The 48,980-nt window shown below is 69.1% G+C and carries 53 protein-coding genes; 35 read left to right on the forward strand and 18 right to left on the reverse strand.

The features are described from left to right. Positions 1-230 precede the first annotated feature (230 nt). The 3 genes from FHS87_RS19540 to FHS87_RS19550 all read left to right on the forward strand — a co-directional run bounded on the left by FHS87_RS19540 (position 231) and on the right by FHS87_RS19550 (position 2,656). The gene (locus FHS87_RS19540) at positions 231-1,574 is read left to right on the forward strand and encodes an IS1380 family transposase (RefSeq protein ID WP_184521074.1); all 1,344 of its coding nucleotides are present in this window, start codon (positions 231-233) and stop codon (positions 1,572-1,574) included. Between the two features lie 183 nt (positions 1,575-1,757). Beyond that, positions 1,758-2,357, forward strand: coding sequence for a hypothetical protein (locus tag FHS87_RS19545; protein WP_075822883.1), 600 nt, complete (start codon positions 1,758-1,760; stop codon positions 2,355-2,357). A gap of 32 nt (positions 2,358-2,389) precedes the next feature. After that, on the forward strand, positions 2,390-2,656 hold the full coding sequence (locus FHS87_RS19550; RefSeq protein WP_139323398.1) for a hypothetical protein: 267 nt from the start codon (positions 2,390-2,392) through the stop codon (positions 2,654-2,656). A gap of 54 nt (positions 2,657-2,710) precedes the next feature. Here FHS87_RS19550 and FHS87_RS19555 read toward each other — a convergent pair whose 3' ends face one another. Next, positions 2,711-3,013, reverse strand: a complete 303-nt coding sequence (locus tag FHS87_RS19555; RefSeq protein WP_075822881.1) for a hypothetical protein — start codon at positions 3,011-3,013, stop codon at positions 2,711-2,713. Continuing rightward, positions 3,010-3,741 carry a ParA family protein gene (locus FHS87_RS19560; protein ID WP_075822880.1) on the reverse strand — a complete coding sequence of 244 codons (732 nt, stop codon included), beginning with the start codon at positions 3,739-3,741 and terminating at the stop codon, positions 3,010-3,012. Before FHS87_RS19560 ends, FHS87_RS19555 begins: the two co-directional genes overlap by 4 nt. Before the next feature lie 204 nt (positions 3,742-3,945). On the opposite strand from FHS87_RS19560, the gene FHS87_RS19565 reads away from it, so the two are divergent. The 3 genes from FHS87_RS19565 to FHS87_RS19575 all read left to right on the forward strand — a co-directional run bounded on the left by FHS87_RS19565 (position 3,946) and on the right by FHS87_RS19575 (position 5,566). Beyond that, entirely contained in the window at positions 3,946-4,194 is a 249-nt protein-coding gene (locus FHS87_RS19565) for a hypothetical protein (RefSeq protein WP_126281748.1), read from the forward strand. A 151-nt stretch (positions 4,195-4,345) separates the two neighbouring features. Further along, entirely contained in the window at positions 4,346-5,221 is an 876-nt protein-coding gene (locus tag FHS87_RS19570; RefSeq protein ID WP_075822879.1) for a DUF932 domain-containing protein, read from the forward strand. Positions 5,222-5,293: 72 nt separating this feature from the next. After that, on the forward strand, positions 5,294-5,566 hold the full coding sequence (locus tag FHS87_RS19575; protein WP_075822878.1) for a hypothetical protein: 273 nt from the start codon (positions 5,294-5,296) through the stop codon (positions 5,564-5,566). Between the two features lie 616 nt (positions 5,567-6,182). On the opposite strand, the gene FHS87_RS19580 is transcribed toward FHS87_RS19575, so the two are convergent. Next, positions 6,183-6,635: a MerR family transcriptional regulator gene (locus tag FHS87_RS19580; RefSeq protein ID WP_075822877.1), complete on the reverse strand. Its 453-nt coding sequence runs from the start codon at positions 6,633-6,635 to the stop codon at positions 6,183-6,185. A 1,052-nt stretch (positions 6,636-7,687) separates the two neighbouring features. Between FHS87_RS19580 and FHS87_RS19585 the strand changes: the two genes are divergently transcribed. The 13 genes from FHS87_RS19585 (at position 7,688) to FHS87_RS19645 (ending at position 22,646) form a co-directional block, all read left to right on the forward strand. Continuing rightward, entirely contained in the window at positions 7,688-9,010 is a 1,323-nt protein-coding gene (locus tag FHS87_RS19585; RefSeq protein WP_184521075.1) for a TolC family protein, read from the forward strand. Beyond that, positions 9,010-10,260, forward strand: coding sequence for an efflux RND transporter periplasmic adaptor subunit (locus FHS87_RS19590; RefSeq protein ID WP_184521076.1), 1,251 nt, complete (start codon positions 9,010-9,012; stop codon positions 10,258-10,260). The genes FHS87_RS19585 and FHS87_RS19590 overlap by 1 nt, the downstream gene beginning before the upstream one ends. A gap of 13 nt (positions 10,261-10,273) precedes the next feature. Continuing rightward, complete coding sequence (locus tag FHS87_RS19595; protein WP_075823236.1) at positions 10,274-13,516, forward strand: efflux RND transporter permease subunit; 3,243 nt, start codon at positions 10,274-10,276, stop codon at positions 13,514-13,516. Between the two features lie 69 nt (positions 13,517-13,585). Next, entirely contained in the window at positions 13,586-13,963 is a 378-nt protein-coding gene (locus FHS87_RS19600; protein WP_184521077.1) for a hypothetical protein, read from the forward strand. Between the two features lie 181 nt (positions 13,964-14,144). Continuing rightward, positions 14,145-14,951, forward strand: a complete 807-nt coding sequence (locus tag FHS87_RS19605; RefSeq protein ID WP_184521078.1) for a response regulator transcription factor — start codon at positions 14,145-14,147, stop codon at positions 14,949-14,951. Further along, complete coding sequence (locus tag FHS87_RS19610) at positions 14,939-16,303, forward strand: sensor histidine kinase (protein ID WP_184521079.1); 1,365 nt, start codon at positions 14,939-14,941, stop codon at positions 16,301-16,303. The genes FHS87_RS19605 and FHS87_RS19610 overlap by 13 nt, the downstream gene beginning before the upstream one ends. Before the next feature lie 136 nt (positions 16,304-16,439). Next, a complete protein-coding gene (locus FHS87_RS19615; protein WP_184521080.1) occupies positions 16,440-17,072 on the forward strand; it encodes a hypothetical protein in 633 nt (210 codons plus the stop codon). 136 nt (positions 17,073-17,208) lie between these two features. Beyond that, on the forward strand, positions 17,209-17,781 hold the full coding sequence (locus tag FHS87_RS19620) for a hypothetical protein (protein ID WP_075822297.1): 573 nt from the start codon (positions 17,209-17,211) through the stop codon (positions 17,779-17,781). Between the two features lie 204 nt (positions 17,782-17,985). Beyond that, positions 17,986-18,261: a hypothetical protein gene (locus FHS87_RS19625; RefSeq protein WP_075822298.1), complete on the forward strand. Its 276-nt coding sequence runs from the start codon at positions 17,986-17,988 to the stop codon at positions 18,259-18,261. Positions 18,262-18,349: 88 nt separating this feature from the next. Further along, positions 18,350-18,625, forward strand: coding sequence for a hypothetical protein (locus FHS87_RS19630; protein ID WP_075822299.1), 276 nt, complete (start codon positions 18,350-18,352; stop codon positions 18,623-18,625). A gap of 181 nt (positions 18,626-18,806) precedes the next feature. Further along, positions 18,807-19,079, forward strand: a complete 273-nt coding sequence (locus FHS87_RS19635; protein ID WP_171979073.1) for a hypothetical protein — start codon at positions 18,807-18,809, stop codon at positions 19,077-19,079. Between the two features lie 264 nt (positions 19,080-19,343). Then, entirely contained in the window at positions 19,344-20,270 is a 927-nt protein-coding gene (locus tag FHS87_RS19640; RefSeq protein ID WP_075822301.1) for a cation diffusion facilitator family transporter, read from the forward strand. Positions 20,271-20,375: 105 nt separating this feature from the next. After that, the gene (locus FHS87_RS19645) at positions 20,376-22,646 is read left to right on the forward strand and encodes a heavy metal translocating P-type ATPase (RefSeq protein ID WP_246418549.1); all 2,271 of its coding nucleotides are present in this window, start codon (positions 20,376-20,378) and stop codon (positions 22,644-22,646) included. A gap of 119 nt (positions 22,647-22,765) precedes the next feature. Here FHS87_RS19645 and FHS87_RS19650 read toward each other — a convergent pair whose 3' ends face one another. Further along, entirely contained in the window at positions 22,766-23,176 is a 411-nt protein-coding gene (locus tag FHS87_RS19650; RefSeq protein WP_073140505.1) for a MerR family transcriptional regulator, read from the reverse strand. 93 nt (positions 23,177-23,269) lie between these two features. Here FHS87_RS19650 and FHS87_RS19655 point away from each other — a divergent pair, with 93 nt between their 5' ends. The 13 genes from FHS87_RS19655 to FHS87_RS19720 all read left to right on the forward strand — a co-directional run bounded on the left by FHS87_RS19655 (position 23,270) and on the right by FHS87_RS19720 (position 32,949). Then, on the forward strand, positions 23,270-23,518 hold the full coding sequence (locus FHS87_RS19655) for a heavy-metal-associated domain-containing protein (RefSeq protein WP_083755472.1): 249 nt from the start codon (positions 23,270-23,272) through the stop codon (positions 23,516-23,518). Between the two features lie 23 nt (positions 23,519-23,541). Continuing rightward, entirely contained in the window at positions 23,542-25,731 is a 2,190-nt protein-coding gene (locus FHS87_RS19660) for a heavy metal translocating P-type ATPase (protein WP_073140522.1), read from the forward strand. Further along, positions 25,724-26,242: a signal peptidase II gene (gene lspA, locus FHS87_RS19665; RefSeq protein WP_073140507.1), complete on the forward strand. Its 519-nt coding sequence runs from the start codon at positions 25,724-25,726 to the stop codon at positions 26,240-26,242. Before FHS87_RS19660 ends, lspA begins: the two co-directional genes overlap by 8 nt. A gap of 13 nt (positions 26,243-26,255) precedes the next feature. Next, complete coding sequence (locus tag FHS87_RS19670) at positions 26,256-26,993, forward strand: cytochrome c biogenesis CcdA family protein (protein ID WP_456306348.1); 738 nt, start codon at positions 26,256-26,258, stop codon at positions 26,991-26,993. Continuing rightward, on the forward strand, positions 26,990-27,610 hold the full coding sequence (locus tag FHS87_RS19675; protein WP_073140510.1) for a cation diffusion facilitator family transporter: 621 nt from the start codon (positions 26,990-26,992) through the stop codon (positions 27,608-27,610). Before FHS87_RS19670 ends, FHS87_RS19675 begins: the two co-directional genes overlap by 4 nt. Next, the gene (locus tag FHS87_RS19680; protein ID WP_073140513.1) at positions 27,603-28,598 is read left to right on the forward strand and encodes a nitrilase-related carbon-nitrogen hydrolase; all 996 of its coding nucleotides are present in this window, start codon (positions 27,603-27,605) and stop codon (positions 28,596-28,598) included. The genes FHS87_RS19675 and FHS87_RS19680 overlap by 8 nt, the downstream gene beginning before the upstream one ends. A gap of 137 nt (positions 28,599-28,735) precedes the next feature. Next, positions 28,736-28,873 carry a hypothetical protein gene (locus FHS87_RS19690; RefSeq protein WP_171979074.1) on the forward strand — a complete coding sequence of 46 codons (138 nt, stop codon included), beginning with the start codon at positions 28,736-28,738 and terminating at the stop codon, positions 28,871-28,873. Beyond that, positions 28,870-29,532, forward strand: coding sequence for a hypothetical protein (locus tag FHS87_RS19695; protein WP_184521081.1), 663 nt, complete (start codon positions 28,870-28,872; stop codon positions 29,530-29,532). The genes FHS87_RS19690 and FHS87_RS19695 overlap by 4 nt, the downstream gene beginning before the upstream one ends. A gap of 48 nt (positions 29,533-29,580) precedes the next feature. Further along, positions 29,581-29,856 (forward strand): transposase, encoded by a 276-nt coding sequence (locus FHS87_RS19700; protein WP_184521082.1) that lies wholly within the window; start codon positions 29,581-29,583, stop codon positions 29,854-29,856. Positions 29,857-29,963: 107 nt separating this feature from the next. Then, on the forward strand, positions 29,964-30,383 hold the full coding sequence (gene tnpA / locus FHS87_RS19705) for an IS66-like element accessory protein TnpA (protein WP_184521083.1): 420 nt from the start codon (positions 29,964-29,966) through the stop codon (positions 30,381-30,383). After that, complete coding sequence (gene tnpB / locus FHS87_RS19710) at positions 30,383-30,733, forward strand: IS66 family insertion sequence element accessory protein TnpB (RefSeq protein WP_184521084.1); 351 nt, start codon at positions 30,383-30,385, stop codon at positions 30,731-30,733. Before tnpA ends, tnpB begins: the two co-directional genes overlap by 1 nt. A gap of 51 nt (positions 30,734-30,784) precedes the next feature. Next, positions 30,785-32,365 carry an IS66 family transposase gene (gene tnpC, locus FHS87_RS19715; protein WP_456306627.1) on the forward strand — a complete coding sequence of 527 codons (1,581 nt, stop codon included), beginning with the start codon at positions 30,785-30,787 and terminating at the stop codon, positions 32,363-32,365. Next, positions 32,347-32,949 (forward strand): plasmid pRiA4b ORF-3 family protein, encoded by a 603-nt coding sequence (locus tag FHS87_RS19720; protein WP_184521085.1) that lies wholly within the window; start codon positions 32,347-32,349, stop codon positions 32,947-32,949. Before tnpC ends, FHS87_RS19720 begins: the two co-directional genes overlap by 19 nt. A gap of 54 nt (positions 32,950-33,003) precedes the next feature. On the opposite strand, the gene FHS87_RS19725 is transcribed toward FHS87_RS19720, so the two are convergent. The 14 genes from FHS87_RS19725 to FHS87_RS19790 form a co-directional block, all read right to left on the reverse strand. Beyond that, on the reverse strand, positions 33,004-33,291 hold the full coding sequence (locus tag FHS87_RS19725; RefSeq protein WP_184521086.1) for a hypothetical protein: 288 nt from the start codon (positions 33,289-33,291) through the stop codon (positions 33,004-33,006). A gap of 96 nt (positions 33,292-33,387) precedes the next feature. Then, positions 33,388-33,831, reverse strand: a complete 444-nt coding sequence (locus FHS87_RS19730) for an NUDIX hydrolase (RefSeq protein ID WP_075822436.1) — start codon at positions 33,829-33,831, stop codon at positions 33,388-33,390. Positions 33,832-34,458: 627 nt separating this feature from the next. Further along, positions 34,459-35,904: a calcium-binding protein gene (locus tag FHS87_RS19735; RefSeq protein ID WP_075822437.1), complete on the reverse strand. Its 1,446-nt coding sequence runs from the start codon at positions 35,902-35,904 to the stop codon at positions 34,459-34,461. 530 nt (positions 35,905-36,434) lie between these two features. Next, the gene (locus FHS87_RS19740) at positions 36,435-37,322 is read right to left on the reverse strand and encodes a copper resistance D family protein (RefSeq protein WP_075822438.1); all 888 of its coding nucleotides are present in this window, start codon (positions 37,320-37,322) and stop codon (positions 36,435-36,437) included. Further along, positions 37,319-37,798: a copper resistance CopC family protein gene (locus FHS87_RS19745; protein WP_312862055.1), complete on the reverse strand. Its 480-nt coding sequence runs from the start codon at positions 37,796-37,798 to the stop codon at positions 37,319-37,321. The genes FHS87_RS19740 and FHS87_RS19745 overlap by 4 nt, the downstream gene beginning before the upstream one ends. A gap of 37 nt (positions 37,799-37,835) precedes the next feature. Continuing rightward, entirely contained in the window at positions 37,836-38,039 is a 204-nt protein-coding gene (locus tag FHS87_RS19750) for a heavy-metal-associated domain-containing protein (RefSeq protein ID WP_075822440.1), read from the reverse strand. 178 nt (positions 38,040-38,217) lie between these two features. Continuing rightward, a complete protein-coding gene (locus tag FHS87_RS19755) occupies positions 38,218-38,727 on the reverse strand; it encodes a DUF305 domain-containing protein (protein WP_075822441.1) in 510 nt (169 codons plus the stop codon). 134 nt (positions 38,728-38,861) lie between these two features. Further along, positions 38,862-39,230, reverse strand: a complete 369-nt coding sequence (locus FHS87_RS19760) for a DUF305 domain-containing protein (RefSeq protein ID WP_075822442.1) — start codon at positions 39,228-39,230, stop codon at positions 38,862-38,864. A gap of 148 nt (positions 39,231-39,378) precedes the next feature. Then, positions 39,379-40,746 (reverse strand): sensor histidine kinase, encoded by a 1,368-nt coding sequence (locus FHS87_RS19765; protein WP_184521087.1) that lies wholly within the window; start codon positions 40,744-40,746, stop codon positions 39,379-39,381. Continuing rightward, positions 40,734-41,468, reverse strand: a complete 735-nt coding sequence (locus FHS87_RS19770; RefSeq protein ID WP_184521092.1) for a response regulator — start codon at positions 41,466-41,468, stop codon at positions 40,734-40,736. Before FHS87_RS19770 ends, FHS87_RS19765 begins: the two co-directional genes overlap by 13 nt. 117 nt (positions 41,469-41,585) lie before the next feature. Next, positions 41,586-42,359 (reverse strand): copper resistance protein B, encoded by a 774-nt coding sequence (locus tag FHS87_RS19775; protein ID WP_075822445.1) that lies wholly within the window; start codon positions 42,357-42,359, stop codon positions 41,586-41,588. Between the two features lie 20 nt (positions 42,360-42,379). Beyond that, positions 42,380-44,596: a multicopper oxidase domain-containing protein gene (locus FHS87_RS23460; protein WP_221300174.1), complete on the reverse strand. Its 2,217-nt coding sequence runs from the start codon at positions 44,594-44,596 to the stop codon at positions 42,380-42,382. Continuing rightward, positions 44,554-44,829: a DUF411 domain-containing protein gene (locus FHS87_RS23935; RefSeq protein ID WP_246418552.1), complete on the reverse strand. Its 276-nt coding sequence runs from the start codon at positions 44,827-44,829 to the stop codon at positions 44,554-44,556. Before FHS87_RS23935 ends, FHS87_RS23460 begins: the two co-directional genes overlap by 43 nt. Continuing rightward, on the reverse strand, positions 44,795-47,026 hold the full coding sequence (locus FHS87_RS19790) for a heavy metal translocating P-type ATPase (protein ID WP_281394523.1): 2,232 nt from the start codon (positions 47,024-47,026) through the stop codon (positions 44,795-44,797). Before FHS87_RS19790 ends, FHS87_RS23935 begins: the two co-directional genes overlap by 35 nt. Positions 47,027-47,224: 198 nt before the next feature. Between FHS87_RS19790 and cueR the strand changes: the two genes are divergently transcribed. From cueR to FHS87_RS19805, 3 genes are all read left to right on the forward strand, one after another. Next, a complete protein-coding gene (gene cueR, locus FHS87_RS19795) occupies positions 47,225-47,713 on the forward strand; it encodes a Cu(I)-responsive transcriptional regulator (RefSeq protein WP_075823366.1) in 489 nt (162 codons plus the stop codon). A 155-nt stretch (positions 47,714-47,868) separates the two neighbouring features. After that, positions 47,869-48,168: a DUF411 domain-containing protein gene (locus FHS87_RS19800; protein ID WP_312862054.1), complete on the forward strand. Its 300-nt coding sequence runs from the start codon at positions 47,869-47,871 to the stop codon at positions 48,166-48,168. 433 nt (positions 48,169-48,601) lie between these two features. Further along, complete coding sequence (locus FHS87_RS19805) at positions 48,602-48,901, forward strand: four-helix bundle copper-binding protein (protein WP_075823694.1); 300 nt, start codon at positions 48,602-48,604, stop codon at positions 48,899-48,901. The last annotated feature ends 79 nt before the right edge of the window (positions 48,902-48,980 follow it).

Genomic DNA, 48,980 nt, shown 5'->3' on the forward strand with positions numbered 1-48,980 from the left:
ACCTGCTTGACCCGCGGCCACAGCCCGCGGGACATATCCCCGCACGGGTCAGTTCTCGATGAAAACCCCGGGTCAGTTCTCAGCGAAACTCAACAGCCGCGTCCCTAGCCGCTCTTATTCATCACGGGCCTACGGTGCGGCTGGCGGGCGTGGCGTAAGCTGCTGATTGCGTTTACGGACTTGGGTGTCGAGACCAATCCGCAGCAGCATCAGGCCGCGCCACACCCGCCATGGATGACGATACGACCGAGCCCTTCGGCTTTCCAGCGATCGGCCGCAAGAAGGTGGTCGCCGCCTTCGACGGCGGGCGGCTGACCTCGGATGGCGGGGTAATGCTGCTGGCCGCGGCCGAGCGACAGCTTGGCATTTGCGATCGGCTGGCGGCGCTGATCTTCGACCCGCGCGACCCGGCGCGGGTGGTCCACCCATTGGCCGACATCCTGCGAGCGCGGATCCTGGCGATCGCCTGCGGCTATGAGGATGCCGACGACCTCGACCACCTGCGCCGGGATCCCGGCTTCAAGCTGGCCTGCGGTCGCCTGCCCGACAGCGGGCGGGACCTGTGCTCGCAGCCGACCATGTCGCGCTGGGAGAATGCGCCCTCCCTGCGCGAGGTGGTGCGCCTGATGCGGGCCATGGTGGACCTCTACTGCGCCAGCTACCCGAAGCCGCCCGCGGCGGTGACGTTGGACATCGACGACACGGTGGACGTGGTCCACGGGCGCCAACAGTTGTCGCTGTTCAACGCCCACTACGACGAACGCTGCTTTCTGCCCATCCATGTCTACGACACCGCGACCTCCCGCCCGGTTATGGTGCTGCTGCGGCCGGGCAAGACCCCCTCCGGCGCGGAGATCCGGGGCCATCTCCGCCGTCTAGTCCGGCAAATCCGGCGCCACTGGCCGAGCACCCACATCACCCTGCGCGGCGATGGGCACTACGGCCGCCCGGAGGTGATGGCCTTCTGCGAGGCGGAGGGCATCGACTACGTCTTTGGCCTGCCAACCAATGCCGTGCTGCGGGCCGCCGTCGAGGACGCGGCCGACGACGTGCGGGTCCGCCGTGCCGAGGAGAATGCCCCGGTGCTGCGCCGCTATGCCGAGACCCACTATGGCGCCAAATCCTGGGGCAAGCAGCGTCGGGTGGTTGCCCGCATCGAGGCCAGCACCCAGGGCCTCGATATTCGCTTCGTGGTCACCAGCTTCACCCGCGGCAGCGCCGAGTGGGTCTATGACGCCCTATACTGCGCGCGGGGACAGGCGGAAAATCTGGTGAAGCTGCACAAGGCCCAACTCGCCTCCGATCGCACGTCTTGCCGCTCACCGCTGGCCAATCAGGTCCGTCTGGTCCTGCACACCGCCGCCTACTGGCTGCTGCTGACCCTGCGCGACCGCATTCCCACGACGCATGAGTTGGCGGCTGCCGAGTTCGCCACCCTCAGGCTACGCCTGCTCAAAGTGGCGGGCCGGGTCATCGAAACCGCCAGCCGGGTCCGCCTCGCCTTCGCCGCCGCCTGCCCGCATGCCGTGCTGTTCCGCGGCCTCGCCCGCAGCTTCCATCCGGCCGGACCATAAGCAACGGGGCTAGTGCCCCACCAATCCTCTCGCCCAGCAACTTCCAACGCCGCCCGTCAGGCCCAACCACCCCGCCGCAAGCGGATGCAGCCGCGTGCCGAACGCTCAAGTCAGCCTGCCAGGACGCCCTACGCTCCAACCCGGTGAATAGGACGGGCTAGTGCCGATCCGGTCCTGGATTCCGTGAGCACGACGACTGCGGCGGCGCCCTCGGACCCGCGCGCAGCGATCGGCCGCGCGCGGGCCGATCTGCGCCTCGCGGCCTCGAAGGCGCAACTGGAGGGCGACCCGCTCGGCCCGGTTCTCGAGGCCTTCGGGGCCAGCCTCGGCGCCATGGGCGAAGTGCTGGACCACGCAGAGTCTAGCCGGCAGCCGCTGGACGCTTCAGCGCAGGCCGAGATGACGCGCCAGCTCGTGAAGGCATGCCGGGCCGACTTCGTGCGCCAGGCCGGCGCGCAGTCCCGGCGTTTGGCCGTGCTGTCGGGCGCCGGGGCGGCGGTGCTGCTGCTGGGCGCGCTGGGCGGCGGCTATCTGTGGGGAAGATCGACGGAGGCGGCGGAAGTGCGCGAGGCCACGGGCATTATCCGCGCCGCGCTGTCGGACGGCTCGGCCTCGGCTCGGGCGTGGGCCGACGCCATCCGCCGCAATGACCTTGTAGGCCTCCTGTCGCGCTGCGAAGGGCGGGCGGTTTGGGCCGATGCCGCTGGCCGGCGGGCCTGCGCCGTGCCGCTGTGGCTGGATGAGGCGCCACCGCCGGCGGCGCCGGCGGGGCCACGCTCGTAGTGGCGGCGCCTTTCCCACGGGCGATCCGCGGGGTGGGCTCTGCACTCCGCGCCGCTGCCTGGCTGCTGCTCGCCCCGCTGCTCTACCTGGTGCGGGGACCAGCGAGGGTCTTGCTGGCCGTGATGGGCTTCCTGGGCATCGTATGCGCCTTCGCGGGCCTCCTCGGCATCCGCTCCGCACTCGACGCGGGGCAACCGCTCTGGGAGCCGCTTGGCATGATTTGGGGTGGTGGGGCTGTTGGGATGCTCTGCCTTGGGCTGCGCGCGCGCATTTCCCGCATGTGGAATGACTATGACTGACAAGCGCCAAGCTGTCTTGCGTATTACTGCTTTACGCAAGACGGCTTTGCGGTTCTAACCCCGCCCACGGCGCCTGGGCTGGGGCCGTTCCTCTAAGTCATGGCTGGATACCTGCACGCCATGCTTGGCCAGGGCTTCCGCGATCACGCGCCGCTGCGTCGTGCCCTTTTCGATTGCGAAGCGGGCCAGGGCTTCCAAGGTACCTTCCGTCATCCGGACAGACAGGACAGCCGGCTTGTCGTCGCCCTGGCGTTGGGCAATGGCCGGCGGCTGCTGCGGTGCGGCCTCGCCGGCTGCCCGTAGCATCTCGTCAGGGGAAATGGGCGGCGCTGGCCTGGTGCTCTTGAGGCCCTTCAACGGTGCGGCTCCTGTGTCTTTACGGCTTTCGTCTTTACGTCTTGCGCCTTTACGCCATGTAACTTGGCGCTCGGCGTCTTTTTCTTTCCAGCCGCTGAGGGATTGCCCGGCAGCCACCCCAGCTCCCGCAGCTCGTCGACCAGGGCTGCCGCCTCTGCTCCCGCCTTCCCAGCTGGCATCCGCCCTGAGAAGCCCATTTCCCCATAGGCCACTAGGTCAGACAGGGAGGCGGCTAGTTTTGGCAGGGTCGCTGCCTCGGCCGCAGCGTGTTTGGAGAGTGCCGTCGAGGACCGCACGCGGTTGAGAACAACACGGGCAGGTATCTCGCGGCGGGCTGCCGATGCAACGCCGGCCACCAGCTCAACGGTGCGGGCGGCCTCGGTCACGTCGCCCTCCCCCGGCACCATGGGGATCAGCACCCCGTCTGCCGCCGTCATGGCAACGGTCGCGGCACGGTTGCCGAAGCCAGCTGTGTCCACCACTACCACCTCAGCCTCCTGGGCCATCCGATGGATCAAATGGGCCAGCTTCGCCTCGTCCGGTTCGTGGTGGCAGACAAAGGCGGCTCCCTCGTAGAGCCTGGATGCCCATCGGGACAGGCCGGCAGTCGGGTCGGCATCGAGCACGGCAACGCTCACCCCCCGCGCCGCGAGGGTGCCCGCGATGATCTGGGACAGCGTTGTCTTGCCTGGCCCACCCTTTGAGCTGGCAACAGTGATGATCGACATGGTGGCTCCAACCGCATGACGCCGTGCGTCAAGTTAGCAAGCGTCAATACGGCTTGACTACAACGTACGTCGCCATGCGTAAAGCGTATTACGTCTGTACACTTGGCGCTGGACACCTCAGTAGGGCCTTCCCCATCCGAGGGCATCGTGGTTGTTTAGTTCTTTAATTTATAAACCACCATGAATGTTCTCCAGGATCCCAGTATGTCAGACAGCTCTAGCCCCGACGCCAAGGCCACTGGCACCCCGGTCAAGCGCCGCCCTGGCCGCCCGGCCGGCGGTGACATGGCGCAACTGACGCTCCGTATTCCGCGCGCGCACCTGCTCGCCCTCACAGAGGAAAGCGCCCGTCGTTCGATGGAGACGGGCCGCAATGTCACGCCGCAAGCCATCATCGCAGGCATGATCGCGGCCAGCATTGCCACCAAGAACGAGAGCACACCGGCGGCGTAGAACCCTACGCCGCCGCAACAGACAAGGTCACGGACCCGTTACCATATAAATGAATTTTTTAATTTAAAAACGTTGACCGGTGGATTGGGTCGGGGTAATGTTCCTCTCAGCCGAGGCGCTTCGCTTCGGCGGTTAGAGCAAGGCGCTCCGCATGACGTTCTTCCGTTCTTCTCGTTCCTTCGGTTCCACCCGCGCCGCGATGGGCGCTAACCCACTGTCAGACGGGGAGCTAATGCAGCTCGCCCCGTCTGCCTTCGCGACAGAGGCCCATTCCTCCCGCTCCGCGCGCTACGCCTATATCCCGACTGCGGACGTAATCGCGGGTCTGCGACGCGAAGGCTTTGTGCCGGTGCTGGCGCGGCAGACCCGCCCGCGCGACGCCGACCGCAGCGGCCACACCAAGCACCTGATCCGCTTCCGCCACGAGGGTCAGGCAAGCCAGCCGCGTCGCGTCGGCATGACCTTTCCGGAAGTCGTGCTCATCAACTCCCACGATGGGACCAGCGCCTACCACGTCACCGCAGGCGTGTTCCGCCTCGCCTGCCTCAATGGGATGGTGGTGTCGGCCGGGCCGGAACGCTCGGTAAAGGTGCCGCACAAGGGCGACGTAGTGCGCCAAGTGATCGAGGGCAGTTACGAGGTCCTCGGCGCCTCGCGCCAGGCCATTGAGGCCGCTGATGCCTGGGCCAGCGTCGCCCTTAATTGCGAGGAACAGAACATCCTTGCGGAAGCCGCCCGCGTGATCCGCTTCGGAGACGAGGAGGGCAACGTCGCCTCCCCAATTCAGGCGGAACAGTTCCTCACCGCCCGCCGGGCGGCGGACACAGGCGCGGACCTGTGGAGCACCTTTAACCGGGTGCAGGAAAACACCATTCGCGGCGGCCTCCAGGCTTGGGGCAGGGACGGTAACAACCGCCCGCGCCGCATCACCTCGCGCGAGGTTACGGGAATCGACCAGGACGTGAAGCTCAACCGGGCGCTGTGGATGCTGGGCGAGCGCATGGCGGCCCTCAAGAGCGCCGCCTAACCAGTGGGGGCGGGGAGCGATCCCCGCCCTTCCTTCCGCCCTTGCGTGCCACCCCGTCGAAAGCTCCGCACTATGGATTTCCACGCTCTGCCTATCCTGGGCATTTCGCTCGTACTCAATGACGATGCCGGCAACGGCCTGGCGCTCGGCACCAGTTCAGAAGATCCCGCCTACCTCCTTGCCGTGGTCGAGGATGCCGCCGGCCGCGCCATCATCTGCAACCTGATCGACGGTGAGAGCGAGGCGCTGTTGCTGGCCATGCTGACCGAACGCGCGGCCGTGCGCGCCGCCGCGGCGATCCCGCCCTATCGTGCTACACCGGGCGCCGCTGGGGCCTCGTCGTGACCGCGTTAAGGTGGTGCGGGCAGGCTTCGGCCCGCCCTCGCTGCCCCGCTCTGTGCTTCGCCGCTGGCCGCCTCCGGGCGGCCTTCTACGTTGCGGCCGGTGCCGTCGTTGGGTCATTACCGTCCGTATGGCTATGTCCCCATCCCGCTTCGCCGAGTGCCTGGAAACGATCGGCTGGACCAAGCGCGGCCTCGCACGCCGACTGAACGTGGGGCAAGCGGCGGTGCGCCAGATGGCCAACGGGCGGCACGAGATCCGCGACGACTTCGGCGGATGGTTAGAGGGGTTGGCAGCGGTCCATGCGCCGCTGTCGCCCGAGCTACGCGAGTTTTCTGACCAGATGGGGTGCGATAGGGGGGAGTGGGTGCGCTATCCCCGTGGCATACGGCCCCTATCTGACGAGGAGGCGGCGGCGCTGCGCCGCGTCGCGGAAGCGCACGCTGCGATGCCTTGGCCGCCAGGATGGCGGGGCGGCACTGTGAAGGACGATAATACAGACTCGTAATTTGGCCGAACCTGAAAAGATCAGGTGTTGCGCTCCACTCGCCCGGCCGGCTTCGCCGGCCTGCCGTCCTCGATCCATCGATACTACCACGACATCGTAACGATATATCGCTCAGCCCAGACGTGACGCCGGCTCCCCATGTATGGGGACAGTACAGTGCCCATGCCCAAAGTCCGCCAGTGTCTCGATGATACGGCACTCCTCCACGTGGCCGCCCACGCACTGGCTGGCCATCCGCTGCAATTCCGATCGCAGCGCCTCGAGGCGCTTCATCCGGGCGTCCACCTCGGCGATGTGGGCCATGGCGATGGCGTGTGCCGCCGAGCAGTCCGTCCCGGGCCGGTCGGCGAGGTCGAGGAGGGAGCGGATGTGCTCCATGGAGAAGCCGAGTTCCCGGGCATGGCGGATAAAGCCGAGCCGCCGGAGGTGGGCATCCCCGTAGGAGCGGTGCCCGCCCTCGGTTCGGGCGGGAGGAGGCAGCCAGCCCTCGGCCTCGTACCAGCGGATCGTGGTCGCCTTCACGCCGGTCAGCCGCGACAGCTCGCCGATCGTCAGCCTCGCCATGGTATCTCCTCGGTCAGGGCCATCCTGGAGGATATGGGGCCTCGGTGACACCGTACCTCCCTGCTGGCTCCCTGGCCTGCCCTGCAAGGCCGACAGGGGGGTGGGACAAGATGTCCCCCCGTCTCCCGATGACACCGGATTACAGCTGCGTTAGACTTGGGCAGCATGCTCGCCCTGCCGACATCGCTGGCCGCCAGGATCCTTCGCCGAGTGCTCTCGGTGATGATGTGCGCGCTCATGCTCCTGTCTCTGGCGGTCTCGGCGGATGCTGGTGCCCCTACGGTCACGAGTCCGCCCGCGCTGGTCGAGTTGGTTCTCATGGACGCTGGCTCTGGTGACGAACCCCTGCAGCCGGACTCCCTGCCGTGTCACTCAGCCCACCACCTCTGCGGCAAGGTAACCCCGCTCCCGCCGATCCTTGCGGCCGGGGCGCCTGCGGTCGTCCATCCTGAGTTCAAGCCGGTCCCGGTGCCGGACCGGCTGCTGCCCTCCGGCGTGACCGAACTGCCGCCAAGACCACCTCGCGCCTGACGGAACACGCCTTCCTGCTGGTCCGGCCCGCCCATCCCTGAGGGCGGCGGTGCCCGGCCCGTTCGCGGTCCGTCATTCCAGGTACCTCCATGTCATTCAGCACTGCCCGGCTAACGGCGCTCCATGCCGTCATCCCTGAGGCCGCCCTCGCCCAGGGCACCCGGCCACCCGTCGCCTCACCCACCGCCTGCATCGTCCCGGCGGCACCTGGGCTTCCCCGAAGGCTCCCTGGCCTTGGGCCCCGCAGGCGCCCGTTCAGCCATGCTTCCACTCCGACGGCGTCTTCCAACGCAGAATGGCCCTTGAACCTCCAGTCGCTAGAGGCCCTATCTGCCGAGCCATCGACGGGAGATCACCTGGTGGATGGCGCGCGAGACGAAGGACAGAGGCGGCACGTGTCCCTGGAGACACGGGGAGCAAACCGCTCCTGGGCCGCGGCTGGAATCTCGGTGGCCGCCTCCCATCCCGCGGACTTCAGTGGCGCCACGGTGGGTGCCCTGGCCCGGCGGTGCGGGGCGACAATGATGCTCAGCGTTGCCCGGCTCGCGGCGGTTCTCGCCGTCGTCCCGGCCCTGGCCTTCGGACAGGACGCCCGTCCGCCTGTTGCGCCCCTCACCATCCTATCGCCCCAGCAGGCGGTCGAGGCCGCACTCACCGTCTCCCCCGCTCTCCGCGGCGCCGGGGCGGCCCGCCAGGCCGTGCAGGCCGACGCCCTCCAGGCACGGCTCCGGCCCAACCCGGAACTGAGGGGCAGCTTCGAAAACTTCGGCGGCTTCGGTGGCCGCCAGGAGAACCGGGCCTTCCGGACCCTGGAGAGCACGGTCGGCCTCGCCCAGCGCATCGAGCTCGGCGGCAAGCGCTCCGCCCGGATCGATCTTGCTGCCCGCAGCGGCGAGGTCGCCGCGCTCGACTTCACCGGCGTCCGGCTGGAGATCGCCCGGGAGGTGGTGACGGCCCTGGCCACCGCAGAGGCCGCCCGGCGGCTCGTCGGCGTCGAGCGAGAGCGCGCCCGCCTGGCAGCCGAGACGCTCCGGGCCGCTCGCGCCCGGGTCGAGGCAGGCCGGGATCCGTTGCTCCAGGCCGAGCGGGCCGAGGTGGTCCGGGCCACGGCCGACATCGCCGCCGAGCGTGCCCAGCGCGAGGTCGACATCTCCCTAGCCGACCTTGCCGTGCTCATCGGGGTGCCCCGGGTCGAACTCGCCCCTCGCCAGGCTTGGTTCGACGAGATCGGTCCCAATCCCGGCCGCCCGGTTCCAACGGACCCGCTGGCTCGTCTCTCGGGTAGTCCCGAGCTGGCCCGGCTGGAGGCGGCGATCGCCCAGCAGCGGGCGAACCTGACCCTCCAGCGCGCGACCGCCGTGCCTGACGTGACCATCTCCGGGGACGTGCGCCGCTTCGGCGACAGCAACGAGACGGCCTTCGTCGCGGGCGCCTCCATCCCGCTGCCCTTCTACGATCGGAACCAGGGCGGCATCGCCCGTGCCCAGGCCGAGGTGACCCGCGCCGAGGCCGAGGCCGATCGGGGGCGCAGCGTTCTCGTCGCCACCCTCGTCGCGGCCGAGCAACGCCTGGCCCTGGCCTGGCGGTCGGCCGACACCCTTCGGCGAACGGCACTGCCCTCCGCCGAGCAGGCGGCCCGGTTCGCCACCCTCGGCTACGGCGAGGGGCGCTTCAGCTTCCTGGAGGTCCTCGACGCCCAGCGGGCGCTCTCCGACACCCGCGCCCAGCTCGTGGAGGCCATCCAGGCCTTCCATGCCCTCCGTGCCCAGGTGCAGCGCCTGCGCGGCGACCTGCCCGCCGTCTCCCCCCAGCCCGTGAACGCCCCGAACGGGAGTGCCCGCTGATGCTCCGCATGACCTTGCTGGCAGGCGCCGCCATCGGCGGCCTGGCCCTGTCTGTCGCCTACCCGTCCATCCCCGAGACCGCCCGAAGCCTCCTCGGGATGCAGTCCACCGCCACCGGAGCAGCCCGCGCCGCCGCTCCCGCCGCTGCGCCAAAGGGGGACGGCCACGGCCACGCCGAGGGCGAGGAACACGGCGAGGAAGGCCGCATCAAAATGACGGCCGAGCAGGTCGAGGCCGCGGGCATCCGGGTCGCGGCCGTCCAGGGCGGTGTCCTGGTGACCCGTGCGGCGGTCCCGGGCGTCCTCGCCGCGAGCCAGGACCGGCAGGCACGGGTGACGGCCCGCCTCGGCGGAATCGTGGCCGAGGTCCGCAAGACCCTGGGTGAAGAGGTCGCGCGCGGCGACATCCTGGCCGTGCTGGAGAGCCGCGAGGTTGCGGACGCCAAGGGCGAGTTCATGGCCGCCACGCGCGCGGCGGCCCTGGCCGAGACGACGCTGGCCCGCGAGACCCGCCTCTGGCGCCAGAAGATCTCCGCCGAGCAGGAGTTCCTCCAGGCCCGGACCGCGGCGGAGGAAGCCCGCATCAAGGTGGACCTCGGCCGCGCCCGGTTGGCCGCACTCGGCCTGTCGGACGCCGAGGTCGCCGCCTTGGCACGCCAGCCCGCTGCCACGCTCCGCCGCCTGGAGCTGCGGGCGCCCATGGCCGGGCGGGTCACCGCCCGCAACGCGGTGCTGGGCGCCTCCGTGGCCGCGGACGCCGAGGTGTTCGCGGTTGCCGACCTCTCGGTCCTCTGGGTCGAGCTGACCATCCCGCCGCGGGACCTGCCCATGGCGCGCCAGGGCCAGACGGTGCTCGTCACCGGGGAGGGCGAGGCACGCACCGAGGGCAAGATCGTCTTCCTCAGCCCGGTCCTGGATCCCGAGACCCGCTCGGCCCGAGCGGTCGCCGAGATCGCAAATCCCGAGGGCGTGTGGAGGGCGGGCGGCTTCGTCACCGCCCACCTCTCCACGGCCGAGCAGCAGGTGGACGCGCTGGTTCCGCGCGACGCCGTGCAGGAGGTCGAGGGCAAGAAGGTCGTCTTCGTGAGGAACGAGGAGGGCTTCGAGCTGAGGGAGGTGGAGACCGGGCGCGAAGACGCGAACGGCTACGAGGTCATCTTCGGGCTGGACCAGGGGACGGAGATCGCGGTGGCCAACGCCTTCTCGCTCCGGGCCGAGCTGAGCAAGTCCGAAGCCGGGCACGCGCACTGAAAGCCGCCCGGACATGATTGGACCCATCCTCGACTTCTCCGTCCGCAACCGCTGGACGGTGGTGCTGCTGGCCCTCATCGCGGCCTGCATCGGCGCATGGTCGGTCACGCGGCTGCCCATCGACGCCACGCCCGACATCACCAACAACCAGGCTCAGATCAACACCCTCGCGCCCTCGCTCTCGCCCTACGAGATCGAGAAGCAGGTCACCTTCCCGATCGAGACGGCGCTGGCGGGCATCCCCGGGCTGGAGAGCACGCGCTCCATCTCCCGTAACGGCTTCAGCCAAGTCACGGCGGTCTTCACCGAGAGTACCGACATCTACTTCGCCCGCCAGCAGGTGCTGGAGAGGCTGATCGAGGCACGGGAGGCCATGCCGGAGGGGGTAGAGCCGCGTCTAGGCCCTGTCTCCACCGGCCTCGGCGAAGTCACCATGTGGACGGTGAACTTCGCGCCCAGGAAACAGGGCGATGTCGTGCCGGACGGCCAGCCGGGATGGCAGGCCGACGGCAGCTACCTGACCCCTGAGCGCGAGCGCCTGGCCACGGAGGCGGACCGGGCCACCTACCTCCGAACGGTCCAGGACTGGATCATCCGGCCACAGGTCCGGAACGTGCGGGGTGTCGCGGGCGTGGACGCCATCGGCGGCTACACGAAGCAGTACGTGGTCCAGCCCGACCCGGCCCGCTTGATCGCCCTGGGACTGAGCTTCTCCGACCTCTCGACGGCCATCGAGCGGAACAACGTCTCGACCGGCGCGGGCTACGTGGAGCGGGGCGGCGAAGGACTCGTCGTCCGCTCCGGCGGCCGGGTCACGAGCGTGGCCGAACTCGAGCAGGTGGTCGTCGCCACCCGCGAGGGCGTGCCCATCCTGCTGCGTGACGTCGGGCGGGTGACCATCGGCCAGGCGCCGCGGACGGGCAGCGCCAGCGGCAACGGGCAGGAGATGGTGGTCGGCACCGCCCTCATGCTCCTCGGCGAGAACTCCCGAATTGTCGCGGAGGCCGTCCACGCCAAGGTGGACGATCTCCGGCGGACCCTGCCGCGGGGCGTCGAGGCGGTCACGGTGCTGGATCGCGGTCTCCTGGTGGATGCCACCATCCACACCGTCGCCAAGAACCTCGGCGAGGGCGCGCTGCTGGTCATTGTCATCCTGTTCCTGATGCTCGGGAACATCCGGGCGGCCATCATCACCGCCCTGGTCATCCCGGTGACGATGCTGCTGACTGCCTTCGGCATGGTCCGGGGCGGCATCTCGGCCAACCTGATGTCGCTCGGCGCGCTCGACTTCGGCCTGATCGTCGACGGCGCCGTCATCATCACCGAGAACAGCCTGCGCCACCTCGCCGAGCGCCAGCACGAGAAGGGACGCCTGCTGACCGTCGCGGAGCGCCTCCAGACCGTGGCGGACAGCGCCAAGGAGATGATCCGGCCCTCGCTCTACGGGCAGGCCATCATCATCCTCGTCTACGCGCCGCTCCTGACCTTCACGGGGGTCGAGGGCAAGATGTTCATCCCGATGGCGTTGACCGTCATCATCGCCCTGGTCTGCGCCTTCATCCTCTCCCTGACCCTGGTCCCGGCCCTCATCGCCATCTGGATCAGCGGCCGGGTGCAGGAGAAGGACGTGGCCATCGTCCGCGGCCTCAAGCACGCCTATGCCCCGCTCCTAGGCGGCGCGCTGCGCGCCCCGTTCCCCGTCGTCGCGGCGGGCGCCCTCCTCTTCGTCGCCTGCCTCGGCCTGTTCTCCCGGCTCGGGCAGGAGTTCATCCCGACGCTGGACGAGGGCAACCTCGCCATGCAGGCGCTCCGCATCCCCAGCACCTCCCTGCAGCAGTCCCAAGCCATGCAGTCGGTGCTGGAACGCCGCATCTCCCGCCTGCCCGAGGTGCAGGTCATCTACTCGAAGACGGGTACGGCGGAGGTCGCCTCCGACCCGATGCCGCCGAACGCCTCCGACACCTTCATCATCCTCAAGCCCCGCTCGGAGTGGCCCGATCCGTCCTTGCCGAAGGCTGAGCTGGTCCGGCGCATCGAGGCGTCGGTCGCGGGCATCCCCGGCAACGCGATGGAGTTCAGCCAGCCCATCCAGATGCGCTTCAACGAGCTGCTGGCGGGCGTGCGCGGCGACCTTGCCGTGAAGGTGTTCGGCGACGAGTACGGCCCGATGCTCCAGGTGGCCGGGCAGATCTCGAACATCCTGAACGGCATCGACGGCGCCGAGGACGTGAAGGTGGAGCAGGCGACGGGCCTGCCCTTCCTGGAGATCACGGTGAACCGGGCGGAGGTGGCACGCCGTGGGCTGAGCGTCGCCGACGTCCAGGCCGTGGTGGCCACCGCGGTCGGCGGACGCGAGGCGGGAATGGTCTATGAGGGGGACCGCCGCTTCGCCATCGTGGTGCGGCTGCCGGAGAACCTGCGGGGCAACTTCGAGACGCTCCGCAGCCTGCCGGTGCCGCTGCCGCCCGTGGCCGGGCGCCCGGCCGCCTCGGTGCCCCTGCAGCAGTTGGCGACTCTCCGCGTCGTCGAGGGGCCGAACCAGATCAGCCGCGAGCAGGGGCGGCGCCGGGTGGTCGTCCAGGCGAACGCCCGAGGCCGGGACATCGGCTCCATCGTGGCCGAGGCCCAGGCGCGGGTGGAGCGCGAGGTGCAGCTGCCGCCCGGCTACACCGTCACCTGGGGCGGGCAGTTCGAGAACCTGGCCAAGGCGCGCGAGCGGCTGACCATCGTGGTGCCCGCCTGCTTCCTGCTGATCCTGGTGCTCCTCTACGCGGCCCTGGGCTCCGTGCGTGACGCGCTGGTGGTGTTCAGCGGCGTGCCGCTGGCGCTCTCGGGCGGCCTGCTCGCCCTGTGGCTGCGGGACATGCCGTTCTCGGTCCCAGCGGCCGTCGGGTTCATCGCGCTGTCCGGCGTGGCGGTGCTGAACGGGCTGGTGATGGCGACCTCCATCAAGGACCTCATCCTGCGGGGCCACCTGTCCCTGCGGGACGCGGTCTACCAGGGCGCCATGACCCGGCTGCGGCCCGTGGCCATGACCGCCCTCGTCGCGTCGCTGGGCTTCGTGCCCATGGCCATCGCGACCGGCCCCGGGGCGGAGGTCCAGAAGCCGCTGGCGACCGTCGTCATCGGCGGCCTGATCACCGCGACGCTGCTCACCCTGCTGGTGCTGCCCGCCCTGTACGTGATGTTCGGCCGCGTGCAGGCGCCCGCGACCGAGGAGGCGCCCGCCCGGGCGGGCCACGCCCCGGCCGAGTGAGCGTGCCGGTGGCCGCCGGGAACGGCGGCCACCGGGTTCGACCAACCCCAGTCACCAAGGATCTATGACATGCGCAGGACCATCCTCGCGGCCATCGCGGCCGCCGCACTCTCCACGGGCGCCCTGGCCCAGCAGGGTCACAGCCACGGCGACCAGGGCCCGCACGGCGGCAAGATGCAGGACGTGGTGGGCGTCCACGCCGAGCTGCTGACGTCCGAGCGGACACTGACCGTCCACCTCTACGACGAGGCCGGAAAGCCCGTCCCCGCGGCGGGCTACACGGCCTCGGCCCTGGTCGGCTCGGGGCAGTCGCGCCAGGTCGTCCAGCTGGCACCCGGCGCGGAGAACACGATGACCGGGGCCGCCGCGAGCCCGGTCGCCCGCGGAACCTCTGTCACGCTGCAGATCAAGAACCCCGCCGGTCGCAGCGGCCAGGCGCGGTTCTGAGGCGGCGGCCCGTGTGATCGCCCGCCCGACCGGGCGGGCGCCTGCCGCCGTGCAGCTCCGCGCGGCGGCGAAGGCCTGAGGATCATCTCATGGCGATGCAATCGAAGGACCCCGGGGCCCTGGACGGGCCCCGGCGGGACATGAACGTCCACGCCGCACCGCGGGTGGCCGGAGGCGCAGGATGAACGAGAGAAACCCGGGCAGTGCGGGGAGCGAGCCGCCGTGCGGCACGCCGACCCAGACCGAGCCGCCCCTGTACGGCGAGGGGCGCCACGTCCTCGTGGTCGAGGACGACGAGGAGATGCGGAAGCTCCTGCTGTCGCACCTCCGCCGCAGCGGCTTCCGCGCCAGCGGGGCGCGGGACGGCGTCGACATGGAGCGGCTGCTCGTCTCCGCGCCCGTGGACCTGATCCTGTTGGACGTGATGCTGCCGGGCCGGTCCGGTTTCGAGCTCTGCCGCGAGCTGCGGGCACAGGGCGACATGCCCATCATCATGCTGACCGCCCTCGGGGAGACCTCGGACCGCGTGACCGGGCTGGAGCTCGGGGCCGACGATTTCATTGTGAAGCCGCCCGAGCCGCGCGAGCTGGTGGCCCGGATACGGGCGCTGTTACGGCGGACCGACGGCAAGGAAGGACATGCCGGGACGCCGAGGCGCGAGATCGCGCACTTCGCGGGCTGGTCGCTCGACACGAGGCGACGTGAGCTGTTCCAGCCCGACGGGGTGGGCGTCGACCTGACGGGGGGCGAGTACGACGTCCTGCTGGTCTTCGTGGAGCGGCCGCAGCGAATCCTCACCCGGGACCAGCTCCTCGACCTCGCCCGCAACCGCCCCTACGGTGGCCTCGGCCGCTCCATGGACGTCCAGGTCAGCCGCCTGAGGTCCAAGCTAGACTCCCTTCCCGGTGCCGAGGCGCGCCCGTCCCTCATCAAGACGGTGAGGAACGCCGGGTACATGTTCACGAGCCCCGTCGAATGGACCGGCTGAGGAGGATCCTGCCCGAGACGCTCGCGACCCGCACGGTCGCGGCCCTCCTCATCGGCTTCGCGGTGCTGTTCGGCGCCATGGTGGTCGTTCACGACTACCTCCTCCGCCACGCCGTCGACTGGAGCACGGAGGAACTCCTGTCCCAGCGGCTCGCGACGCTCCTCGACGCCCTCGCGGCCGCCCCGCCCGGCGCCCAGGACAGCATCGCGCGGGCGATGTCCCGGCCGGGCCTCGAAATCAATCCCCTGGCCGAGCAGACCCCCGTCGCGGGCGGCACGCTGAACGCCGCCGCCCGGCGGATCTCCGAGCGCACCCAGGCCCTGGTCGCGGTCGCCGGGAACTTCCGGGTCGATGCGGGACGCGTGGATCCGGCCAACGGGCACCTCATCGGCATCGCGGCATCCGCCCGGCTCGGCGACGGCTCGTGGGTCGACATTGAGATGCGGACCTTCGACCTGCTCTCGGCGGAGCTGAAGGCGCTGTACCTCTACGCGGGCGCCTTCGGGCTGGCGCTGCTCGTCGCCGTCGGGCTGGCAGCCCGGGCCGTGGCCTCGCCCGTGTCGGCCCTGGCAGGTGCCGTCTCCCGGATGGATCCCGCGGGGGAGGTAGAAGCCGTGGAGACGACTGGACCGCGGGAAGTGCGGCAGCTCGCCGACGCGCTCAACGGGATGGCCAGGAGGACACGCGACGCCTTTCGGCAGCGCACGCTCGCCCTGGGCGCACTGTCCCACGACCTCATGTCGCCCATCACGCGAATGCGCCTCAGGGTGGACGACCTCCGGCCCGAGGTGAGCGACCCGCTCCGCCGTGACCTGGCCGAGATGGAGACGATGGTCTCGGACGTCCTGGCCTACCTGCGCGGCGGGGATGGCGGCGAGATCGCCCGCCCCCTCGCGATCGCCGCCCTGGTCCACAGCATCACCGACGAGTTCGCCGATGCCGGGCAGGCCGTCGAGGATCGCGGGATGAACAGGCGGGCCATAGCGACCGTGCGCCGGGTCGCGCTGAAGCGGGCGGTCACGAACCTCGTCGCCAACGCCTTCCGGCACGGCGAGCGGCCATGGGTGGAAGTGGAGGCCACGGAGGATGAGGCCGTGATACGGGTCGGCGACCGCGGTCCCGGGATTCCTGCCGAGGACCTGCCCCGCGTGACCGAGCCTTTCTTCCGGGGCGATCGCGCCCGGACCAGCGGGGGCGGCAGCGGCCTCGGCCTCGCCACCGCCCGGGCCATCGCCGAATCGCACGGCGGGCGCCTCGAGATCACGAGCGAGCCGGGCAGGGGAACCGTCGCCACCATCCGCCTTCCCGTGGACGTCCCGACGCCCGGCCAGAAGGCGAAAACCAAGCAATAAGTTTTCCGGGTCGTTGCTGGCTGTTTCCGGGTTTCATCGTGTTGTTTCCACGCGGGCGCAGCGGGACAATGCTCGTTGTCAGTGCATTTCGGCCTTGCACAATCGGCGGCGCAGTATCGCCCCGAGGAGACTTCCAATGCCGAAGTTCATGACACCCGTCGCGCTTGTCGGCGCTACCCTGACGCTCGCGGCCTGCTCCGCCGGGCAGGTGGCCTCGACGCCGCCCACCACCACGGCGCTGAGCGGCGTCGTCTGCCCGCCAGCCGGGACCGTTGCGGTGCGCGACGACGGCGTTCGCGTCCGCTACGCGGGCGCCGATCCGAACGATCCGGCCGTCTGCCTGGTCCGCACGCAGCAGGGAACCGCCCGGGCACTCGGCGGCCTCCTGACCACGCACCCCATGAACGAGGGCATCCGCCGCCAGGCGCTGGCGTCCCTGTTCCCGCTCGCACCGGGACGCTCGTCCACGGCGCGGTACCAGCTCGTCAACCAAGCCTTCCGGCCCGACATGCAGCCCGTCCCCTTCGAGGAGAGCTTCCGCGTCGTCGGCGAGACGGTCTTCCAGACGGAGAGCGAGGAGCGCCCGGCGTGGGCCGTGGAGGGCACGTTGAGGAGCATGCTGGACACCTCCTTCGTGTTGCACTCGACCTACACGATCGACAAGGAAACCGGGGCGATCCTGGCGCAGGCTGGCACGAGCAGGGCGGGAGCGGTGTATTCGGCCCGGCCGTGGCGCGTCACCGAGCTGACCCTGCCGACCCGCCGGTAGTCCGGCGTTCGATGGCCCGGCCGTCCGTACCGGACGGTCGGGCCTGAGGGCGACACAGGTGGGCTCGTCTTCCACCCACACCAGCGATGTTGGTCCCGCATCCGAGCCAGGGGGCCACAAGGGGGATCGACGCCACATGAGCGGAGAAAGGTCGAGCAGGTGGCGCATCGCGGCGGTCCTCCTGTCGTGCGTGCCCGCGCTGCTGGCGCCCGGTGGGAAGGCGGCAGCCGACACCGCATGGACCCGGCGCGCGGGCGCCTGGAGCGTGTCCCTCTACCTCGGGGAGCGCGGCGATGCCTGGTGCGGATGGACCACCATGTGGACGGACGCCACCGGCGGGCTGGGGCGCAGCCTCTCCCTCCAGATGCGGGGCGCCGAGGCCATCCTCTTCCTGTTCCTGGAGGGGGCTGGAACGAATGCCCTGAGCCCCAGGAGCGAGCTGGCGCTAAGCATCGACGGGCTCCGCGAGGTCGCCCTGGCCGACCTCGTGCGGTCGCTGCCAAATGGCTTCCTGATGGCGCGCGGCGTTCTCGCGGCCGATGCCGGGGAACGAGTGCGCCTTGTCGCCCGGCTCGCGGCGGCATCCTCCATCGAGTTGACCATGCCCGGCGGCGGAACCTGGCCCATCCCGGCGACGGGCCTGGCGCAGACCGCACCGGCCCTCGGCAGGTGCCTCGCCGAGATGGAAGCCCCTGGGCCGCCACGTTGACGCCGATGTAGGCCGGAAGGCGCAGGGTTCTCCGGCATTCGGGATTTACAAGCCGGAAACACGTCGGAAAAGAAAAGTAATCATCAAGACAAGAATTCAAATACACAAATAAAAACATTAGGATCCGCTGAAAAATCGGGCCTCTGGCGTTATCTTCTCGGCAGGGCGGAAAGAAGCCGTCAGCACCCACACGGAGAAGAGAAGATGTTCCGCAGCAAGAAGATGAAGGCGACGGGAACCCTGGCTCTCGCGGCCGCTATGTTCGCGCCGTTCGTCGCCACGACTGCCTCGGCCGAGGGATACTACCCGCAGCGAGTCTTCCAGACGCAGGTCATGTCGCGCAGCGACGTCCAGCCCCACACCCACGAGGACCACTACCGGCCGCGGCCGCAGGATCTCCCCTACGCAGGCATGCAGGGGGCGAAGCAGACCTTCCTCGAGCAGAGCGGCGCGACCGGCGGCGGCGGCCAGGGTCAGTGAGGCATCCCGGCGCGGCGGCCGGACGACCGCCGCACCACCGGGCCTCATCCAGCCCCTTGGACGCACGCGCTCAGCAGGAGACACCCCAATGAGGAACCACGCCCTCGCCCTTGCCCTCGGACTGGTGGCGCTGCCCGCGCTGGCCCAGTCCCCGGTGACGCAGGGTTCCGGGCCGCCCCAGGTCATGGTCCCGACCGCACCGCATCCCGGCCACCCGGCCGCCATGGTCCCGGACCAGGGGGCAGGCGTGCCGGGAGCCGCGGCCTCCCCGGCTGCCCCGCACGGCCCCGACCACAGCGGCGAAGGTCCGCCGAGCCCGCAGGCTGGCGTACCAGGCATCCAGGATCCCTCGCAGCAGAATTAGCGGCCGAGGCGCTGGACTCAGCGAGAGCCGGGCGCCGCGGGCATTTACAAAACTAAATATTCGAGCGGGGAACGGCGTCTCGGGATCCGGAGTTTACCGCGAACCGAGGCGTCGCACTGTGGAAGCCATGGATGCCAGGCGGTGACGGCGGGCTCGGGGCCAGTCAGGAAGGAGCGCGAGGATGCCGCAGGAACAGCCGGGCCCGCACCACGATCATCCCGGGCACAAGCCGGGCGACCTCGACCAGCACGGCCATCGCGACCAGGCGACGAAGGAGGTTCCCGGTCAGCACCATGACCATCCGGGGCACACGCCGGGCGATCTCGACCCGGAGGGCCACCGCGACAGGAGCGTCACGGAGACGCCCGGTCCCCACCACGACCACCCGGGCCACAAGCCCGGCGACCTGGACGAGCACGGACACCGCGACAAGAGCGCGCCGCCGCTGCCGTGAACGACAGGCGGGGCCATAGGGCGGCCCCGCCCCGCCGCCCGTCTACGCGGCCCTCAGTCCTGCCAGGAGCAGGCGCACGGGATGGGCGACTAGGTTCCCGATCTGGTCGCCCTCGTGCCCTGCCGACATAGTGCGCGGGGCGCGCCGGTCATGCCGACGCCCTCCGCGTCATCGGCGACAAGTTTTTCCTTGATGCTCCAGTGACTGGAGATTGTACCCACCCTTGCGGCGGCCCCGAGGCGGTGGGCCGACGTGGAGGTGCGAATGGGACAGGATCACGACCATGGGGTGGGCAACGCCAACTCCGCCGCGCTGACGAAGGCGCTCGCCCTGACCGGCACCTTCCTGCTGGCCGAGGTCGCGGGCGCCTACGTCTTCAACAGTCTCGCGCTCCTGTCCGACGCGGCCCACATGCTGACCGACGCGCTGGCCCTGGCCGTGGCGCTCGTCGCCATCCGCATCGGCCGCCGTCCCGCGGACAGGCGCCGGACCTGGGGCTACCACCGCTTCGAGATCCTCGCGGCCGCCTTCAACGCCTCCCTGCTGTTCCTGGTGGCGATCTACATCCTCTACGAGGCGTACCAGCGCTTCCGCGAGCCCGCCGAGGTCGGCACCGTCGGCATGCTGGCCGTCGCCGCCTTCGGCCTGCTGGTGAACTGGATCTCCATGCGCCTGCTCGCGGGCGGCAGCGAGAGCAGCCTCAACGTGAAGGGCGCCTACCTGGAGGTCTGGAGCGACTTCCTGGGTTCGATCGCTGTCATCGTCGGCGCGGCGGTCATCTGGGCGACCGGCTGGACCTGGGTGGACCCGGTGCTCGGCATCGGCATCGCCCTATGGGTTCTTCCACGCACCTGGACCCTCCTGTCCGAGGCCATCGACGTGCTGCTGGAGAGCGTGCCTCGCGGCATCGATCTGGATGCCGTCGAGACCGCGATGCGGGACACGCCGGGGGTGCGAGACATCCACGATCTGCACGTCTGGTCCCTGACCAGCGGCAAGGTGGCCCTATCGGCCCACGTGGTGGTCGAGCCCTCCCTGGCCCGGGAGGACCGCCTGGAGGATGCCCTGGGCACCATGCTGGCCGGGCGGTTCGGCATCACCCACGCGACAGTCCAGGCCGAGCTGGCGGGCGCCCACGGGGGCACCACGACGGACAACTGGGGCGCCGCGGAAGCAGGGCACCGCCACTGACGGGTGACCCTGGCGGGCGTTTCCCCAGGGCGGCCCGCAAATTCTCTCTTGAACCTCCAGCCACTGGAGGTCCCATCTCAGAAGCCGTCAGCAGGAGGTCGCTAGATGGACGGCACACGGAACGGCAGCCAGGGGCAGTCCGTGTCCTGGCGCGTGGAGGGCATGGACTGCGCCTCCTGCGTGGCGAAGGTGGAGAAGGCGGTCACCCGCCTTCCAGGCGTCAAGGACGTCTCGGTGAACCTCATCGCGGAGCGTCTGACGGTCCGGCTGGAGCCAGGCGCGTCCGACGCCACCACCATCGAGCAGTCGCTGGCAGGTCTCGGCTACACGGCTCGGTCGCTCCCGGCGAACGATGTCGTGGCTCCTGCTGACGGTCACGCCCATGCCGCGGAGGAGCGTGACCATGCCGGGCATGACCAAGCGGACCACGATCACGGCGAACATGGCCACGGCGATACCTTCGGCCATTCACATGCCGACCACGAGAATCCGGCCGATGCCACGAAGCCCTGGTACGCCACGGGCAAGGCACGCCTGGTCTGGCTGCTCGGCGCCTTGGTCCTCGGCGCCTATGCCCTGTCGCTGGTTCTTCCCGCCCGGCTGACTTACCCGCTCTTCCTGGCCGCGACCCTCGTGGCCCTGGTTCCGTTCGGCCGCCGCGCCTTCGCCCTGGCCCGGGCCGGGACACCCTTCTCCATCGAGACCCTGATGGTGACCGCTGCGGCGGGCGCCGCCGTCATTGGGGCAGCCGAGGAGGCTGCCGTGGTCGTCCTGCTGTTCGCTCTGGGTGAGCTGCTGGAGAATGTGGCGGCCGGGCGGGCGCGGGCGGGCATCAAGGCCCTGGCCAACCTCATGCCTCGGACGGCGCGGCGCCTGCGGGCGGACGGCTCCACCGAGGAGGTGCCTTCCGACCAGCTCTCCGTCGGCGACCTCGTCCTGGTCCGCCCCGGCGACCGCGTGCCCTGCGATGGCACCATTGAGGAAGGCCGGTCCGCGCTCGACGAGAGCCCCGTCACCGGGGAGAGCATCCCCGTGTCCCGCGGCCCCGGCGAGGCGGTCGTGGCGGGCTCCATCAACGCCGACGGCGCCCTGCGGGTGCGCGTGACCCGAGCCGCTACCGACAACACCATCGCCCGCATCATCCGCATGGTGGAGGAGGCCACCGCCTCCCGTGCACCGACGCAGCGCTTCATCGAGCGCTTCTCCACCTGGTGGACGCCGGGCGCGATGCTCGTCTCAGCATTGGTCATCCTCGTCCCGCCCTTCCTGCTGGGCTGGGACTGGTGGACCAGCGTCTACCGCGGGCTGGCCGTCCTCCTGATCGCCTGCCCCTGCGCCCTGGTCATCTCGGTGCCAGCCGCCATGGCCTCCGGCCTGTCCGCCGGTGCCCGGCGCGGCCTGCTTATCAAGGGAGGTGCCGCCCTGGAGGAGATCGGCGCGGCGAAGACCGTGGCCTTCGACAAGACCGGCACGCTGACCGAGGGTCATCCCAAGGTGACGGACATCCTGCCCGCGCAGGGAACCTCCGAGTCCGACCTGCTGACCTTGGCGGCCGGGGTCGAGCAGGGGTCCTCGCACCCCCTGGCCAAGGCCGTCGTGGCCGCGGCGGAAGCGCGGGGCGTCGCGACGCCGCCCGTTTCCGACCAGGCTGCTGTGCCCGGGAAGGGGGTCACCGCCACGGTCGACGGCCGCAAGGTCAGCGTCGGCAGCCCGCGCCACGCCGCGGAGGCGGGCGCCCAACTCGGCGGACTGGCCGAGGCGGTCACCCGCTTGGAGAACGAGGGCAAGACGGCCGTCGTGATCCTGGCGGACGGCACCGTCGCGGGCGTCCTGGCGCTCCGTGACGAGCCTCGGGGCGACGCGGCCGAGGGCATCGCCGCCCTTTCGCGGATCGGCATCCGCTCCGTGATGCTGACGGGCGACAACGCCCGGACCGGGGCGGCCATCGCCAAGGGGCTGGGCCTGGACGTGAAGGCCGAGCTGCTGCCGGACGACAAGCTCCGCGAGATTGGAGCCCTCCGGTCGTCCGGCTCCGTGGCCATGGTGGGTGACGGCATCAACGACGCCCCGGCGCTGGCGGCAGCCTCGGTGGGCGTCGCCATGGGCGGCGGCACTGACGTGGCCCTGGAAACAGCGGATGCAGCGGTCCTGAAGGATCGCGTGACCGGCGTCTCCGAACTCGTCAGCCTGTCGCGGTCCACCATGGCCAACGTGAAAGCGAACGTCGCCATCGCCGTCGGGCTCAAGGCGGTCTTCCTCGTGACGACTCTGATGGGCGTGACCGGGCTGTGGCCCGCCATCATCGCGGACACCGGCGCCACGGTGCTGGTGACGCTGAATGCCCTGCGCCTCCTCGCCTGGAAGCCCTCGGCATGAGGGACGTCAGCATGTCTGCGCCGGGAAGGGATGCCTCGACGCTGCTGGCCTTCAGCCTGCCCGGAGCGATCTGTTGGCCCGCCTGATCATTCATCGAGAACAACGCGCATCCAACACGTCTACTTCGGCGGGGCAAGCGCCTCGATGATGCGGCACTCCGCCACGTTGCCGTGACGGCACTGCCCGATGAGGGAGGCCAGTTCCCGCTGCAGCGCCTGCAGGTCGGCGATCTTCCGGTCCACCTCGTCCAGGTGCTCGCGGGCGATGACGTCCACCGCGTCGCAGGAGCGCTCGCGGTCCTCGGCCAAGTCAAGCAGGGCGCGGATCTGTTCCAGCGAGAAGCCAAGGTCCCGGGCGCGCCGAATGAAGCTCAGGCGGCCGAGGTGCGGCTCGCCGTAGGTTCGATAGTTCCCCGCGCTGCGGGCGGGCACCGGGAGCAGGCCGACCCGCTCGTACCAGCGAATGGTCTCCACCTTCGTTCCGGTCACCCTAGCAAGGGCGCCGATGTTCAGGGGCTTTTCCACAACCATTCCCTTGACCCTGTAGTGGCTACAGGGTCCATGTAGGGAGCCTTCTGTCCGCGCGCCAACCGGCGGGCACATTCCTGGAAGGGAAGGCAAACGATGGCCAACAGCGAAACCACGGCGCCCGGGACGCGGGTGGACCTGCGCTACCGGGTCGACGGCATGGATTGCTCCAGCTGCGCTTTGAAGATCGAGGACGCGGTGGAGCACCTTGGCGGCACCGAGGACATCCAGGTCAACTACAAGACCGAGACCCTGGAGTTTCGGCTGGATGAGGCGACCACGCCGCGCTCGGCCGTCGAGGATATGATCCGCAAGCTCGGCTACGGCGTCGCGCCTCTGGCGTGACTGGCAAGGACTGGGTGGCGGCGATGGCTGACGGCGGAACGGCTCAACTGGCCCCTGGGTCCAGGTCGGCCCTGCGATACCACGTGGAGGGCATGGACTGCCCGTCCTGCGCCTCGAAAATCGAAACGGCGGTTGGCCGCTTCGGCGGGGCCGAAGACATCCGGGTCAACTACCACAGCCAGGTTCTGGCCTTCCGGCTGGACGAGGCGGCCACGCCGCGCTCGGCCGTCGAGGAGCAGATCCGCAAGCTTGGCTACGGCGTCGCCCCCGTCGAGGCGCCGCGGGTGGTCGCGGGCGAGCCTGGCGCCGCCGCCGACCTGGCGCTCGTTCGCCCACGCCAGCCATGGTGGAAGGGGAAAAAGGCGCGGCTCGCCGCGGCAATCGGCGCCCTTATGGTGGCCGGGTTTGCCGTCTCGCTCGCTGTCCCGGCCCTGGACCACTGGGTCTACCTGCCCGCCGCCCTGCTCGGCCTTGTCTACTTCGGCCGCAAGGCAATCGCCGCGGCACGCGCCGGGTCGCCCTTCAGCATCGAGATGCTGATGTCGATCGCGACCGTCGGCGCCATCGCCATCGGCGCGACCTCTGAGGCGGCCGTGGTGGTGTTCCTTTTCACCATTGGCGAGCTGCTCGAGAACGTCGCGGCCGGGCGTGCTCGCGCGGGCATCGAGGCGCTCGGCGCCCTGGTGCCGAGGACCGCGCTGCGCATCGAGGATGGCACGGCACGGGAGGTGCCCGCCGCCAGCCTCAAGGTCGGTGACCTCGTCCTGATCCGCCCGGGAGACCGCGTCTCGGCCGACGGCGAGGTAGCCGAGGGTGAGTCCGAGGTGGACGAGAGCCCGGTGACCGGCGAGTCCGTCCCTGTCCCTAAGGCCGAGGGCGCCTCCGTCTTCGCGGGCAGCATTAACGCCTCCAGCGCGCTGCAGGTCCGCGTGACCCGGCCTGCCTCGGACAACACCATCGCCCGCATCATCCGCTTGGTGGAGGAGGCGCAGGACGCCAAGGCGCCCACCGCCCGCTTCATCGAGCGGTTCTCGGCTGTCTACACGCCGATCGCGGTTGCCGTAGCGGCCTTGGTCGCCGTCGCGCCGCCGCTTGTCGTCGGCGCAGACTGGGACACCTGGATTTACCGGGGCCTGGCACTGCTGCTGGTCGCCTGCCCCTGCGCCCTCGTCCTCTCGACGCCCGCGGCCATCGCCTCCGGCCTCGCCGTCGGCACCCGGCGGGGTCTGCTGGTGAAGGGCGGCGGCGCCCTGGAGACCATCGGCCGGATCCGCGCCGTCGCCTTCGACAAGACCGGCACCCTGACCGAAGGGCGCCCGCGCGTGACCGACCTCCTCGCCCTCTCCGGCCCGGAGCGTACCATGCTCGGCCTCGCCGCCGCGGTGGAGAACGGCTCCAGCCACCCGCTCGGCCGCGCCATCCTGGAGCGGGCGGACGCCGATGGCATCCCACTGCGCCCCGCCAAGGATTCGCGGGCCATCCCGGGCAAGGCCGTTGAGGCGGTCGTGACCGGCAAGCGCGTGGCCGTCGGCTCGCCCTCTCATGCCGCCGGGCAGGCGCCGCTCCCGGCCGACGCGGCGCGGACGGTCGCCGAGTGGGAGAACCAAGGAAAGACGGTAGTCGTCGTCTCCGTGGACGGCACCCATACCGGCCTGATCGCGGTGCGCGACGAGCCCCGGCCGGACGCGGCCGCAGGCATCCGGGCGCTCGGCGCCCTCGGCGTCGAGGCCGTCATGCTGACCGGCGACAACATCCGCACGGGTCAGGCCATCGCCGGGGCGCTCGGCCTCAAGGTGAAAGCGGGGCTGCTGCCGGAGGACAAGCTGCGGGAGATCGGCGCCCTCAAGGAAAAGGCGCCCGTGGCCATGGTCGGTGACGGCATCAACGACGCACCCGCGCTCGCAGCCGCCTCAGTCGGCATTGCCATGGGCGGCGGGACCGACGTGGCCCTGGAGACGGCCGACGCGGCGCTGCTGAACAGCCGCGTCGTGGATGTGGCCGCCCTGGTCGGGCTGTCGCGCGCGACGCTCTCCAATATCCACCAGAACGTGGCCATCGCCCTCGGCCTGAAGGCGGTCTTCCTGGTGACGACGGTGGTCGGCATCACCGGCCTCTGGCCCGCCGTGCTGGCCGACACCGGCGCGACGGTGCTGGTAACCCTCAACGCCCTGCGCCTGCTCGGATACCGCTTCAAGAGCGTGGCGCATGGCTGAGGTCCTGCCTAGCGCGCGCCTCGCCTGGACCTGGGGCGCGGCGGCGGCCGCGCTGGCCTTCGCGCTGGACCAAGCGACGAAGTGGTGGGTGCTGGCCCATCTCATGGATCCGCCCCGCGTCATCCCCATCACCCCGTTCTTCAACCTGGTGCTGGGATGGAACCGGGGCGTCAGCTTCGGTCTGCTGTCGGCGGACCACCCCGCGACGCCCTGGCTCCTGTCCTCCCTCGCGCTCGCCGTCGTCGTGGGCCTCGTCGTCTGGACGACGCGCGACCGGCGGCCGGGGATGGCGGCCTCGGTCGGGTTCATCGTCGGAGGCGCCCTGGGCAACGTCGTCGACCGGCTGCGGCACGGTGCCGTGACGGACTTCCTGGACTTCCACGTGGCTGGCTACCACTGGCCCGCCTTCAACCTCGCCGACACCGCGATCTTCGTCGGCGTCGCGCTCCTGCTCCTCGTCGGCGGGAGGCGCGACCCGGCGGGCGCGCCGACCTCCGCGGCGCGACCCTGAGGGCGGGACCGCCGTGAACCCGCTCCTCCAGATGTCCGGCCTCCTGACAGCCTTCCTGGCCGGGATGGTCTCGTTCCTCTCGCCCTGCGTGCTGCCGCTGGTGCCCGGCTACGTCTCCTACGTCGCCGGTCGCTCGGTCGCCGCCGAACGCGCGGCGCCCGGTCGCCTCGCCACGGTCGGCCTCGGCCTCTGCTTCGTTCTGGGCTTCGCGACCGTCTTCGTGGCGATGGGCGCGGGCGCCTCGGCGCTGAGCCAAGCCCTGCTGCGCTACCGCTACGAGGCCGGGATCGTGGGCGGCGTGGTGGTCATCCTGTTCGGCCTCATGACCGCGGGCGTCCTGCGGCTGATGCCGCTGCAACGCGACCTCCGCTTCATGCCGACCCTCAGCGGCGGCACGCCGCTCTCCGCCTATGTGCTCGGGCTGGCTTTCGCCTTTGGCTGGACGCCCTGCATCGGGCCGGTGCTCGGCGCCATCCTGGCGCTGACCGCCACCAGCGAGATCAGCCACCTCGGCATCGTGCTCCTGGCCACCTACGCGGCCGGGCTGGGCGTGCCTTTCCTGCTGGTGGCCGCCTTCGCCGACGCCTTCCTGCGCGGCCCGTTCCGCAGCCTACGGCGCCTCGGCCGTGTTCTTCAGATCGTGGCGGGTGGCGTCATGGTGGTGATGGGGGCGGCCATGATCACGGGCCACCTGACCGACTTCGCCATCCTGATGCTCGAGCTCTTCCCGGGGCTCGGACGCATAGGATGAGCGACGACGACGATCTGCCCCGGGACCTTGGCCACATCACGCCCGCCTACCGCCGGGCGCTCTGGATCGTCGTGGGACTCAACGTCGGCTACGGCCTCGTGGAGATGGTCGGCGGCTTCGTCTCCGGCAGCCAGGCGTTGAAGGCGGACGCTCTCGACTTCCTTGGCGACGGCCTGATCAGCTTCCTCGGCCTGCTGGCCATCGGCTGGAGCCTCGCTTGGCGCGCCCGGTCCGCCCTCATCCAGGGACTGTTCCTCGCAGCGCTCGGCTTGGGCGTGCTCGCCACCACTGGCTACCGGGTGCTGGTGCTGAACCAGCCCGAGGCCGAACTGATGGGCCTCTTCGGCGCCGTCGCACTGGTGGTCAACGTCGCCTCCGCGGCGGTGCTCATCCCGCACCGGGAGGGTGACGCCAATGTCCGGGCTGTCTGGCTATTCAGCCGCAATGACGCCATCGGCAACCTCGCCGTGGTGGTCGCGGCGGGTCTCGTCTGGTGGACCGGAACTGCATGGCCGGATCTCGCCGTGGCCGTCGTCATCGCCGGGCTTTTCCTGCAATCGGCATGGTCGATCGTCCGCGATGCCAGGACGGATCTGCGTGAGGCAACCAATGACTGAGAACGTTCAGCCAGAGCTGCCTCCGGGGCAGAGCACCGGGCCATCCGGACCGGACGCCCAGGTAAGGGTCGCCGCCTGCACGACTCCTGTTCGCATTGCCGACCCGGAGGTGAATGCGGACACCCTGCTGACGACCGCGCGTGCCTGCGACGCACGATTGGTGTCCCTGGTCGCCTTCCCGGAGCTGGCGTTGACCGGTTACTCCATTGACGACCTCTTCCTTCAGGACGTTGTGCTGGACGCTGCGGAGGCCGCCCTGAGGCGTATTGTGGAGGCTTCCGTCCATATCCAGCCCGTCATGGTGGTGGGAGCACCACTGCGCCACGCGGGGCGCGTCTACAACACAGCAGTGGTGGTCCATGGCGGGCGGGTGGCCGGGGTGGTCCCGAAGGTTCACCTGCCAAACTACCGCGAGTTCTACGAGCGCCGTTACTTCGCGTCCGGGCAAGGGACGGAAGGCAGCATGATCCGCCTGGGTGAGCAGCACGTGCCATTCGGCCCCGACCTCATCTTCGTGGCCGAGGACCGCCCAGGGCTCGTGTTCCACGCTGAGATTTGCGAGGATATGTGGGTGCCGATACAGCCGAGCGCCATCGCGGCGCTGGCTGGTGCGACTGTTCTGGTGAACCTGTCGGCCAGCAACATCACAGTCGGGAAAGCCGACACCCGGCGAATGCTGTGCCAAGCTCAGTCGGCGCGATGCACGGCGGCCTATCTGTACACGGCGTCTGGCGAGGGTGAATCGACGACCGACCTCGCGTGGGATGGTCAGACCTCGATCTATGAGAACGGGGTCCTTCTCGCAGAGACCTCCCGGTTCAAGCCCGGAGCCCGGATAGCTGTCGCGGATATCAACGTCAGCCTCTTGGCCCGTGCCCGCGGCTGTTCAGGCATCTTCGCGCAGTGTCGGGCGAACCACGAAGCCCAGGTGGTCCGCTTCCGCCATGTTCCACTGCACTCCGGGGCCGACACAGGTTTCAACTGGTAGCCAACGGCCGCGTGCCCCCCCGAAGCCGAGGTCGTCTCCGGCCGCAAGCGAAAGGTCTACACCCTGACGGACAAGGGCCGGGACGCTTTCAAGGTCGGCCTGAAAGCCTGGATGGACGCCACAGCAACCTTGACCAGATGAGCTCCTGCGGCACCGTCAGGGTCGCGCAGTTCGCCTCCGGCCTGCTGATGTGGGTGCTCATCGCCACCGGCGAGATCACCGCGCTCGTGGACTGGATGCTAGTGGCCTTCCCATGGCTCGCGAGGATCGGATGAGCGGCGGCGCCCTCCGGACGCGCGCGGGCCGCCCGATCCCGAGCGCCGTCGCCTCCACCTCGCCGTCCCGAGGCGGCACGGGCGACGAGCCCGAGGCCGCGGGGGGGCGGAGAGGGACCGCGCCGGGCCGAGGGGAAGGGTTCGCGCCACCGGACGCGGTCGCCCGCCTCTTCACCTGGCTTGCCGGACTGCCGCCGCGTCGGGCTCTCGCCGCGGCGCTCGCCCTCGGGCTGCTCTCGGCCCTCGCCCTGCCCCCGCTTCATGCGGTGCTGGTGCTGCTGCTCGCCGTACCGGGGCTGCTCGCGCTGCTCGGCGCCGCGACGTCGTGGCGACGGGCGGGCAGGCTCGGCCTGGCCTGGGGCTTCGGCCACAGCCTCGGGGGCCTGTACTGGGTTACGGAGGCGCTGCTCACAGACCCGGCGCGCTGGTGGTGGCTCGTGCCGCTCGCCGCGCCGGCGCTCGCCGCCGTGATGGCTCTCTACGCGGTGCCACCCGCGCTCGCCGCATGGTTCCTGCCTCCGGGCTGGCGCCGCCTGGCGGGCTTCGCCGGGGCCTGGACCTTCGCTGAGATGCTGCGCAGCGTGCTGTTCACCGGCTTCCCGTGGAATCCCCGTACCCATCCGGCGGGTACCGCCTTCCCTGACCCGCGCGTCCGCTGATCTTACGGGTGTTCGTAAGAGTGTCGGTAAGAGTAGGCGGGGAGTGGGATGGAGATCATCAGCGGGGTGGAGCGGCGCCGACGCTGGCGCATCGAGGACAAGCTCCGGATCCTCGCCGAGATCGACGGGGGCGCCACGCTGACGGATGTCGCGCGGCGGTACGACGTCAGCCGGGGCCTGCTCTGGCAGTGGCGGGACGCCCAGCGGCGGGGGCGGCTCACGGCGGAGAGGACAACCTTCGTCCCGGTTCGCCTGGTTCCCGAGCTTGCGGCGCCCGAGCCTGTGGAGGGCGTTGCAGATCTGCCCGCCGTGCCCTGTCCGTAAGCGTCTTTCCTCGACTGCCTTGTGACGCTTGACGGGGGTGGGCTGACCTACGCGCCTGAGGGCGGGCCATCTGTCGGTAACCGCCCTTACGCGTAGGGGTAAGGACATTGTCGGACGGATCGCGTGGCGAGGTGATCAGCGTGGTGCAGCGGCGTCGTCGCTGGACGACGGAGCAGAAGCTGGCGCTGATCGAGGAGACGATGTGTCCCGGCACGTCGCTGGCTGGGGTGGCCGACCGGCACGGGGTGAGCCGAAGCCTCTTGTTTGAGTGGCGGCGGCAGGCGCGCGAGGGCACGATGCCGGGGCTGGTCCCGCCGGAGGCGGAGAGATCTCCTTCACTGGTGCCAGTGCACTTGGTGGACGGGTCACCGCCTGAGGCGACATCTCCGGCATTCACCCATCCCGAGCAGCCTGTCCGCGACACCGCCGGGGTGGAGGTGGTTCTGCGGAACAGCCGGATATTGCGGGTTTCAGAGGCGATCCGGCCGGAGGTGCTGAGGCGGCTCGCCGCGGCGTTGGAGGCCTGATGCTCGCACTGCCCGCGGGAGCGCGCGTCCACCTGGCGCTCGGCACGACGGACATGCGCAAGGGCTTCGACGGGCTTGCCGCGCAGGTGCAGACGGTGCTGAAGGAGGACCCGTTCTCGGGGCACCTGTTCCTGTTTCGGGGGCGCCGGGGTGACATGGTTAAGGCGTTGTGGTGGGACGGTCAGGGATTGGTTCTGCTGTCCAAGAGGCTGGAGAAGGGCCGGTTCATTTGGCCGACGATCGCGCGTGAAGGCGCTGTGACGCTGACGACGGCACAGCTCGCGATGCTCTTGGAAGGCCTGGACTGGCGCGCGCCGGTGCGGAGTTGGAGGCCTGAGATCGTGGTCTAGAGCGGCGGATTCGGCTTGCTCCGACGCGGCAGTATCGGGGACGATTCGCGTGTGCCAAGCCAGATCGACAGCACGCTCCCAAAGGACCCGGCCGCCCTGCTGGTCGTGATCGCGGCTCTGCAGGGCGAGCTTGCCGAGGAGCGTGCGGCCCGGCGAGCGGCGGAGCTGGGCCTACAGGCCAAGGCGATCGAGGCCGAGGGACTGCGGATGCAGATTGCCAGGCTGCGGCATGAGCGGTTCGGGCGCTCCTCGGAGCGCCTGGCAGGCGAGGTGGAGCAGCTCGAGTTGCGCCTCGACGAGGTGCTGGCGGACATCGCGGCCGCGGATGGCTCGGCGGCTGATGGCACAGATTCCGGGACGGCACCGGTGGGGGACAAAGCCCCGCGCCGCGGCCGCCGTCCATTGCCCGAGGATCTGCCGCGGCGGGATGTCGAGCACCTACCTGTCCATGGCTGCGCCTGCCGGGCCTGTGGTGGCGCGCTGCGCAAGGTGGGGGAGGACGTCACCGAAATCCTGGAGTATCGCCCCGGCCGGTTCGAGGTGGTCCGCCACGTCCGCCCGGCATTCTCCTGCCGGATCTGCGAGACGATGACGCAGGCCCTCATGCCCTCGCTGCCTATCGAGCGTGGCAGGCCTGGTCCGGGCTTGCTGGCCCATGTGCTGGTCTCGAAGTACTGCGACCACCTGCCCCTCTACCGGCAGACGGAGATCTACGCCCGGGATGGCCTGGACCTCCCGCGCGGGCTGCTGGCGGGATGGGTCGGCAGGTCGGCCGAGCTGGCAAGGCCGGTCGCCGAGTTCATCGGCCGCCACGCCTTGGCCGGGGCACGGGTGCACGCCGACGACACGCCGATGCCGATGCTCTCGCCCGGCAGGGGCAGCACCCAGACGGCCCGGTTCTGGGCCTATCTGCGGGACGACCGGCCATTCGGCGGCCCTGACCCGCCCGCGGTGTTCTACGAGTTCACGCCGGACCGGAAGGGTGAACACCCGCAGCGGCGCCTGCGTGACTTCCAAGGCATCTTGCAGGCTGACGCCTATCCCGGGTTCAACAGCCTCTACGAAGGCGGCCGGGTGCTTGAAGCGGCCTGCTGGACGCATGCGCGACGCAAGTTCCACGACGTGCTGCTGACCACGCAAAGCCCGCTCGCGCGGGAGGCGATCGAGCGCATGGCCGGGCTGTTCGCGATCGAGGCGGAGATCCTTGGCCAGCCTCCGGACGCGCGCCTTGCGGCCCGGCAGGCCAGATCGGCGCCGCTCATGACTGACCTGCGGGCATGGCTGGATGCGACTCTGCGCCGCATCTCCGGCAAGTCGGACCTGGCCAAGGCCATCCGCTACACGCTGACCCAGTGGACGGCCCTCACCCTGGTCCTGCGCGACGGCCGTGCCTGTCTCAGCAACAACGCCGCCGAGCGGCGCATGCGCCCGCTGGCCCTCGGACGGAAGAACTACCTGTTCGCCGGTTCGATGGAGGGCGGTAGGCGCGCTGCCATCATCTACACCCTGGTCGGCACCGCCGAACTGAACGGCTGGGATCCGCAGGCCTACATCCGTACCCTGCTCGAGCGCCTCGCCGGGCACCCGATCAACCGTCTCGGTGAACTGATGCCATGGCACCTGCGGCCCTGACCGCCACAGCCGTCCGGCTGCGCATCACGCTGAAGGGCTCCAAGCCCGCGATCTGGCGCGAGGTGCTCGTCCCCACCAGCATGACCATGCAGACTCTGCACCAGACGATCCAGGCCGCCATGGGCTGGTGGGACGCGCACCTGTTCGAGTTCGATGTCGGCGACGAGAGGATCGGCATGCCCGATCCGGACTGGGACGCGGCCGGGGTGACACCTGCCCGAAGGGTCAAGCTCGCCTCGCTTCTGCGGCGTGGCGTGCACCGGTTTACCTACCTCTACGACTTCGGCGACCACTGGGAGCATCTCATCGAGATCAAGCGCGAGATCCCGCTCCTCCCCGGTGAGGAGGTCCCGATCCTCCTCGCGGGCGAGCGCCGCTGTCCACCCGAGGACGTCGGCAGCCTGAGCGGGTTCGAGGACTTCCTCGACGCCATGGCCGACCCAAGCCATCCCGAGCACGAAGCTACCACCACCTGGTACGGCGGCCCGTTCGATCCCACCGATATGGATGAGCCCCGCATCAGCGGGAACCTGGCCGCAATCGCGCGCCGCCGTCAGCGAGGCAAGCCGACACGACGACTCTGAACCCCTCGTCGGCCGCCTCCGCCAAGGAGCCACACCGCAGTCTCCAGTGCACGCTTACCGGCCGTGGTCGGCGTGCACGGCCTCTCCCTGCTGACGCTCCTGCTCGCGGGACTCCCGGTCCTCCCCGACCGCCGCCGGGCCTGGCTCGCGGGCGGGGCCGCGGCCCTGGCCCTCGCCGCCTTCGGCGCGTGGCGCCTCTCCGGCCCGGAGCCGCCGGGGCCGCCGGTACGGCTCGTGCTGGTGCAGGCCGGCGTGGCGCAGGAGGAGAAGTGGCGCGAGGACCGGCGCGCGGCACATGTTCAGGGGAGGCCAGATCGGCGGCTTCGCGCCCAACCCGGCCATTCGCGTGGTCTTATCGCCTTCCGGGAAGCGGAAATCGCCCACTCCGAGCGACACATAGCCGCATGGGATGGAAGGCGGTCATAGACAGGGTGCATCTCATCCCTGAGATGGCAGCATTGCCAGGATGTTCTCCGGGAAAATCTTGTCGGTCGTTCGAGCGAGATCATCCCTCGACCACCATCGGTGGTCGGCCATCACCTTGACCTCTGCTTCGGTCCATCCTTCGCGTGACAAGGCGGAGCCATCATGCCGTATCAGGAAGAAGCGCTCTTCAGCCATCACCTCTTCGCCGCTTGGGAGGCGAAGGACAAACTCCCGTCGGCTAACATCGCGGTCAAGATCGACATTCCGGATGCCTGTTTCCTCGAACAGCTCGCGGATGGCGGCTTCTTCAAATGTCTCGTCATCTTCGAGGCCACCGCCAGGTGTGGCCCAGTAGCTCAACCCAGCAAGAGCATCTCCCTTGTGAACGAAGCGGAACAGGAGAACTGCACCATCAGGGTTCAGGATGAGTAAGCGGGAGGATGGGCGGCGACGCATTGTTCTACATTACCGCAGCTACGGCCGTTCGTCCTGCCGGGGAAATGTAGGTCCGCTCAGGGTCGAAAGCGGCCGAGGATCGCCCGCCCCTGGATGGCCGCTTCGCCATGTACTCCGCCCGGAAGCGGAATTGCCGCTTTCGGCCAGACCACGCCGTAGCAGACGAGCTCCAGCGGGCCGCTTCGATGTCCGCCCACGAGGGTGCAGTGGACGCTCGGGCGGGAGACATGACGACCCCGTCAGCCCTGACTAGCGGGAGGTGTGCCGGCCAGAGGATCATGCCCGCCGCCCGGACGCGCGTCGGGCACAGCCGGGGAGGGCGCGGCCCCGCCCCGTTCCGCGGCGCCCATCCGAAAACCCAGCCAGTTCGGGCCAACCTGCCCCTCTGGCCGGGAACCAACGCACGATAAGCCTAGTTTCGGCGACGTTCTGACCGACGCCGAGATCCGCACGGTGCTGGCGTTTATTAAGAGCACTTGGCCGGAACGGGAGCACGCTTTGCAGGGACGCCAGACTCGTCCTGGAGGAGAGAACTCCAGGTGATTGGGTGCGGAATCCGGCGGGCTTCCCTGGTGCCCCGGTCGCGGGCCCTGCGCCACGCACTGCGGCGCAGGGCCGCTAAGCGAACTAGGCCAACAGGTAGTCCTGCTGCACATCAGTGGTCGTGGTTCCGTCCCGGAAGAGGTACAACGAGCCCTCATCCGTAATGGCGGGATCGTTCACAAAAGCTCCGCTTGTACCTGCATCTGCATTGAACATGAAGTCGTCCTGAGCCATCTCGCTCTTCGTAAGGCCTTCGAGCAACAGAGACCCGGTTCCCTGATCCGTGGTCCAGCTGACCAGCACTCCACCAGTCGTGTCGGCCATCGTGACCTCATCGGGCGTGATGTCACGGAAGGCGATGTGGTCGAAAGCGCCGGGGCCTGCATCAAAGCCACCTGTGACCACGTCGTTGCCGCTGTCGGGAGACACGATGAAGGCGTCGGCACCGTCCCCGCCGTTCAGGACATCGTCGCCGCCCCCGCCCTCGAGCATGTCGTGACCGGCACCGGCGTACAGGGTGTCCTTCCCGTCCTCGCCCATGAGGTTGTCGGCCTGGTCACCTCCGAAGAGCTGATCGTCCCCGGCGCCGCCTACTAGGTGGTCCTGGCCCATGCCGCCGTCCAGAGTGTCGTTTCCGGCATCACCGGTGAGGTTGTCGTCCTCGGCTGCCCCTGACAGCCGGTCATCTCCCCCGAGACCGAAGTAGAAGTCGCGCGCGTCCGTGCCCGCAAGGGCCTCCGCCTGCGCAGCGCCGATCTGCACATTGAACTCGTCGAAGTGGATGGTGGTGGCGGGCGTCGTGCTGTCGGTGATGTCCGGCGCGGAAAGGTTGAAGCCCTCATCCTTCGCGAAGCTGACGGCGGATACGTGGTCCGCGTCGGCACTGGTGGGCTGGAGAAGATAGCGGTCATCCGCAAACATAAAATCGTCCTGGGCGAGATCCGCCTTCTCGATACCCGCCAGCAGCACCGAGCCCTCTCCATCCGCCCAGCTAATCTTCACACCAGCAGCCGTGTCCTGGAACGTCAGCTCCTCCGGCGTGATCTCGCGGAACGCGATGTGATCGAGGATGCCAGGCCCAGCCTGGAAGTCGACGACAATGTCGTGGCCGCTGGTAGGGTCGACGATGAACGCATCGCCGCCCAGCCCACCGGAGAGCACGTCGTTTCCAGCGCCGCCCTCGAGGTCGCCGTGGCCCACCCCTTCGCTGAGGTAGTCTCGCCCGTCCGCTCCCCGAAGCCCGTCGGCGGCGTCGCCACCAATCAGGAGGTCGTTGCCTTTGCCTCCATCTATATGATCCATACCCGCACCGCCGACGAGGACATCGCTTCCGCGACCGCCGAGCAGGTCATCGTTCTGAGCATTGCCGAGGAGGATGTCCGCGTTGGCTCGGCCAAACTGAACGTCCATGGCGTCTGACCCGGAGAAAAAGTCGAAGTGCGCCTGTCCAATGCGCAAGTCATAGTCACCGAACGCTCTCTGGAAATCGCGGCCACTGCTCAGCCCAAAGTGCTGCGGATTATGTGCCATAGCGTTTTCCTTGCACGATGAGGAATGTACCGGCCGGGCAGGGTAGGCAGTTCCAAGCCCCCGCAGTGACCGGCCAATGAGAACGGCTCAGTCGAACAGCGGATCACCGTGCAACAAAATGATGTAGTGTCTACCTGTGGACTGAGCGGACAGGGAACTGCGCGAACTTCGTTTAAGCCGCCGCCAGATTCACATAGGACAACGCTGTAAACCGCCAACGGCTGGCGCTGCCATGTACTGGAGTGGAACCCCGGGGCTGCACATGGAAATTGGCGTAAGCGATCACGTCGGCAGACCTACCAACCGACGCAAGCTCGGACGCGCCCTCCGGGTCTGAATTTGCTGCCACCAAACTCCGGTGCGGATACCCGCATGGCGCTGATGGCACGTCGCCCGGAAGAGCAATAGTAGCCGCTTTACCTTCCCCGACGCAGCGTGCTGCCAGTGAGTGGGGCCGGATTCCGCGGTGCCGCGCCTTCACCACGTCCAGGGCCTGGACCGGGAGGGAATAGGCGCGGCACCGCTGGAAGCTATCCCTCGCCCTGGGGGCTGGTGGACGTCATCTCGGCCACGGCCCAGAACACCAAGACCATGACCGCGATCTCCCACCCGATGGAGACAGCAAGACGCCTTCCCGCTCCGGGAGTGCCGGCCGCAAGGGCAGGCGTCAGCCGGAAGCGGTGCCATGCCGCGAAGCCGAGCAGGACGCCCACCAGCGCCAGCTTGGTCATCAAAGCCCAGCCATACGCCGTGGTTAGCAGGGTCTCGAGGCTGCCCACGAGAAGCCACGCCAGCAGCGCCCCGGCGAGAACCAGGCCACCCACGAGCCAAGTGGCGGCCCTAGCCCAGCCCTCGACCAGCCGTGCCGCCTCCGGACCGCCCCGCTTAGAGGCCAGAGCGAGCGGCCAGAGGCTGCCGGACCAGAAGGAGACCGCAACGAGGTGCGTCACCAGGGCTGCCGCGAGGAGCCACCGTGGCTGGTGCTGCGTCGTATGGCCGACGGCTGTGAAGCTGGCTGCAATCGTCAGGATACCTGCGGCGCCGACGACGAGGCTCGGCTGCCCCATCCAGGTAGCAACCGCCACCGCGAGCAAGCCCGTCCAGGCGATCAGGACGGAGATCCCCGGACGGGAGGTGACCATCATGTCCCAGACCTCAGCGTCGAACGGATCCCCGTCCGACGCCAAGGCAACCTGCGTTGCCAGCCAGAGTAGGCTGGACGCCAAGCCCAGTGCCACCATGGTCCGGGTCAGGCGACGGCACGAAGCGGCGTCCTGGGGCGTCTGTAGGCGGCTGAAGCCGATGGCAAAGACGCCCAGCCCAGCGGCCCCGAAGCAGGTGACGTAGAAGGCGATGCGCCACGCCGCCGAGAGCGCCCGGTAAAAGTCCGGCTCCGGCCCGAGCAGCTCCAAGATCACCGCGAAGATGTCACGGCAAAGCGCACTGCGCCGCTCATGACATGGCCGTCGCCGCCCATGGCCCGCCATTCGATCCGGTAGGCTCCCGGCGGGAGCGACGAGGGAACGGTCGCGGTCGCGTGGCTCGCCGCCTCCCGCCCGCCCTCACGGCGGATCTGCCGCTCCTTCCCGGCCTCGTCGAGCAGGCGCAGCGACGTCACGCGGCACTCCTCGGTGAACATCAGGTGCAGCGCGCGCGGAGACGAGTTGAGGGTTGCGCCGTCGCCTGGATCGGAGGAGTGCAGCATCGCATGCGCGGACGCAGCACCGGGAGCCATCAGGACGGCAAAGGCCGCAGCGAGCGCGCCGTTCCGAAGGAAGGCAAATCGTGAAAGCATGGTCTCTCCTGTAGAGGCGATTCCGCGACTGGGATGACGGCGGAAGCCTTGCAGGATGATTAGGCGGGACACCGCAGTGCGGCAGCGGCAATCGCGCACCAATTTATTTCCGCTGCAGGCCGACGCCCGCCTACAGTCAACCAGCCATTCCGGCGGCTTTCCAGCCTGCCGTGTACAGGGCGCTTCGAAGCGCCTCGCCGCCAAGGCGGCCGCCGTTGATGGAAATCGACTTGTCTTCGAGCCGGACCTCGACCTGTGCTGAAGGGTCGGCTTGCTTCACCACGGCAGTCACGCCCTTGGCGCAGCCTTCGCAGTGCATGTTCTCGACGATGAAGCGCATGGGTATTCCCCTTTCCACGACAGTCGCCGGGAGGTGGGGCTTCCCATTGTGGCAAGGTCAAGGGGAGAGACCTGCGCGCTTAGATTCCGGGCAAGCGTCCACGCTCCGGCTTCCGCTACGGGGCGGCCTAGGCAAGAGGGGGAGGGCGTCCGGAGGAGCGGAAGCGCCCGTTCCGACGTTACCGTCCTGTTATAGCCGCGCTTGCCACCCGCGGCTCCAGGTCCGGCGCCCCTGGAGCGGTCGGATTGCGTTCAAGGTCGGCGATCAGCTGCTTCATCTCCCCAATCTCGCGGACCTGCGCCTCGATGATCTGGTCTGCCAAGCGTCGCACGCGCGGGTCGCGGATATGGGCGCGCTCGCTAGTCATGATGGCGATGGAGTGGTGCGGGATCATGGCCTTCATGTAATCCACATCACCGACCGTCGCCTGACTGCGAACCAGGAAGAGTGACGCGGCGAACACGACCGCCCCACCTGCGACAATGGCCAGGTTCGCGCGCTTGCTGTGATACATCTTCAGCATGAACAGCATCATGATGACGGCCATCGCCCCGCCCATCATGAGGGCCATCCACGTCCGCGTCTGGCTGTAGAACACATGCTCAAATGCGTAGGTGTTCAGGTACATAAGCCCGAACATGACGACCGTGGACACCAGGATCATCGCGCCGAAGCGGAGGTAGCTCATCTCTATTTCCTTGGAGGTGCGACCGCGGCGTGCGCGGGCCGGTTAGCCCAGGCATGGCGTCCGGCCAGTCAGCGACAACCGCCCAGAGCCGCAGACCGTGGGCCGTGGGCCGTGGGCCGTGGGCCGCGAAAGTCCTAGCGGGCCGGGTGCCGTGACATCCAGGTCCTCAGTTCGGCGATGTCCTGCTGCTGCTTCTGGATCATCTCCTGAGCCTTACGCTTCATCTCGGGATCACGCCCGTGCTCGACTTCGACCCGTGCCATGTCGATGGCGGCCTGGTGATGCCGCGCCATCATGCTGGCGAAGTCATGGTCGGCGTTGCCGGTCATAGGCTGGGCCGCCATGTCGCGGTTCATGGCCTCCATGGCAGCATGGTACCCCGCCGAGGCCCCCTGGTGACCGGCTTGCTGGCCCGCGGCGCTCTGGGCCGACGCGGCGCCAGCCCATAGGAGCGCTGCCGCGGCCGCCGCAGTGGCCTGAATAGCGTGACCTCTTGTCAACATCGGGCTCGTCCTTCCTCGCTGTTTATGCGGCGCAGTTTAGCGATTCAGGGAGAACTTCCTGCCACGGGGTACCGCGACACGTGCCCCGGAACCGGCGCCGATCCGCCTGGCCCTAACGCCGTGCAGCGGCTGTCCGGCGGGCGCCGGATTACATCGTTTTATTACTTGGCTGGCCGTCGTCGGCGCCCTGCGGCCAGCGAGGAAGGGTCAGGGTGACCACGGTCCCACGCCCGAGCGCACTCTCGACGGCAAGATGCCCTCCGTGGGCTTCGACGATGGCCTGGGCGGTCGAGAGGCCCAGGCCGCTGCCGCCGCCCGCGGTACGGGCGCGGTCCCCCCGGAAGAACGGCTCAGTCACCCTGGGGAGGTCTTCGGGCGGTATGCCGGGTCCGCGGTCGCCCACCCGCACCAACACTGCGTCGGGGAGCGCTTCGACTTCGATCCATGGATCGCGCCCGTGCCGAACGGCGTTCGCGACCAGATTCGTCACTGCCCGCTTGATGGCGACCCGGCGCCCCGGGGCAACGGCGTCGTCAATGCGCCCTTCCTCGACCGGCGTCCCCGCATCGGCAAACTCGTCGGCCACGGTGCGGACGAGCGCCGCGATCGACAGCGGCAGGACGGCTTCACCGCCGTGCCCGCCTCGGAGGTAGGCGAGGACGTCGGAGACCATCGTCTCCATCTCGGCCAGATCGCGTCGTATCGGCTGCTGAACCTCCTCCGGCAGATCCTCGGCCCGGAGACGCAGCCGGGCGATCGGCGACATCAGGTCGTGAGAGAGCGCGCCGAGCGCCAGGGTCCGCTGGCGGAAAGCGTCACGGGTCCGCATGGACATGTCGGTCAGCGCCTCCGCGAGTTGGCGGACCTCGCGCGGGCCGGAAGCAGAGAGGACTGGCGGCTCGCCCTCGGGGTCGAGGCGGGAAACGGCCTTCGCCAGCGCCGAGACCGGCGCCGAGACAGAACGGGCCGCGAAGCCGACAGCCAGGAGAAGGGCTAAGCCGACGGTAGCCGCGTAGGAGTGCAGCACGCCCTGATCGGCCGACAGCACGCTGAAGGTGGCGAGCTCCACCTCCAGCCAGGAGCCGTCCTGCAGGCGGGCCACCGCTCCGATGCCGACGAGCCGATCCGACGCGGCCTCGTAGCGTCCGGGGCGCACGCGCACCTCGGTCGCCACGCCGCTCAGGGCAGCGGTCCGGGCCGCGACGGTCGGCCACTCCTCGGGGGAAGGATGCTCGAGGGTGGGAGCCGCGTCACGCCGCCAATGGACCTCCAGGTCCACCCGCGACAGGGCATGGGCGATCCGGTCCCTCTCGCCCTCCGGCGCCGCTGCCACGGCATCCAGGATCGTCGCCAGCCGCTGGGCCAGCAGCTCCTCGGTTCCGCGTTCCACCGCATGGCGGAGCAGCACGTCGTGGATGCCGACCATGGCGGCGAACAGGATCGCGAAGCCGATCGTCAGGGCCGCCAGGGTCCGTGCAGCCAGCGACTGCGGGAGGAACCGCTTCAACCCGACCACTCCACGGGGCTCGAGAGCAGGTAGCCCACGCCGCGGACGGTCTTGATGAGCCCTGGCTCGCCGTCCTCGTGGGGCCGGGATCCGAGCTTGGCACGCAACCGGCTGATCTGGACGTCCATCGAGCGGTCCAGCCCGCCGTAGGGCCGGTTCCGGGCGATGTCCAGGAGCTGGTCCCGCGTCAGGATTCGCTGCGGCCGCTCGACGAAGGCCAACAGGAGATCATACTCCCCGCTGGTCAGCTCGACCGCGACGCCGTCCGGCCTCAGCAGCTCGCGCCGCCGGGTGTCCAGGGACCACCCGGCGAAGTGCGCCACCTCACGGCTCTTGCCGCTCGCGTTGTCCTCCGGGCCCTCGGCCCGACGGAGGACGGCACGGATGCGGGCGACGAGCTCCCGGGGGTCGGCTGGCTTCACGACGAAGTCGTCCGCCCCGAGCTCCAGCCCGACGACGCGGTCCGATGCCTCGGCCAGGGCGGTCAGGATGATGACCGGGATCCGTCCCTCGGCACGGAGATCCCGGCAGAGCTCGAACCCCGACTTACCCGGCAGCATGATGTCGAGCAGCACGAGGTCCACCTGGGCCGATGCCAAGAGGCGTCGCATCTCGATGCCGTCGCGGGCGCCGCTGGCGCGGAACCCGCTGCGGCGCAGAAGGGTGAGCAGGAGCTTGCGCAGTTCCCCATCGTCCTCGACGACGAGAACGTGTCGCCCCTCTCCCGACATAGGTGGAAGGTTGGGGGCGGGCACTCCGCGGGAACCGTCGCTTCCAGGACGCTCGGTCAACGCGGCCCTCCGACGGAACCTTCGTCCTCGCAGCAAGCATTCATTCGACGGGCCCGTTCAGAAGAACAGACGAATGCCGGTGACGAATTCAATACCCTCGGCCTTCCCCCCCTCAGCGCGAGCGTACTTGGCGGCCTCGCCGAAGCGCCTTGTATAGTTCACGCCGACATAGGGCGCGACCTCGCGGGTGAACTCGTACCTGAGGCGGAAACCTGCCTCTATGTCATTGAACCCGCTGTTAATGCCGAGTTCCGGCACGCGCTGGGCAGCGACGTTCACCTCCAGGTTCGGCTGCAGCACAAGCCGCTGGGTGACGTAGACGTCGTAAGAGAGCTCAAGCCGCGCCGAGAGGTCGCCCCTCTCGCTCACGAAGCCCTGGAGGTCCACCTCGAACAGGCCCGGGGCCAAGCCCTGAATGCCGATAACGCCGTAGGTGCGGTCCGGCCGCGGACGCGGGTCGTAGCGGACACCCGCCTGGAAGTCCCAGAAGTACCCGATGAGGCGGGAGTAGAGCAGCTGAATCTCGGCATTCTCGGCGCGGCGCCCGCGCTCAAGCTCGCCCTGCGTCTTGATCCAGACCTTGTCGTAGTCGGTGCCGTACCAAGCCTGACCGTCCCAGCGCGCAATATTCGGTGCGCCGTTGAGGCCGACGCCCCATTCGAGCTTCTCGAAAAGGACGGCGCCGAAGTAGACCTCGTGGGACGAGGCGCCGTGCGCGCCCGGATCGTGTACCGCGTTCTGGGAGGCGGCCTGCTGGGCCGACGCCCCGCCGGCCAGGGTGAAGCCGAGCAGGGTCGTGAGAAGGGCGGCCGCCTTGGTCGTAAGTCGCATCGGGTGTCGGTCCTTCGTGATCAGCCGTTAGACGCGACGCGCGGCTGACGTCGGATCTCGACCTTCCGCATCATCCCGGTCTCCATGTGGAAGAGCATGTGACAGTGGAAGGCCCAGCCGCCCTCGGCATCCGCCTCCACATCCACATCGAGTGTGCTGCCAGGCTTGACGCTGATGGTGTGCAGCAGCGGGTTCTGGGCGCCGTTGCCCACCTGCGGCTGCATCCAGACGCCGTGCAGGTGCATCGGGTGGCTCATCATGGTCTCGTTGATGAACCGCATCCGGACCCGCTCGCCGAGGTTCAGCACGATTGGTTGCGCCTCGCTGAAGCGGTTGCCGTTAATGGCCCAAAAGTAGCGATCCATGTTGCCGGTAAGGCGCACCTCAATGATGCGGTTGGGCTCGCGTACCGGGTAGGGATTCGAGAGCGCCCGGAGCATGCGGTATGTCAGGACACGGGTGCCCGGAGGCGCCCCGGTGTTCACCGCGAACGGGTCGGGCGGCGCCATCCCCCCGTGGCCCGCATGCGCGCTGGCCGCGGAAGTATCGACCTGACCCACTTGGCCGGTGCCCGGCGCGCCGTGGCCCATCGCCGAGTGGTCCGGCGCAGCTGGGGCGGCGCCACGCTGGTCGCGCCGCTGCGCGGGCTGCTGGCCCTGGCGCCCCTGCTGCCGCTGCGGCCGGGGCTGCTGACCTCCCTGCGGCCGCCCCATGCCCGGCATGCTCGAGTGGTCCATCCCTGGCGTGCTGGAGTGGTCCATGCCGAGCATGTTCGAATGGTCCATGCCCTGCATGGAGCCTTGGCTCGCCTGGGCCAACCGGAAAAGGCCCGCGCCCGGCACGGAACCTACCGGAAGGTCCGCGACGGCAAAGCGGAAGCCCGGATCCCGTGCCAGGGACGACGAGCGGCCCATGCCCGGCATGTTGGAGTGATCCATGCCGGGCATGTTCGAATGGTCCATGGCCGGGGGCCTGGCCGGGGCTTGGCGAGCACCGCCCGTCCCCCGGGCCGGGGCGCCCTGGTTCATTCCCGGCATATTTCCGTGGTTCATCCCGGGCATGTTCGAGTGATCCATGCCCTGCATGCCGCCCTGGGCACTGCTGGAACCCATGCCGGACATCCCCGAGTGGTCCATGCCGCCCATGTCCATGGATTCCATGGGGGCGATCTGGCCGGGCCGGTCCGTCTCGGGACGCAGGGTGCCGCGGTCCAGGCCCTTGGGCCCGTAGTTGCCGCCCATATCGGCCATGGTCAGCAGCGGCCGCTCGCGGTGCGGGGGCAGCGGCATCATCGGTAAACCGTTCTGGGTGGCCAAGCTGGCGCTCGCGAAGCCTTGGCGGCCCATGGACTCCGCCAGGATTTGGAACTGGCGCCCGCCCGCGGGGCGCACGAGCACGTCGAAGGTCTCGGCTGGGGCGATGCGGAACTCGTCCACAGCCACCGGCTGCACGTTGTTGCCGTGCGCCTGGACAACGGTCATCTCCAGCCCGGGGATGCGCACGTCGAAGTGGCTCATGGCGCCGGAGTTGATGAAGCGCAGGCGAACCGTCTCGCCGGGACGGTAGACCGCAGTGAAGTTCTGCTCGGGCGTCCGGCCGTTGACCAGGAATGTGTAGCCCGTGACGTCTTCGATATCCGTCGGGTCCATCCGCATGTCGCCCCACATCAGCCGGTCGCGGATGATGGCCTCGCGCGCCTGTGCGTTCGGGGCGCGCGCGAGCTCGTTGGCGAGGCTCGCCGCGGTGCGCTTGTTGTAGTTGTAGTAGCCCGCGTCGCGCTTGAGGTTCTGGATGACGCGGTGCGGGTTCTCGTCTGTCCAGTCGGAGAGCTGGATGATGTAGTCCCGGTCGTAGCCGTAAGGGTCGGGGCGCACCGGATCGATGACCAGCGGACCGTAGAGGCCAGCCTGCTCCTGCGTCCCGGAATGGCTGTGGTACCAGTACGTGCCCGACTGCACGAGTGGGAAGCGGTACTGGTGCGTCTGTCCTGCCGCGATGCCCTGAAAGCCATCGCTGATGCCCGGCACGCCGTCTTGACTGCTCGGAAGGATCAGGCCGTGCCAGTGAATCGACGTCTCTTCGCGGAGCCGGTTGGCGACGTTGATGATTACCTCCTCGCCCTCGCGAAAGCGGAGGACGGGGGCCGGAACGGAGCGGTTGACCGCGATGGCCGGGCGGCTGCGGCCGGTGATGTTTAACGACACGTGCTCGATCGCGAGATTGAACTCGCGGGGCATCGCCCGCCCGACGGCTGGCTGAGCCAGGGCGGATCCCGGAAGAGCCGGAGCCGAGAGGGCGGCGATGCCAGCAGGCGGCGGACATCGGAGGCAGGGACGTGGCCTTCCACGACGTAGCCGCCGACCGTGGCCGTGTGGCAGGACTGGAGCTTGTCCGGCACGCCGTTGACCGCCTTCACCGCCTGCAGGTCCGCGACCTCATGGACGGTCGCCTCGAAGCCCGCCGCGCGCATGTGCCTGACCCATCCCTCGCAGCAGCCGCAGCTCGGGTCTTTCCACACTTGGAGTGCTGGGCCCTGGGCCCGAACTACGCTGACGGGCAGCGCCGCAGCAGCCAGCCCGAAACCAAGGAGGGAGCGCCGGGCGGCGCCGCCCCTGAACCCCTTGCTCATGACATCGCGCCCTGAGATCGCGAACGATGCGGTGCTTGTCCTCGGGGAGGACGTCGCCCTGGAACTCGCCAATGCCGAGCTTCCGGGCAACGGCACCGGCCGTCGTTTGATTGTCGCCGGTCAGCATGACGATGTGGACGCCCGCGGCGCGCAGGCTCTCCAGGGCGGATGGCGTAGTCGCCTTGACTGGGTCCGCTACGGAGATAACGCCACCGGGCCTGCCGTCTATCGCAAGGAAAAGCGCCGTCCCTCCCTCGCGCCGGAGCTCGTCCGCCGTGGTGGCCAGCCCGCCCAGGTCCACGCCGAGATCCTGCATTAGGCGGGCATTCCCCAGGGCCACCCGCCGTCCGCCGACAGTGCCGGTGACCCCCTTGCCGGTCACAGAGTCGAACTCGGCGGGTTCCCACATTTCGACCCCGCGCTCCCGGGCCGCGGCCACGATGGCCGCCGCCAGCGGGTGCTCGCTCGACCTCTCCAGGCTGGCCGCCAAGGGCAGCACCTCGGCCTCGGTCAGACCCAGTGCCGGGACCACGGCCACGACCTTGGGCTTGCCCTCAGTCAGCGTGCCGGTCTTGTCCACGACAAGGGTGTCGACCTTCTCCATGCGCTCGAGCGCCTCAGCTGACTTGATGAGCACACCCGCACCGGCTCCCTTGCCAACACCCACCATGATGCTCATGGGCGTAGCCAGGCCGAGCGCGCAGGGACAGGCGATGATCAACACTGAGACGGCTGCGATCAGCCCGTAGGAGAGTGCCGGTGACGGGCCCCAGACGGCCCAGGCGATGAAGGCCAGGACCGCGACGGCGATGACCGCCGGGACGAAGTAGCCGGACACCTGGTCGGCCATTCGCTGGATGGGCGCCCGGCTGCGCTGCGCCTCGGCGACCATGGCCACGATGCGCGAGAGCATGGTGTCGGATCCCACCTTGTCCGCCCGCATGACCAGCGAGCCGGTGCCGTTCACCGTGCCGCCGATGAGCTTGGCACCCGGCCCCTTCTCCACCGGCAGGGACTCGCCGGTAACCATGGACTCGTCCACGGCGCCGCTCCCCTCCAGCACCTCGCCGTCCACCGGCACGCTCTCTCCCGGACGCACCCGCAGCCGGTCGCCAGCCTGGACGTCCGCCAGGGGAACCTCCTCATCCTCTCCATTCTCCTTGAGGCGCCGCGCGGTCTTCGGCGCCATGTTGAGTAGGGCGCGGATGGCACCGCCGGTCTGCTCCCGGGCGCGCAGCTCTAGCACCTGCCCGAGAAGGACGAGCACGGTGATGACAGCAGCTGCCTCGAAGTAGACGGCCACCGTGCCGTCCATGCCCCGGAAGCCTTCCGGAAAGACACCGGGGGCGAAGGTCGCCACCAAGCTGTAGAGGTATGCGGCGCCGGTCCCGAGGGCGATCAGCGTGAACATGTTGAGGCTGCGGTTCACGACCGACTGCCAACCGCGCATGAAGAACGGCCAGCCGGCCCAAAGCACGACGGGGGTCCCCAACAGGAATTGGATCCAGACTGAGATCCTGGGCGGCACCAGGTGATGGAGCCCGAGGCCAGGGATGTGAGCCCCCATCTCCAGCACCACCACGGGGAGTGTGAGGGCCAGCCCGATCCAGAACCGGCGGGTCATGTCGGCCAGCTCGTGGTTGGGGGCGGCCTCAGCGGTGACGTCCAGCGGCTCCAACGCCATACCGCAGATGGGGCAGTTCCCGGGCCCCTCCTGCCGGATCTCGGGGTGCATCGGGCAGGTGTAGATGGTGCCCTTCCGTGGAGCTGGAGGCGGGGCCGCGGCGGCCTCCTTCGGCTTCAGATATTTGTCGGGGTCAGCCTGGAACTTCGTCCGGCACCCAGCTGAGCAGAAGTGAAATGTCGTCCCGGCATGCTCCAAGCGGTGCTTCGAGGTGGCCGGATCGACCTTCATCCCGCAGACCGGATCTGTGACGAGCCCGGCGTCAGCGGCCGGGCCGGGACCGTGATGATGGTCGTGGCCGCAGCCCGGCCCGTGCTGGTGCGAATGCCCGTGACTGGTGTGGTGACTGCTCATGCTTGCCGCCCCGGTTTGGGCCGCGTGGCGGGCCCTCGTTGCTCAGGTGACCGGGAAGGTGGTGTTTCCCATGATGGGAAGGTCAAGGACCATCAGCTGCCGAACGGGGATTCTCTGGGGGATGCCTTGACCTTCCCACAGTGGGAATCTCCATCTTAGCCGTGATCAGGACTGCGGTGCCTTGAAAAGGAGGTCCCCATGAACATCGGACAGGCCGCGAAGGCGTCCGGCGTCTCCGCGAAGATGCTGAGGTACTACGAGAGCGTGGGCCTCCTTCCCGCGGCGGGGCGGACTGAGGCGGGCTACCGCGTGTACTCGGAGCAGGACATTGGTACCCTCCGCTTCGTTCGGAGGGCGCGGGACCTCGGCCTGCCGCTGGACAGCATAAAGCGGCTCATTGGCCTCTGGCAGGACGAGGATCGTGCGAGCGCCGACGTGAAGCGCATTGCCACCGAGCATGCGGCCGAAATGCGCGCCAAAGTCGCCGAGATGACCCGGATGTGCGAGGCGTTGGAGCGTATGGCTGACGCTTGCCACGGTGACGACCGGCCGGAGTGCCCGATCCTCGACGAGATTGCCGAAGGCGACCACTGCGCCGCCGGCGGCCATGACGCCGGTCAGGACGGGAGCCTGCGACAGGCGAACGGCAAGAGCACAATCAGCAGCTTCCAGGGAGCGATGTCATGAGCAAGGGGTTCAGGGGCGGCGCCGCCCGGCGCTCCCTCCTTGGTTTCGGGCTGGCTGCTGCGGCGCTGCCCGTCAGCGTAGTTCGGGCCCAGGGCCCAGCACTCCAAGTGTGGAAAGACCCGAGCTGCGGCTGCTGCGAGGGATGGGTCAGGCACATGCGCGCGGCGGGCTTCGAGGCGACCGTCCATGAGGTCGCGGACCTGCAGGCGGTGAAGGCGGTCAACGGCGTGCCGGACAAGCTCCAGTCCTGCCACACGGCCACGGTCGGCGGCTACGTCGTGGAAGGCCACGTCCCTGCCTCCGATGTCCGCCGCCTGCTGGCGGAGCGCCCGCGCGCCAAGGGACTTGCCGCGCCGGGGATGCCGCCCTCCTCACCGGGCATGGACATCCCGGGGACGCCCTACGAGGTCATCCTATTCGGCGGTGGAGCTGACCGGATGTGGGCCCGGCATTGACCAGGATGGCTGGACAGGCCGCGCTGCGCCCGAGAACGGCGACTTGATCGAGGTCAAGGCGGGTCGGCGCCGATGGCAGGGATCGGCGGAGACACTAGCGATGCACGAGCACTCCATAGGCTTCAGCTTAGTTGCCTTGTTCAATGTCCTTCGTGAGCATTACGCCCACACCCCAGGCGTAACATTCGTAGGGTCTCACGAGTCTGCATGGACGTTCTGAAATCCTGCGCTGGATCACTGCATTTGCCGGGAAGTCGCCCGCGTTCCGCGTCGTCATAGACATGCAGCACACCCTGAGCTGGCCGCTAAGGCTCGATTGAGAGACGGGCCGGTGCCAGCTGCCAGCCTGACCGAGCACCGGCCGTCGACAGCGAAACCCACCAACGCCGCCTTCGCTGTCTCATTGAGGCGCCATTGTCCTCGGAGAACCGCTATGCACCACATGTCCACCGAAATGCAGGCCTGCATCGAGGAATGCCTGCGCTGCCACAGCACCTGCCTGAGCATGGCCATGAACCATTGCTTAGAGGTCGGCGGCCAACATGTCGAACCGGCCCACTTTAAGCTCATGATGGCATGCGCCGAGATTTGCCAGACCTCGGCGAACATGATGCTGATCGGCACCCACCATCATAAGCATACCTGCCGTGAGTGTGCAGAGATCTGCGAGGAGTGCGCGGCGAGCTGCGACGCCGTGGGGGGTATGGAGGCATGCGCTGTTGATTTGCACTGAGAGCTGACCCTGTAGGAGCCGAAGTTTTCGCCGAGAAATGACCCGTGTCTGTTCACCTCCCCGGCCGGATGGTCGGGGT

This window comes from Muricoccus pecuniae, from assembly GCF_014199205.1.
In the GTDB taxonomy this organism is placed as follows: Bacteria; Pseudomonadota; Alphaproteobacteria; order Acetobacterales; family Acetobacteraceae; genus Roseomonas; species Roseomonas pecuniae.

Excerpts from the sequence above, each read along its gene's own strand:
- FHS87_RS19615 (WP_184521080.1), top strand. The coding sequence starts at position 16,440 with ATGCCGAAGTTCATGACACCCGTCGCGCTTGTCGGCGCTACCCTGACG.
- FHS87_RS19600 (WP_184521077.1), top strand. The coding sequence starts at position 13,586 with ATGCGCAGGACCATCCTCGCGGCCATCGCGGCCGCCGCACTCTCCACG.
- FHS87_RS19560 (WP_075822880.1), bottom strand. The coding sequence starts at position 3,741 with ATGTCGATCATCACTGTTGCCAGCTCAAAGGGTGGGCCAGGCAAGACA.
- FHS87_RS19595 (WP_075823236.1), top strand. The coding sequence starts at position 10,274 with ATGATTGGACCCATCCTCGACTTCTCCGTCCGCAACCGCTGGACGGTG.
- FHS87_RS19675 (WP_073140510.1), top strand. The coding sequence starts at position 26,990 with ATGAGCGACGACGACGATCTGCCCCGGGACCTTGGCCACATCACGCCC.
- FHS87_RS19755 (WP_075822441.1), bottom strand. The coding sequence starts at position 38,727 with ATGAGCTACCTCCGCTTCGGCGCGATGATCCTGGTGTCCACGGTCGTC.
- FHS87_RS19775 (WP_075822445.1), bottom strand. The coding sequence starts at position 42,359 with ATGCGACTTACGACCAAGGCGGCCGCCCTTCTCACGACCCTGCTCGGC.
- cueR (WP_075823366.1), top strand. The coding sequence starts at position 47,225 with ATGAACATCGGACAGGCCGCGAAGGCGTCCGGCGTCTCCGCGAAGATG.
- FHS87_RS19680 (WP_073140513.1), top strand. The coding sequence starts at position 27,603 with ATGACTGAGAACGTTCAGCCAGAGCTGCCTCCGGGGCAGAGCACCGGG.
- FHS87_RS19655 (WP_083755472.1), top strand. The coding sequence starts at position 23,270 with ATGGCCAACAGCGAAACCACGGCGCCCGGGACGCGGGTGGACCTGCGC.
- lspA (WP_073140507.1), top strand. The coding sequence starts at position 25,724 with ATGGCTGAGGTCCTGCCTAGCGCGCGCCTCGCCTGGACCTGGGGCGCG.
- FHS87_RS19645 (WP_246418549.1), top strand. The coding sequence starts at position 20,376 with ATGGACGGCACACGGAACGGCAGCCAGGGGCAGTCCGTGTCCTGGCGC.
- FHS87_RS19570 (WP_075822879.1), top strand. The coding sequence starts at position 4,346 with ATGACGTTCTTCCGTTCTTCTCGTTCCTTCGGTTCCACCCGCGCCGCG.
- FHS87_RS19630 (WP_075822299.1), top strand. The coding sequence starts at position 18,350 with ATGAGGAACCACGCCCTCGCCCTTGCCCTCGGACTGGTGGCGCTGCCC.
- FHS87_RS19650 (WP_073140505.1), bottom strand. The coding sequence starts at position 23,176 with ATGGTTGTGGAAAAGCCCCTGAACATCGGCGCCCTTGCTAGGGTGACC.
- FHS87_RS19575 (WP_075822878.1), top strand. The coding sequence starts at position 5,294 with ATGGATTTCCACGCTCTGCCTATCCTGGGCATTTCGCTCGTACTCAAT.
- FHS87_RS19625 (WP_075822298.1), top strand. The coding sequence starts at position 17,986 with ATGTTCCGCAGCAAGAAGATGAAGGCGACGGGAACCCTGGCTCTCGCG.
- FHS87_RS19760 (WP_075822442.1), bottom strand. The coding sequence starts at position 39,230 with ATGTTGACAAGAGGTCACGCTATTCAGGCCACTGCGGCGGCCGCGGCA.
- FHS87_RS19700 (WP_184521082.1), top strand. The coding sequence starts at position 29,581 with ATGGAGATCATCAGCGGGGTGGAGCGGCGCCGACGCTGGCGCATCGAG.
- FHS87_RS19590 (WP_184521076.1), top strand. The coding sequence starts at position 9,010 with ATGCTCCGCATGACCTTGCTGGCAGGCGCCGCCATCGGCGGCCTGGCC.
- FHS87_RS19770 (WP_184521092.1), bottom strand. The coding sequence starts at position 41,468 with ATGTCGGGAGAGGGGCGACACGTTCTCGTCGTCGAGGACGATGGGGAA.
- FHS87_RS19565 (WP_126281748.1), top strand. The coding sequence starts at position 3,946 with ATGTCAGACAGCTCTAGCCCCGACGCCAAGGCCACTGGCACCCCGGTC.
- FHS87_RS19585 (WP_184521075.1), top strand. The coding sequence starts at position 7,688 with ATGATGCTCAGCGTTGCCCGGCTCGCGGCGGTTCTCGCCGTCGTCCCG.
- FHS87_RS19805 (WP_075823694.1), top strand. The coding sequence starts at position 48,602 with ATGCACCACATGTCCACCGAAATGCAGGCCTGCATCGAGGAATGCCTG.
- FHS87_RS19620 (WP_075822297.1), top strand. The coding sequence starts at position 17,209 with ATGAGCGGAGAAAGGTCGAGCAGGTGGCGCATCGCGGCGGTCCTCCTG.
- FHS87_RS19725 (WP_184521086.1), bottom strand. The coding sequence starts at position 33,291 with ATGGCCGGGTTGGGCGCGAAGCCGCCGATCTGGCCTCCCCTGAACATG.
- FHS87_RS19635 (WP_171979073.1), top strand. The coding sequence starts at position 18,807 with ATGCCGCAGGAACAGCCGGGCCCGCACCACGATCATCCCGGGCACAAG.
- FHS87_RS19720 (WP_184521085.1), top strand. The coding sequence starts at position 32,347 with ATGGCACCTGCGGCCCTGACCGCCACAGCCGTCCGGCTGCGCATCACG.
- tnpB (WP_184521084.1), top strand. The coding sequence starts at position 30,383 with ATGCTCGCACTGCCCGCGGGAGCGCGCGTCCACCTGGCGCTCGGCACG.
- FHS87_RS19540 (WP_184521074.1), top strand. The coding sequence starts at position 231 with ATGGATGACGATACGACCGAGCCCTTCGGCTTTCCAGCGATCGGCCGC.
- FHS87_RS19580 (WP_075822877.1), bottom strand. The coding sequence starts at position 6,635 with ATGGCGAGGCTGACGATCGGCGAGCTGTCGCGGCTGACCGGCGTGAAG.
- FHS87_RS19790 (WP_281394523.1), bottom strand. The coding sequence starts at position 47,026 with ATGAGCAGTCACCACACCAGTCACGGGCATTCGCACCAGCACGGGCCG.
- FHS87_RS19735 (WP_075822437.1), bottom strand. The coding sequence starts at position 35,904 with ATGGCACATAATCCGCAGCACTTTGGGCTGAGCAGTGGCCGCGATTTC.
- FHS87_RS19690 (WP_171979074.1), top strand. The coding sequence starts at position 28,736 with ATGAGCTCCTGCGGCACCGTCAGGGTCGCGCAGTTCGCCTCCGGCCTG.
- FHS87_RS19640 (WP_075822301.1), top strand. The coding sequence starts at position 19,344 with ATGGGACAGGATCACGACCATGGGGTGGGCAACGCCAACTCCGCCGCG.
- FHS87_RS19660 (WP_073140522.1), top strand. The coding sequence starts at position 23,542 with ATGGCTGACGGCGGAACGGCTCAACTGGCCCCTGGGTCCAGGTCGGCC.
- FHS87_RS19605 (WP_184521078.1), top strand. The coding sequence starts at position 14,145 with ATGAACGAGAGAAACCCGGGCAGTGCGGGGAGCGAGCCGCCGTGCGGC.
- FHS87_RS19730 (WP_075822436.1), bottom strand. The coding sequence starts at position 33,831 with ATGCGTCGCCGCCCATCCTCCCGCTTACTCATCCTGAACCCTGATGGT.
- FHS87_RS23935 (WP_246418552.1), bottom strand. The coding sequence starts at position 44,829 with ATGCGCGCGGCGGGCTTCGAGGCGACCGTCCATGAGGTCGCGGACCTG.
- FHS87_RS19610 (WP_184521079.1), top strand. The coding sequence starts at position 14,939 with ATGGACCGGCTGAGGAGGATCCTGCCCGAGACGCTCGCGACCCGCACG.
- FHS87_RS19750 (WP_075822440.1), bottom strand. The coding sequence starts at position 38,039 with ATGCGCTTCATCGTCGAGAACATGCACTGCGAAGGCTGCGCCAAGGGC.
- FHS87_RS19800 (WP_312862054.1), top strand. The coding sequence starts at position 47,869 with ATGCGCGCGGCGGGCTTCGAGGCGACCGTCCATGAGGTCGCGGACCTG.
- FHS87_RS23460 (WP_221300174.1), bottom strand. The coding sequence starts at position 44,596 with ATGCCCCGCGAGTTCAATCTCGCGATCGAGCACGTGTCGTTAAACATC.
- FHS87_RS19695 (WP_184521081.1), top strand. The coding sequence starts at position 28,870 with ATGAGCGGCGGCGCCCTCCGGACGCGCGCGGGCCGCCCGATCCCGAGC.